This is a genomic window from Bradyrhizobium algeriense (genome assembly GCF_003062295.1).
Lineage (GTDB): Bacteria > Pseudomonadota > Alphaproteobacteria > Rhizobiales > Xanthobacteraceae > Bradyrhizobium > Bradyrhizobium algeriense.
The window spans coordinates 1-57,082 of sequence record NZ_PYCN01000002.1 but is presented as its reverse complement, the minus strand read 5'-3'; the positions used below and the strand labels follow the sequence as shown (position 1 = coordinate 57,082).

50 protein-coding genes and 1 pseudogene (1 of these 51 cut by a window edge) are annotated in these 57,082 nt (G+C 62.1%); 28 read left to right on the top strand and 23 right to left on the bottom strand.

The genetic code is table 11. The annotated features are described in order from the left end of the window. Window positions 1-377, bottom strand: partial view of an ABC transporter substrate-binding protein gene (locus tag C7G61_RS04435; protein ID WP_244608173.1) — the start only. Its footprint begins 580 nt before the window's first position; 377 of the gene's 957 nt are visible here — the first part of the coding sequence; it begins with the start codon at window positions 375-377; its stop codon lies beyond the left edge, outside the window. Window positions 378-481: 104 nt separating this feature from the next. Here C7G61_RS04435 and C7G61_RS04430 point away from each other — a divergent pair, with 104 nt between their 5' ends. Beyond that, window positions 482-841, top strand: a complete 360-nt coding sequence (locus C7G61_RS04430; RefSeq protein ID WP_108512894.1) for a hypothetical protein — start codon at window positions 482-484, stop codon at window positions 839-841. A gap of 21 nt (window positions 842-862) precedes the next feature. On the opposite strand, the gene C7G61_RS04425 is transcribed toward C7G61_RS04430, so the two are convergent. Both C7G61_RS04425 and C7G61_RS04420 read right to left on the bottom strand, forming a co-directional pair. After that, on the bottom strand, window positions 863-1,681 hold the full coding sequence (locus tag C7G61_RS04425) for a quinoprotein dehydrogenase-associated SoxYZ-like carrier (RefSeq protein WP_108512893.1): 819 nt from the start codon (window positions 1,679-1,681) through the stop codon (window positions 863-865). Window positions 1,682-1,737: 56 nt separating this feature from the next. Continuing rightward, window positions 1,738-2,661, bottom strand: coding sequence for a quinoprotein relay system zinc metallohydrolase 2 (locus tag C7G61_RS04420; RefSeq protein ID WP_108512892.1), 924 nt, complete (start codon window positions 2,659-2,661; stop codon window positions 1,738-1,740). A 209-nt stretch (window positions 2,662-2,870) separates the two neighbouring features. Between C7G61_RS04420 and C7G61_RS04415 the strand changes: the two genes are divergently transcribed. Beyond that, on the top strand, window positions 2,871-3,755 hold the full coding sequence (locus tag C7G61_RS04415) for a substrate-binding domain-containing protein (RefSeq protein WP_108513431.1): 885 nt from the start codon (window positions 2,871-2,873) through the stop codon (window positions 3,753-3,755). Then, window positions 3,752-4,327: a PQQ-dependent catabolism-associated CXXCW motif protein gene (locus tag C7G61_RS04410; protein ID WP_108512891.1), complete on the top strand. Its 576-nt coding sequence runs from the start codon at window positions 3,752-3,754 to the stop codon at window positions 4,325-4,327. The genes C7G61_RS04415 and C7G61_RS04410 overlap by 4 nt, the downstream gene beginning before the upstream one ends. A 134-nt stretch (window positions 4,328-4,461) precedes the next feature. Here C7G61_RS04410 and C7G61_RS04405 read toward each other — a convergent pair whose 3' ends face one another. The 7 genes from C7G61_RS04405 to C7G61_RS04375 all read right to left on the bottom strand — a co-directional run bounded on the left by C7G61_RS04405 (window position 4,462) and on the right by C7G61_RS04375 (window position 10,506). Then, entirely contained in the window at window positions 4,462-5,070 is a 609-nt protein-coding gene (locus C7G61_RS04405) for a hypothetical protein (RefSeq protein WP_108512890.1), read from the bottom strand. Further along, window positions 5,067-5,915 carry an ABC transporter permease gene (locus tag C7G61_RS04400; protein WP_108512889.1) on the bottom strand — a complete coding sequence of 283 codons (849 nt, stop codon included), beginning with the start codon at window positions 5,913-5,915 and terminating at the stop codon, window positions 5,067-5,069. The genes C7G61_RS04405 and C7G61_RS04400 overlap by 4 nt, the downstream gene beginning before the upstream one ends. Next, a complete protein-coding gene (locus C7G61_RS04395; protein ID WP_420836734.1) occupies window positions 5,912-6,733 on the bottom strand; it encodes an ABC transporter ATP-binding protein in 822 nt (273 codons plus the stop codon). Before C7G61_RS04395 ends, C7G61_RS04400 begins: the two co-directional genes overlap by 4 nt. After that, a complete protein-coding gene (locus C7G61_RS04390) occupies window positions 6,730-7,701 on the bottom strand; it encodes a YVTN family beta-propeller repeat protein (RefSeq protein WP_244608172.1) in 972 nt (323 codons plus the stop codon). Before C7G61_RS04390 ends, C7G61_RS04395 begins: the two co-directional genes overlap by 4 nt. 17 nt (window positions 7,702-7,718) lie before the next feature. Beyond that, on the bottom strand, window positions 7,719-8,900 hold the full coding sequence (locus C7G61_RS04385; RefSeq protein WP_108513430.1) for an ABC transporter substrate-binding protein: 1,182 nt from the start codon (window positions 8,898-8,900) through the stop codon (window positions 7,719-7,721). A gap of 106 nt (window positions 8,901-9,006) precedes the next feature. Beyond that, window positions 9,007-9,852 carry an S-formylglutathione hydrolase gene (gene fghA, locus C7G61_RS04380; RefSeq protein WP_108512886.1) on the bottom strand — a complete coding sequence of 282 codons (846 nt, stop codon included), beginning with the start codon at window positions 9,850-9,852 and terminating at the stop codon, window positions 9,007-9,009. Window positions 9,853-9,885: 33 nt separating this feature from the next. Continuing rightward, window positions 9,886-10,506, bottom strand: a complete 621-nt coding sequence (locus C7G61_RS04375; RefSeq protein ID WP_108512885.1) for a response regulator transcription factor — start codon at window positions 10,504-10,506, stop codon at window positions 9,886-9,888. A 185-nt stretch (window positions 10,507-10,691) separates the two neighbouring features. Between C7G61_RS04375 and C7G61_RS04370 the strand changes: the two genes are divergently transcribed. Continuing rightward, on the top strand, window positions 10,692-12,044 hold the full coding sequence (locus tag C7G61_RS04370; protein WP_108512884.1) for an ATP-binding protein: 1,353 nt from the start codon (window positions 10,692-10,694) through the stop codon (window positions 12,042-12,044). A gap of 180 nt (window positions 12,045-12,224) precedes the next feature. Next, the gene (locus C7G61_RS04365; RefSeq protein WP_108512883.1) at window positions 12,225-14,669 is read left to right on the top strand and encodes a TonB-dependent receptor; all 2,445 of its coding nucleotides are present in this window, start codon (window positions 12,225-12,227) and stop codon (window positions 14,667-14,669) included. Window positions 14,670-14,768: 99 nt separating this feature from the next. Here C7G61_RS04365 and C7G61_RS04360 read toward each other — a convergent pair whose 3' ends face one another. After that, entirely contained in the window at window positions 14,769-15,737 is a 969-nt protein-coding gene (locus tag C7G61_RS04360) for a helix-turn-helix domain-containing protein (protein WP_108512882.1), read from the bottom strand. Window positions 15,738-16,152: 415 nt separating this feature from the next. Between C7G61_RS04360 and xoxF5 the strand changes: the two genes are divergently transcribed. The 6 genes from xoxF5 (at window position 16,153) to C7G61_RS04330 (ending at window position 23,171) form a co-directional block, all read left to right on the top strand. Next, entirely contained in the window at window positions 16,153-17,958 is a 1,806-nt protein-coding gene (gene xoxF5 / locus C7G61_RS04355; protein WP_108512881.1) for a lanthanide-dependent methanol dehydrogenase XoxF5, read from the top strand. 113 nt (window positions 17,959-18,071) lie between these two features. Then, window positions 18,072-18,539, top strand: a complete 468-nt coding sequence (locus C7G61_RS04350; RefSeq protein ID WP_108513429.1) for a c-type cytochrome, methanol metabolism-related — start codon at window positions 18,072-18,074, stop codon at window positions 18,537-18,539. A gap of 73 nt (window positions 18,540-18,612) precedes the next feature. Continuing rightward, window positions 18,613-19,719 (top strand): S-(hydroxymethyl)glutathione dehydrogenase/class III alcohol dehydrogenase, encoded by a 1,107-nt coding sequence (locus C7G61_RS04345; RefSeq protein WP_108512880.1) that lies wholly within the window; start codon window positions 18,613-18,615, stop codon window positions 19,717-19,719. Window positions 19,720-19,754: 35 nt separating this feature from the next. Next, a complete protein-coding gene (gene gfa, locus C7G61_RS04340) occupies window positions 19,755-20,324 on the top strand; it encodes an S-(hydroxymethyl)glutathione synthase (RefSeq protein WP_108512879.1) in 570 nt (189 codons plus the stop codon). Window positions 20,325-20,777: 453 nt separating this feature from the next. Beyond that, on the top strand, window positions 20,778-21,968 hold the full coding sequence (locus C7G61_RS04335) for a fumarylacetoacetate hydrolase family protein (protein WP_108512878.1): 1,191 nt from the start codon (window positions 20,778-20,780) through the stop codon (window positions 21,966-21,968). 33 nt (window positions 21,969-22,001) lie between these two features. Beyond that, complete coding sequence (locus tag C7G61_RS04330; RefSeq protein ID WP_108512877.1) at window positions 22,002-23,171, top strand: Gfo/Idh/MocA family protein; 1,170 nt, start codon at window positions 22,002-22,004, stop codon at window positions 23,169-23,171. Window positions 23,172-23,391: 220 nt separating this feature from the next. On the opposite strand, the gene C7G61_RS04325 is transcribed toward C7G61_RS04330, so the two are convergent. Both C7G61_RS04325 and C7G61_RS04320 read right to left on the bottom strand, forming a co-directional pair. Beyond that, entirely contained in the window at window positions 23,392-24,702 is a 1,311-nt protein-coding gene (locus C7G61_RS04325) for an ABC transporter substrate-binding protein (protein ID WP_108512876.1), read from the bottom strand. Window positions 24,703-25,006: 304 nt separating this feature from the next. Further along, window positions 25,007-25,978 (bottom strand): LysR family transcriptional regulator, encoded by a 972-nt coding sequence (locus C7G61_RS04320; RefSeq protein WP_108512875.1) that lies wholly within the window; start codon window positions 25,976-25,978, stop codon window positions 25,007-25,009. 148 nt (window positions 25,979-26,126) lie between these two features. Between C7G61_RS04320 and C7G61_RS04315 the strand changes: the two genes are divergently transcribed. The 7 genes from C7G61_RS04315 to cbbX all read left to right on the top strand — a co-directional run bounded on the left by C7G61_RS04315 (window position 26,127) and on the right by cbbX (window position 34,203). After that, on the top strand, window positions 26,127-27,164 hold the full coding sequence (locus tag C7G61_RS04315; protein WP_108512874.1) for a class 1 fructose-bisphosphatase: 1,038 nt from the start codon (window positions 26,127-26,129) through the stop codon (window positions 27,162-27,164). A gap of 13 nt (window positions 27,165-27,177) precedes the next feature. Next, window positions 27,178-28,053: a phosphoribulokinase gene (locus C7G61_RS04310; protein ID WP_108512873.1), complete on the top strand. Its 876-nt coding sequence runs from the start codon at window positions 27,178-27,180 to the stop codon at window positions 28,051-28,053. After that, window positions 28,050-30,089, top strand: coding sequence for a transketolase (gene tkt / locus C7G61_RS04305; RefSeq protein ID WP_108512872.1), 2,040 nt, complete (start codon window positions 28,050-28,052; stop codon window positions 30,087-30,089). Before C7G61_RS04310 ends, tkt begins: the two co-directional genes overlap by 4 nt. 34 nt (window positions 30,090-30,123) lie before the next feature. Beyond that, complete coding sequence (fba, locus tag C7G61_RS04300) at window positions 30,124-31,209, top strand: class II fructose-bisphosphate aldolase (protein WP_108512871.1); 1,086 nt, start codon at window positions 30,124-30,126, stop codon at window positions 31,207-31,209. A 55-nt stretch (window positions 31,210-31,264) separates the two neighbouring features. Then, window positions 31,265-32,725, top strand: a complete 1,461-nt coding sequence (locus C7G61_RS04295; protein ID WP_108513428.1) for a form I ribulose bisphosphate carboxylase large subunit — start codon at window positions 31,265-31,267, stop codon at window positions 32,723-32,725. A 12-nt stretch (window positions 32,726-32,737) separates the two neighbouring features. Beyond that, entirely contained in the window at window positions 32,738-33,157 is a 420-nt protein-coding gene (locus tag C7G61_RS04290; protein ID WP_108512870.1) for a ribulose bisphosphate carboxylase small subunit, read from the top strand. 152 nt (window positions 33,158-33,309) lie between these two features. Continuing rightward, window positions 33,310-34,203, top strand: coding sequence for a CbbX protein (cbbX, locus tag C7G61_RS04285; RefSeq protein WP_108512869.1), 894 nt, complete (start codon window positions 33,310-33,312; stop codon window positions 34,201-34,203). 43 nt (window positions 34,204-34,246) lie between these two features. Here cbbX and C7G61_RS04280 read toward each other — a convergent pair whose 3' ends face one another. Next, a complete protein-coding gene (locus C7G61_RS04280) occupies window positions 34,247-34,720 on the bottom strand; it encodes an Lrp/AsnC family transcriptional regulator (RefSeq protein ID WP_108512868.1) in 474 nt (157 codons plus the stop codon). 144 nt (window positions 34,721-34,864) lie between these two features. Here C7G61_RS04280 and ald point away from each other — a divergent pair, with 144 nt between their 5' ends. Continuing rightward, window positions 34,865-35,980: an alanine dehydrogenase gene (ald, locus tag C7G61_RS04275; protein WP_108512867.1), complete on the top strand. Its 1,116-nt coding sequence runs from the start codon at window positions 34,865-34,867 to the stop codon at window positions 35,978-35,980. Between the two features lie 80 nt (window positions 35,981-36,060). Here the strand turns inward: ald and C7G61_RS04270 are convergent, their stop codons facing one another. The 3 genes from C7G61_RS04270 to C7G61_RS04260 form a co-directional block, all read right to left on the bottom strand. Continuing rightward, window positions 36,061-36,966, bottom strand: coding sequence for an amino acid ABC transporter substrate-binding protein (locus C7G61_RS04270; protein WP_108512866.1), 906 nt, complete (start codon window positions 36,964-36,966; stop codon window positions 36,061-36,063). Between the two features lie 330 nt (window positions 36,967-37,296). Continuing rightward, window positions 37,297-39,615: a xanthine dehydrogenase family protein molybdopterin-binding subunit gene (locus C7G61_RS04265; protein WP_108512865.1), complete on the bottom strand. Its 2,319-nt coding sequence runs from the start codon at window positions 39,613-39,615 to the stop codon at window positions 37,297-37,299. A 2-nt stretch (window positions 39,616-39,617) separates the two neighbouring features. Beyond that, the gene (locus tag C7G61_RS04260) at window positions 39,618-40,070 is read right to left on the bottom strand and encodes a (2Fe-2S)-binding protein (protein WP_108512864.1); all 453 of its coding nucleotides are present in this window, start codon (window positions 40,068-40,070) and stop codon (window positions 39,618-39,620) included. A 722-nt stretch (window positions 40,071-40,792) separates the two neighbouring features. Here C7G61_RS04260 and C7G61_RS04255 point away from each other — a divergent pair. Both C7G61_RS04255 and C7G61_RS04250 read left to right on the top strand, forming a co-directional pair. Beyond that, window positions 40,793-41,380 (top strand): QcrA and Rieske domain-containing protein, encoded by a 588-nt coding sequence (locus tag C7G61_RS04255; RefSeq protein WP_190241703.1) that lies wholly within the window; start codon window positions 40,793-40,795, stop codon window positions 41,378-41,380. Window positions 41,381-41,453: 73 nt separating this feature from the next. Then, window positions 41,454-43,178: a methanol/ethanol family PQQ-dependent dehydrogenase gene (locus tag C7G61_RS04250; RefSeq protein ID WP_108512862.1), complete on the top strand. Its 1,725-nt coding sequence runs from the start codon at window positions 41,454-41,456 to the stop codon at window positions 43,176-43,178. Between the two features lie 178 nt (window positions 43,179-43,356). Here the strand turns inward: C7G61_RS04250 and C7G61_RS04245 are convergent, their stop codons facing one another. Continuing rightward, entirely contained in the window at window positions 43,357-43,872 is a 516-nt protein-coding gene (locus tag C7G61_RS04245; RefSeq protein ID WP_108513427.1) for an Lrp/AsnC family transcriptional regulator, read from the bottom strand. A gap of 114 nt (window positions 43,873-43,986) precedes the next feature. Between C7G61_RS04245 and C7G61_RS43785 the strand changes: the two genes are divergently transcribed. The 3 genes and pseudogenes from C7G61_RS43785 to C7G61_RS04235 all read left to right on the top strand — a co-directional run bounded on the left by C7G61_RS43785 (window position 43,987) and on the right by C7G61_RS04235 (window position 46,123). Next, window positions 43,987-44,277 carry a hypothetical protein gene (locus tag C7G61_RS43785; RefSeq protein ID WP_145963551.1) on the top strand — a complete coding sequence of 97 codons (291 nt, stop codon included), beginning with the start codon at window positions 43,987-43,989 and terminating at the stop codon, window positions 44,275-44,277. A 53-nt stretch (window positions 44,278-44,330) separates the two neighbouring features. Next, window positions 44,331-44,582, top strand: a pseudogene (locus tag C7G61_RS04240) (dihydrolipoyl dehydrogenase); the annotation flags it as partial. An 89-nt stretch (window positions 44,583-44,671) separates the two neighbouring features. Continuing rightward, entirely contained in the window at window positions 44,672-46,123 is a 1,452-nt protein-coding gene (locus C7G61_RS04235) for an aldehyde dehydrogenase family protein (RefSeq protein WP_244608126.1), read from the top strand. Between the two features lie 92 nt (window positions 46,124-46,215). Here the strand turns inward: C7G61_RS04235 and C7G61_RS04230 are convergent, their stop codons facing one another. The 5 genes from C7G61_RS04230 to C7G61_RS04210 all read right to left on the bottom strand — a co-directional run bounded on the left by C7G61_RS04230 (window position 46,216) and on the right by C7G61_RS04210 (window position 51,002). Further along, window positions 46,216-47,001, bottom strand: a complete 786-nt coding sequence (locus C7G61_RS04230) for an ABC transporter ATP-binding protein (protein WP_190241659.1) — start codon at window positions 46,999-47,001, stop codon at window positions 46,216-46,218. Beyond that, window positions 46,998-47,771 (bottom strand): ABC transporter permease, encoded by a 774-nt coding sequence (locus C7G61_RS04225; RefSeq protein ID WP_108512858.1) that lies wholly within the window; start codon window positions 47,769-47,771, stop codon window positions 46,998-47,000. Before C7G61_RS04225 ends, C7G61_RS04230 begins: the two co-directional genes overlap by 4 nt. A 91-nt stretch (window positions 47,772-47,862) precedes the next feature. Next, window positions 47,863-48,807, bottom strand: a complete 945-nt coding sequence (locus C7G61_RS04220; protein ID WP_108512857.1) for an ABC transporter substrate-binding protein — start codon at window positions 48,805-48,807, stop codon at window positions 47,863-47,865. 105 nt (window positions 48,808-48,912) lie between these two features. Beyond that, window positions 48,913-49,647, bottom strand: coding sequence for a histidine utilization repressor (gene hutC / locus C7G61_RS04215; protein ID WP_108512856.1), 735 nt, complete (start codon window positions 49,645-49,647; stop codon window positions 48,913-48,915). Then, a complete protein-coding gene (locus C7G61_RS04210; RefSeq protein ID WP_108512855.1) occupies window positions 49,644-51,002 on the bottom strand; it encodes a formimidoylglutamate deiminase in 1,359 nt (452 codons plus the stop codon). Before C7G61_RS04210 ends, hutC begins: the two co-directional genes overlap by 4 nt. Window positions 51,003-51,095: 93 nt before the next feature. Between C7G61_RS04210 and hutI the strand changes: the two genes are divergently transcribed. The 4 genes from hutI to C7G61_RS04190 all read left to right on the top strand — a co-directional run bounded on the left by hutI (window position 51,096) and on the right by C7G61_RS04190 (window position 56,906). After that, window positions 51,096-52,310 carry an imidazolonepropionase gene (gene hutI, locus C7G61_RS04205; RefSeq protein ID WP_108512854.1) on the top strand — a complete coding sequence of 405 codons (1,215 nt, stop codon included), beginning with the start codon at window positions 51,096-51,098 and terminating at the stop codon, window positions 52,308-52,310. Then, window positions 52,307-53,884, top strand: a complete 1,578-nt coding sequence (hutH, locus tag C7G61_RS04200; RefSeq protein ID WP_108512853.1) for a histidine ammonia-lyase — start codon at window positions 52,307-52,309, stop codon at window positions 53,882-53,884. Before hutI ends, hutH begins: the two co-directional genes overlap by 4 nt. Next, entirely contained in the window at window positions 53,881-55,551 is a 1,671-nt protein-coding gene (gene hutU / locus C7G61_RS04195) for a urocanate hydratase (RefSeq protein WP_108512852.1), read from the top strand. The genes hutH and hutU overlap by 4 nt, the downstream gene beginning before the upstream one ends. A gap of 71 nt (window positions 55,552-55,622) precedes the next feature. Continuing rightward, window positions 55,623-56,906: a cystathionine gamma-synthase family protein gene (locus C7G61_RS04190; protein ID WP_108512851.1), complete on the top strand. Its 1,284-nt coding sequence runs from the start codon at window positions 55,623-55,625 to the stop codon at window positions 56,904-56,906. Window positions 56,907-57,082 lie beyond the last annotated feature (176 nt).

Genomic DNA, 57,082 nt, shown 5'->3' with positions numbered 1-57,082 from the left:
CCACCGGCGACGGCGAGCTTGCGGCCCTTGAGATCGGCCAGGGTCTGGATCGGTGATGGGGCAGGCACCATCACGGCGCCGAGCGCGCTCGAATAAGGATAGAATGTCAGCTTGGCGCCAAGCCCGCGTTCGCGCGATACCCAAAGCCAGTCGGTGACCACAATGTCGGCGTTCCCGGCGCGAAGCGCGATCTTGCCCGCCTCGGGGCTCGCCAGTTCGAGAACCTGAACCGAAAGGTTGGCCTGCTTGTCGAGGCCGTGCGCGCGGATGACAGCGAGTTCCCAGGCGAATGTTCCGGTCTTCTGCACCGCAACGCGCAAAACCTCGGCGCTGCAGCGCGTGCCGAGCGAGACCGAAACAATCGTAGCGAGCAGCATGCGAACAAAAAACTTCATGGTGCCTTGAGCCGTTTCCTCGAACATCCGCTTTTCTGTGGGACAGTCATAGCATAGCTTCCACAATTACCAGCGGGAGGAAGACGATGACGCTTGTCGGATTGGTACGACCTATTGTCGCCGTGTCGACGGCGCTGTTGACGATGACAGCGGTCACGCGCGCCCAGGACTTCAACGATTATCCGACGTCGACGCGCGTCGAATACGCGTTTGGCTGTTTGAAAGCGAACGGCGAGAGCCGGCAGTCGATCGAGCAATGCTCCTGTTCGATCGACGTTATCGCTTCGCTCGTGCCCTATGATCGCTATGTCACGGCCGAAACCGTGCTCAGCCTGTCGCAGGTGCGGGGCGATATGGGCGGCCCGTTCCGCACGTCGGAGCAGGCGGCAAATGCGCTCAACGAGCTCAGGCGGGCCCAGGCCGAAGCGGAAGTGCGCTGTTTCTGAGCCGCTGCACGCGGGCCTGAGTCAAATCCCGGAATCATCGATCTTCCATTCGCGCTGGAAGACGTGTCCCTCGGTATCCTTGGCCTCGGCGCGTAAATGTTTCGCGCCATTCGACACGTAGGTGAACCTGATATTGGGATCTTCCGAAATCGAAATGCCGCCTTCCATCGTCAACACCAGGCTATCGTCCTGCCAAATCCGCAGTTCGTTGACGAAGAAGGCCGGGACATAGAGGTGCGTGACCTGGTCCATCTGCAGGCCGGAATTGTTGGGATGCCCGATCATGATCTGGGCTTCGCGCGCGCCGCTGACGGGGCCTTCGCCGGTTTTTGCGAACTGCCGGTAGCGCATCTGGCCGAGCCTGCCTTTGGCCTCATCGGCGTTCTTGGCGGCAGGCGCCGAGCAGCCGCCGGATGCCTTTACATAGGTCTTGGTCATGTACAGTTTGCCGTCGCTGAGTTCGGCCACCGCATGAACATCGGTGTAATTGTTGACGCGAACACGGGTGGAGATCTCAGACACTTTGGCGTCCGGCCCGAGCTGGAATTTGGCCGCCATCGGCGCAGGGTTCTGGTCGATGACCAGCGTAATGCTCAGCACCTGCCTGCTGTCGCCGGGCGACAGCTTCGTTCGCAAGGTCACCGGGACGATAGCGGCGTCCTCGGCACGGGTGGGCATTTCGATGCCGATCACGTCGTTGCCGTCGTTCATCGGGCGGTTGTTGAAGATGTCCTGGACCAGGCCGGGCCAGGGGTCGTTTGCCTCGGCCGCAAGCGCCAGCGGCGCGCCAAACAGCAGCAGGCCAGCGACGCCGAACAGGCGGAAGAGAGATCCGGGCATGCACCACCTTCACAGGGATGAAAGCAACGAAAGGACAATATAGGGCAATGCGCCTGCTATTCCCATTCAATTTCCGAAAATGCTGCGGTTGCGTTGCGGGTGTTGAAGTCGTCGAATAATTCCCATCGGGATCGCTCGGAGCCCGCTGCGGTGCCTGCCGCCGCAATCGGCTCGCCGCGAGCGACGAGCCCGCGTATGTCTGCGGCCAGTGTTTGGAGATAGCGGCGCTCGTCGGCGAGGGCGGCCGGCCATCCGCTCACCGGGCCGTGACCGGGAACCACGCGTAGCGCGGGTAGGGCGCCGAGTTCGCCGAGTACGCCCAGCCAGCCGCGGATGCTGCCGTCCAGCACGGGCGTGTGGGCCAGAAACACCAGATCGCCCGCAAACAGGGTTCCGGATTTTTCATCGAGCACCGTGAGATCGCAATCGCTATGCGCAGCAGGCCACGCCCGCAGGACGAGAGTTCGTGCGCCAAGATCCAGATGCAGCGTGCCGCTGACGAGCAGCGTTGGCGGCACGATGCGTATCTCGTCGATCAGCTCGTCGCCCATGGTACGTCGAAATGCATCGAGATAGAATTGTCCGCGCGTGGCCAGGGCGCGTGGCAGGTTCGCGTGGCCGACAAAGGTCGTTTCGTTCTGCACGAAAGCGCCGTTGCCGAAAAAATGATCGGGGTGGCCATGCGTATTGATGACGTACCGGATCGGCTTGTCGGTCCGGGCACGAATAGCTGCCATCAATCGTCGTCCCTCGCGGACGCTGCCGCCGGTATCGATCACCGCGACTGCATCCTCTCCGACGACGAAACCGACATTGGCGATCGCACCGTCGTTCTCACGTGTCATCTGCGCGGTTCGGCCGTTGTGAACGAATACGCCATCCGCAATGGAGTTGACGGGCAACTCCTGTTGCTGCGCGCGCGAAGTTGTCATCGTAGCGAGCATCGCGAGCGCAGTCAGGATCCATGCGGCATGAGCCATATTTGGGCCTCGGCAATTCCATGTTTCATCGTAGCGACGTTTGCGTCGCAGCACAGGCGGCAAGTCCGCTACGGGGATTATTCCTGTTGCGCGCTCCAATTGACAAGCATAGCATTTTGCTCATCTGCGGCTTCAACGGAACTTGGTTCGTCGAGGTTGCCGATATTTTTCTGAAGCAACCATGGTGGACCGGAGTGCAGCAACTTTCGATGACATATGCCGGACAAAGGCGCTGGCTGGCGATCGCAATATTGGCGGTCCTCGCCATACTCGTCGGGCGCGACTGCGCGCGTGCGCAGATCAAGGAAACCGGCGATCTGTCGATCGAGCTCGTCGATCCCAAGGTGTTGCGCGTCTGCGCCGACCCGCACAATCTGCCGTTCTCCAACGACAAAGGCGAGGGATTTGAGAACAAGCTCGCCGAGCTGTTCGCCGAGAAGCTGAACAAGAAGCTGGACTACATGTACTTCCCGCAGGCGACCGGATTCGTCCGGATGACGCTTGGCGCCCATCGTTGCGACGTCATCATGGGCTTCCCGCAAGGCGACGACCTGGTCCAGGGTACCAATCCCTATTACCGCACCGCCTATGCACTGGTCGCCAAGAAGGGCAGCGGCCTCGAGGACGTTGCGACGCTGGAAGACGAGCGCCTGAAAGGCAAGCATATCGGCATCGTGGCCGGCACGCCGCCTGGCACGAACATGGCAGTCAACGGCCTGATGGCGAATGCCAAACCCTATCAGTTGATGGTCGATACGCGCATCGACTCGTCAGCGGAGGCCATGATCAGCGACCTGACGGCGGGCAAGATTGACGCCGGCATCCTGTGGGGACCGATGGCGGGCTTCCATGCGAAGAATGCGAACCCGCCGCTGCATGTCACGCCTCTGGTGAAGGAAAAGACCGGCCCACGATTGGCGTTTCGGATCGGCATGGGGGTGCGCGGGGCCGACCAGAACTGGAAGCGGCTGCTGAACCGCCTGATCCAGGAGAACCAGCCCGCCATCAACAAGGTATTGCTGGACTACGGCGTTCCCTTGCTTGACGAGAACGACCGACCGATCGGCGCGGAGACGGCAACGAAAGCGCCATGAAGGAAACGCTCGCAGGCCTGATCCTTGCGGCATTCGCCTTCATTGTCTCGACATCAGCGCAGGAAAAGCCTCCGGAGCCCGACGGGTACCGCATGGAGGATTACCGTGCGCCGGTTCCCGCGACCCTTGCCGGCGTGCGTGTTCTGACGACCGCGGAAGCCGAGGCGATCTGGCGAGCAAAGACGGGCGTGTTCATGGACGTGATGCCCCGCGCGCCGAAGCCGCAAAATCTTCCCCAAGGCACAGTCTGGCGCGACAAGCCGCGGTTCAACATTCCCGGCAGTATGTGGCTGCCGGACACGGGCTACGGAAAGCTCGCGGCGGCGACGGAAGACTATCTGCGGCGCGGCCTCGACCGGGCGACGGCGGGCAACACGACTGCGCTGGTCGTGGTTTACTGCCAGGCCGATTGCTGGATGTCGTGGAACGCGGCAAAGCGAATCCTGACATACGGCTACGCCAACGTTACGTGGTACCCCGAAGGAACGGATGGCTGGGAACGGGCCGGTCTGGCGCTGATGGAGGCGCAGCCGGAACCGCGGGCAGGCGAGGCGGCGCCGTCGGTGCGTTAGGGCGGGACACAAAATATCGAAAACAACCCCATGCAAAGTAGAGCAGGCGCCGGCTCGCGGGACTCAGGCCGCTTGCGTTAGGGGCACGAGATGGTCCGCCATCACGGCCCAATCTGGTCTCATCCTGCCGGCTACTATTCGATTTCCTGCTGAATCGTTCGTCCGAGCGCGAACAGCCGCTGGTCGATCGCCGTCGGCACCTCGCAGACGAATTTGATGACGCGCTGCCGGTCCTCGAAGATGCGCGTCTGCCAAACAAGCTGATTGCCGAGGTCGTCGATCTTGGCCTGGTCGGGCGGCGTTTCGCCCTGCAACGCATGCAAGGCAAGCGTGTCGCTGCGGATTTTCTCCGCCGCCTCGCGCTGCTTGCGGGTGACGCGCTCCAGCCCGTTCAGAACCTGGGAGCGTTGAGCATTGAGGGAGTCGAACAGGCCGGCAAACAGCAGCTTTCCGCTTCCGGTCTTGTCGGCCGCACCGTTCAGATATTCCGCAATCGCCTTCTGTGCTTCCTCGAGCGGGGTCCGCCGTGCCGCCAGCTTCGCGACCAGCGCGCTGACCTTGGCATCGTCCTTCCATTTGCCCGAGACGTCGTCGAGCGGCGGGCCTGCCCACACCGCGGCGAGAGAAATCTCCGGTACCTTGGCCTGGGTACACGGCCAGTCCGGATAGCGCGGATCGGCATGGGCGACGCCGATCGTCGCCGTAACGGCAAACCATGCTGCGATCGCGGTCTGATATTTCATGTCTCGCCTCCGGCCGGCCCGCGGCGGATCAGGCCGCGCGATGGATCGTAGGCGTAAATTGCGCCGACCATGAAGGCGATCGTGCAGCCGCCGACGACCGCGAGCGCGATCCAGTTCACTTGCCCATATAGCGCGAAACGTATCAGCTCCACGGCATGGGTGAACGGATTGAACAGGCAGACGTAGTAAAGCATCGGGCTGCTCTCCAGGATACGCCACAGCGGATAGAGCGCTGAAGAAGCGAAGAACATCGGAAAGATGACAAAGTTCATCACGCCCGCAAAATTCTCAAGCTGCTTGATGCCGGAGGAGATCAGCATCCCCAGCGCGCCGAGCATCAGGCCTGATAGCACCAGCGCCGGCAGCACCGTGAGATAGCCGGCCGGCGGCGGCGCGATATCCCAGAACCAGGCAATCAGCAGGAAGGCATACACCTGGAGCAGCGAGACCGCGGTTCCCGCCAGAAGCTTGCAAGACAGGAGAAACCATCGCGGCAGCGGGCTCACCAGCAAGGTGCGCATATTGCCCATCTCGCGGTCGTAGACCATGGAGAGCGAGGACTGCATGCCGTTGAAGAGCTGGATCATCGCCATCAGGCCGGGCGCGATGTAGACCTCGTACAGGATGTAGGTTTCGTATGGCGGGATGATGGAGAGGCCGAGCACCTGACGGAAGCCGGCGGCGAAGATGAACAGCCATACCAAAGGCCGCACCAGCGCCGAGATGAAGCGTTCGCGCTGATGCAGGAAGCGAAGCGCCTCGCGCCAAACGATGCCGTTGAGGCAGGTGAGATACTCGGCGAGCGAGAAGCCGCTCCTGATTGGCCCTATGGTTGCGGAAGTCATGATGCCGGGCTCCCGCTCTGCGCGGTGGAGCCGGTCAGCCGCATGAACGCCGTGTTGATATCGCTGCCGCCGGCATCGGCGATGACCTGCGCGACTTTGCCCTGGGCCAGTACCCGGCCCTGATGCAGGACAATGAGATCATCGTTCGAGCCGATCTCGTCGAACAGATGGGTTGCCCACAGCACGCTTATTCCCTGTTCGGTAACGAGCTGGCGGACGTGGTTGAGGATGTCGGCGCGGGCCTTGACGTCGAGGCCGACGGTTGCCTCGTCGAGCAGCAGCAGGCGCGGGCGGTGCAGCAGCGCGCGGGCGATTTCCAGTCGTCGCATCTGGCCGCCGGAGAGGTCGCGCACCTTGCTGCCGTCGCGGTCGGCGAGGCCGATGCGCGCCAGCACCTCGCGGCTACGTTCGCGGGCGTCGCGCCTGGCGATGCCGTGCAAGGCGGCGTGATAGAGCAGGTTCTGCGTCACCGAAAGGTCGAGATCGAGCGTGCGGGGCTGAAACACCACGCCGAGCAGCCGCAATGCTTCGCCGGGCGCTTGTGCGACGTCATGGCCGAAAATGCCGATATGTCCGCGCTGGATTCCGAACAGCCGCGTGATCAACGAGAACAGGGTGCTCTTGCCGGCGCCGTTCAGGCCGAGCAGCGCGGTGAAGCTTGCCGGTGCGACGGTGAAGCCAATGTCGATCAGCGCCTGCCGCGCGCCATAGGAATGGCTGACGTCGTCGATCGACAACGCAGGAATCTCCGCGGCGTCCAGCCGGGAAGGGATGTCCCGCTTATCGTGACCGGCGGAAAGTGCGTCAGTGGCCATCATGGCTGTGCAATCGTGATACCCCAGGGCAACTCGCCGACCTGGATCGTCTTGATGACTTTTTGCGCGGCAACGTCAATCACCGAGACGTCGTTCGACACGCCATTGGTAACCATCAGATATTTCTCGTCCGGGGTGAATGCCATGTGCCACACCCGCTGACCCACCAGCAGATACTTCGTGACCTTGTGGCTGGCGGCATCCACAACTGCGATGCGATTGGCAGGGCCGAGCGCGACGAAAGCGGTCTTGCCGTCTTTGGTCATGCCGATGCCGACCGGCTGGATGGCTTCGCTCCGCAGGCCTGGAATGTTGAAGGTGATCTTGTCCGTCACCACCCGCTTGACCGGATCGATGATCGAAACGGTGCCGCCGATCTCCGACGACACCCACACTTCGGAATTGTCACGCTTGAACTCGGCGAAGCGCGGGCGCGCATCGACCAAAACGTTGGCGACGATCTGGCGCGTCGTGGTGTCGATGAAATGCGCCATGTTGGTCGTTTCGGACGTATTGATCAGGATTTTACCGTCCGGACTGATCGCCATGCCCTCCGGCTCGACGCCGACCTGGATCTCGCCGAGACGGGCGCGCTTCTCGACGTCGATGATCGTCACTGTATTGTCGTTTTCGTTGGCGACGTAGAGCATCTTGCCGTCAGCATCGAGGGCGAACAGTTCTGGGTCCGGGCCGGAGGGCAGGGTATCGACGACCTCCTGCTTGGCAACGTCGATGACCTGAATGCTGTCGTCGTCGCCGACGGCCACGAAGACAAACTTTCCGTCCCTCGTGAACTCGATGCCGCGCGGCCGCTGGCCGACCTTGATGGTCTTGGTGACAGCCCAACTGTTTGTATCGATCACAGTTACGGTGTTGCTCTTCTCGTTCGACACATAGGCGATGAAAGCCGAGGCGGGGGCCGCCGTCGCGAGCAGGAAAGCCATTCCGGAAAGCAGGCAATGACGCCACATACGCAATCCATCCTCCTTCATTGCAGCCTGCATTTGGTTTCGGGGCGATCGACGCCAAGCGTATCGAGCTCTGACACCTGGTGCAAAAATCCCTCCTGCGGCGAAACCGAAACCACCATGCGTCCATCGACCAGCAGGATTGGCTGACGAAGCTGCAGGTTCCAGTCCCGCAGCGTCAGCCGCCGGCCCTTGAACGCCGCAATAGAAAAGTCGGGCCCTTTAAGGAACGCCGATACCGCCTTTGGGTCGCCAGACTTCGTGCGCGACGCCGCTTCGCCGATCATACGCGCGGCCGTCCAAGCCTGCATGTCCAGTGCGGTCATGTGTCGCGAGTTTAATTTTGCAAACCGGTTCTGGATCTGGATCGCGCCCCACTGATCCTGCGCGGCATGCCAACTGGTTGGAACCAACCCCGCTGAGCCGGCAACCGGCCGCGGGTCCCAGGTGCGGTAGGGCAGGTAGGATGCGAACACCTCGCTTTCATCGGCAGCGACGAGGACGTCATAGGCCGGTGCTTGCTGGGTAAATACCGGCATCTGCCGCTGGATCAAGGTGACGCCGCTATCGGTACGACGCGCGCCGCCGGTATCTTCGAAGGTTCGCTCCTGAACGATCTTGGCGCCGAAGCGCGTCGCTGCGCGGCGCAATGCGTCGGCGTACAGCCTGTCCTGCTCATGCGAGCCGACGACGAACAGCCAGCGCTTCCATTGCTTCCATACCAGATACTGGGCGAGCGCATCCGCCAGCATCGAGCGCGTCGGCGCGACGTGAATTACGTTGGCGCGACAGTCCTGCTCGCGCAACCGGTCGTCGATCGCGCCGGCATTCAATAGCAGCGTCCCGCGATCGCGGAGCGCGTCGGCGGCCTTCACCAAATCGTCCGCCGAAAGGTCGGCAATGATGAAGCCGGTGCGCTCGGCGAGGGCCGCCGCGGCCTTCGCGACATCCTCACCATCTTTCAGCCGGACTTCCTCCAGCGTGAAATGCTGGTTGAGGAACTTGCCCGTGGTGTTGTTGTCCTCGATTGAAAGGCGCGCGCCGGCAAAACCGTCGTTTTCCGCCGGCAGTTCGACGAGTGATAATTTCGCTTTGACCCCGGCGCGGCCGAGATAGCCGATGCCGATCTCGATCGGGTCTGCCGCGAGCACGGGGTTGGCCGCGACGCCCAAGCCGATCGCAATGACCAACCATCGGAACATGGCTTCTCCCTGACAGGTCTTCTCGAATTCGCCGTATGGCGGACCGTTGACCTGAACCATGACCGAATTGTTTTGGCTTGCAACCACAATTCTCTGTGGGGCGGCTTCAGCCCTTCAGGCGCTCCGCGTGCCAGCGCAGATGATCGGACATGAACGTGGAGATGAAGTAGTAACTGTGGTCATAGCCGGGCTGCCGGCGCAAGGTGAGGGGGATTCTGGCTTTCTCGCACGCGGCCTGCAGCAGCTCCGGGCGGAGCTGCTCGGTCAGAAACGGATCGGCATCGCCGTAGTCGACCAATAGATCGGACACTCTGGCGCCGTCCTCGATCAACGCAACGGTATCGTGCTTGCGCCATGCCTGCCTGATGTCGCCGAGATAGCCGCCGAGCGCCTTGATGCCCCACGGCACCTGCGAGGGCGCGACGATCGGCGCAAACGCGCTTGCCGCACGATAGCGATCGGGATGGCGCAGCGCGGCCGTCAGTGCGCCGTGACCACCCATGGAGTGGCCGAGGATGGATTGTCGATTGGGATCGACTGGAAAGTTCTCGGCGACCAGTTTCGGCAGCTCTTCCGTGACATAGCTCCACATGCGGTAATTGCGCGCGAACGGCTCCTGCGTCGCATCGACATAGAAGCCGGCGCCTAGCCCAAAGTCGTAGGCATTGGCGCGATCGCCGGGCACGCCTTCACCGCGCGGGCTGGTGTCGGGCGCAACGAAGATCAGTCCAAGCGCGGCGCAGGCGCTGCGGAATTCACCCTTTTCCGTGACGTTGGCGTGGGTGCAGGTCAGGCCGGAGAGATACCAGACCACCGGCAGCCTGGCGCCGGCGGTGTGCGGCGGGACATAGACCGAGAAAGTCATGTCGGTCCCGGTTTCGCGGCTGGCGTGTCGATAGACGCCCTGCGTTCTGCCGTATGACATGTTGAGCGAAACCGTCTGCATGGTCATGATCTCAAAACTCCTGCGCCGCGCGGCACGCTCTTACGCCACGCCGCTTTCAATTGCCAGCCGTACCAGTTCGGCGGACGTTCGCACACCGAGCTTCTGGCGCATGATCGAGGACGTATTGGCAACCGTCTTGTACGAGGAATGAACCATCCACGCGATCTCGGAAAGGCTCTTGCCGGCGCTGAGCAGGCGCAAGATCTCCATCTCCCGCGAGGTGAGCCGGGAAAGCGGGCTGCGGGCGAATGCAGGACCGGCGAATGCGATGCTCCGGGCGATCGCGGAGGGCAGATAGACCCCGCCCTTGCCGACTTCACGAATGGCCTCGACCAGATCCTGCGGATCGCCGGTCTTGGCGACATAACCCTTGGCGCCGATGTCGATGGCGCGCGCGGCGAAGACCGGATCGTCGTTCATGCTGAACATGATGATCCGAGCGGAAGCGGCGCGTGCAAGAATGCGCCGCGCCAGTTCGAACCCCGACACGGTCGGCAGGTTGATATCGATCACGCAGATGTCGGGGCGCTCAGTGACGAACACGCGTTCGCCGCTTTCAGCGTCGGCGGCCTCCAGCAGCACGACCTCTGGGTCGTCGGCAAATACGGTACGGCAGCCCGAAGCAACGATGGGATGGTCGTCGACGATCAGAACACGCATTGCATCGATCCCCGAACTGCTTCCGTTCCGTTGCTGCATCGCGTCAGGCCATACTGACGCTGGCGCGAGGTCGAATATGCAACACCCGCGAGATTGCTGTACGCTTCAATCTGATCGTCGGTTTTTCGACTGTCAACGGTCCTCTCGAGGGAGGAACTGATTGCGACGCGATTGGGGCAAACCTCATGTGGCAGAAATTATCGTTGCGTGGGCGGATCAATTTGCTGCTGGCGTTGGGCCTGACGCTCGGTCTGGCCATCAATATCGCGCGGCTGGTGGTGGAGGCGGCACCCCGCGTGCGGGCCGAGGATCAAAGCGTGATACGGCTGGCGCGCGAATTCGTGGAGACGATCGTTCCCGGCCTCAACGAGGCACCGGACCCGGATGCGCGGCTGAACCAGATCGTTCGCGACCTCAGCCGGCTCCGGCACGTCAGTATTACGCGGCAGGGTGATACCTCCGCAGGCGAGCGCTCCGGTAACGGCGATGACGAACGCTCGCCGCCGGCCTGGTTCATCGCGCTCGTTCATCCGGAAACGACCGCCGTGAGCGTACCGATCACCATCCATGGAAAGCCGCAGTCGCTCGTGATCACGTCGCATCCGAACGATGAAATGGCCGAGATCTGGGACGGAATCATCACCCAGCTTGCGGTCAGTTCCGCCCTCGCGATCGCGCTCTTTCTGGTTACCATGATGGTGGTCGGCCGCGCGCTGGCGCCGCTGCAGGCACTTTCGCAGACCATGGCGAATATCGAGGCCGGGCAATATGGTTCACGCGTCGAGCCCGGCGGCGCGCCCGAACTGGCGGCGCTCTGTGCCAAGCTGAACCACCTTGCGGGCGTCCTCGGCGAGGCGATCGAGGACAAGCGCCGGCTCGCCGAACGCACGGTCTCGCTGCAGGATCTGGAGCGCAAGGAGATTGCGCGCGAGCTGCATGACGAATTCGGGCCCTATCTTTTCACGCTGCGCGCCCATGCCGGCGCCCTGATGCGGCTTTCGGAAGACCGGCGCTCGGTCGCTGCGGATGCACTCCGCAAGCATGGCACCGCCATCATGGAGCAGATCAATGCGCTCCAGCAATTCAATCGCAGGATACTGGAAAAGCTGCGGCCCGTCGGGCTGGCGGAGCTCGGATTGCGCGAGGCGCTCGGCGTGCTCTTGCGTTTGTGGCGTGAGTCGCGTCCCGACGTGACCATCGACGCCAACATTGCATGCGCGCCTGAAGCGACCGGAGAAGTCACCGACTTGACGGTTTATCGCATCGTTCAGGAAGCTCTCACGAATGCCTTCCGCCACGCCGACGCGACTTCCGTCAGCGTCACGGTCGAACAGGCCACGGGAATGCATGGAAATCGCGGCTGCGCCCTGGTGCGCGTCAGCGACAACGGGCGTGGTCTGGCGCCGGATCACAAGCACGGCTTCGGCCTGATCGGCATGCGCGAAAGAATACTGGCGTTGGGCGGAACGCTGAATGTCGTCTCCGGCCACGGAGGCGTAACGGTCGAGGCGGTCGTTCCCCATGGGTCGCACCATTGATGGATTCGACGCGCCGTTCGGGAATTTCTCCCGGTCTCTTCCGGGACGAATGCATTTCGGGAACCCGACCTTTTGCGGCTAGCGCGCGTCGTTGCCTTCTCACTAGTATCGTCCGCAACGTGACCGGCGGGACAATGCGGTTGGAACGTAGTGGGTGGGGACAGAGTGGGGGTGGGGTACATGCGTGCGCGTTTAGTGTTGGTCGGGACAATCTCGATGTGCCTCGTCCCCGGGAATGACTGTGCTCAGGCCCAAACGGCGTCCCGCGATAGCGAAGTCTTGCCGGCCATCGAGGTAACTGCCCCAACGACATCAGCCAGACCAGCGACCCGACCAGCCCGCGGCAGTACTGCACCTCGAGCCACCCAAAATGTGCGCAGGGTCTATGTCTATCCGACCGCGCCGACGCCGACGGTCGGCTCGGGAATGGACGTCGACAAGGTGCCGGCAGCGGTCAACGCCGTTGGCGCCGGGCAGATCGCGCGCACGGGCTCGCTGAACATCGCGGACGCACTGCAACAACAGGTACCGGGTATCATCATCAGTGATACTACCGGCAATCCGTTCATGCCGGACATCCAGTTTCGCGGTTTCGTTGCATCGCCGGTCGCCGGTACCCCTCAGGGACTGGCAGTTTACCAGAACGGCGTGCGAATCAATGAGGCGTTCGGCGACACCGTTAACTGGGACTTGATTCCGACCGCGGCGATCAGGTCGGTCACCGTCGTGACCAATAACCCCGCGTTTGGCCTCAATGCGCTGGGCGGCGCGGTCAACGTCCAGATGAAGGATGGATTCAACTATAAAGGTGCCGAAATCAACACGATGGGTGGCTCGTTCGGACGCATCCAGAGTTCGGCGCAGTATGGCAAGCAGATCGACAATTTTTCCGTCTATGGTGCGCTCGAGGGAGTGCGTGACAACGGCTACCGCAATTTTTCGGAATCGGCTATCCGGCGCTTCTATGGCGATGTCGGCTACCGGACCGACAGCAGTGAATTTCACCTCAACGTGGGTGTCGCCAAGAACAATTTCGGCGCCTCTGCAGCGGTTCCGGTCGAATTGCTGCAGAAATACTGGGGCGCGACCTATACAACACCGCAGACTACGGACAACCGCGTTGCCTACGCCAACCTGACCGGAAAGATCGAGGTGACGCCGACCTGGACCATCGATGGCTCGGCGCGCGTCCGTGCATTCCGGCAGAAGACGGTGGACGGAAACCCGACCGAGACGGCACCGTGTGACGCCGATTCGGCGCTGCTTTGCTTCAACGAGGACAACACCACGCCGGGAGCGCCGGCGAACGGGCTCAACGGAGTCCAGCTTGCAAATCCGTTCCCCGATGGTGCGGTGCTGGGCCAGATCGACCGGACGACCACCCGTTCGACGACGACCGGGGCGACCCTGCAGGCAACCAACACCGACCAGTTGTTCGGGCACAACAACCAGTTCATGGTTGGCACCAGTTTCGACTCCGGCGTTACCCGCTTCGGGGCCAGCGCGGAATTGGGCACGATCGGTTCAAATTACGTCGTCAGCGGCAGCGGCATATTTCTCGGCCCATCAGGCATTCCTATTTCGATTGGTCCGGTCTCGCTTCGCGCTACCAACAGGTACACCGGGCTCTATGCGCTCGACACATTCGACGTTACGGAAGCGTTCTCGATTTCGGGCGGCGGCCGGTTCAACTATGCAAACATCGTCCTTCAGGATCTGATCGGCACCGAGCTCAACGGCAATCACACGTTCAGCCGCTTCAATCCGATGATCGGTGGCACCTACAAGATTACGCCGGAACTGACGGCTTATGCCGGCTATTCCGAAGCCAATCGCGCACCGACCCCGCTGGAACTCGCATGCGCCGACCCTGCGCGCCCCTGTATTGTCGCGGCATTCCTGATCGCGGACCCGCCGCTGAAGCAGGTCGTGTCCCGCACCGTAGAGGCGGGTTTGCGCGGCACAAAGGAGCTGAATATCGGGACGCTTGGGTGGAAAGTCGGCGCGTTCCGCGCGACCAATGCTGATGACATCCTCGCAATCCCGAGCCCTGAGCTGCAGGGATTTGGCTATTTCCAGAACGTGGGTAGAACGCGGCGCCAGGGTATCGAGGCCCAAGTCAATCTGACATCGAAGACGCTGCAACTATACGCCAGCTATGCCCTCGTCGATGCACGCTTCCTCGATACCCTGCAGGTCGGCTCGAACAGTCCGTTCGCAGTTGACGACGTTGTCCAGATCCTGCCGGGCAACCGAATCCCCGCGATTCCACGTAACCGGGTCAAGTTTGGCATCGACTACTCGGTCACTGACGCCTTCAAGGTCGGCGGTGATGCGTTGTTCGTCGGCAGCCAGTATTTTGTCGGTGATGAATCCAATCAGGCGGCGAGGCTGCCAGGGTATTCGGTCTTCAACCTGCACGCCTCATATCAGATCAACAAGACGTTTCAGATCTACGGCCGCGTCGACAATATCTTCGACAATCGCTATGCGACCTACGGGACGTTCTTCGATACCGAGAACGTGCCCAATTTCGCCAATGGCGGCGCGGAGTTCTCGGACCCGCGCTCTGTCAGCCCGGCGCGGCCGCGGGCGTTCTATGCAGGGCTGAAGGCAACCTTCTAGGCCAGCGAAACGGATTGCAGTTTCCGTTGCCCGATGCAGGGGGAGGCAGCGCTGAGGCGCCGCAAAATATCGGCTTTCCGCAACCGTGACGTTCCGCTTTCAGGATGCGTCCGGCGCCGGCTCGGCGCAATGCGCCTTGTGGATCGCCGAGGGTACGAAGCCAAAGTGCTTCCGGAACACGCGGCTGAAGTGCGACGAGCTGGAAAAGCCCCACGAAAATGCGACATCCGTGATGGTCTTGCCGTGCTGCGTCTCCAGCTCCTGGCGGCAGTGCAGCAGCCGCGCCCGCCAGATATAATCGCTGACGGTCATGCCCTTGTCGCTGAACAGCATGTGCAGATAGCGCTTGGTGCAGCCCAATGCCGCGGAGATCTGGTCGATGCACAGCTCCGGGTCGCGCAAATGCTCGCGGATGAAGGCTTGCGCCCGAATGTACATCGCCTCGGGACCGACGCGATCGAACATCGTGTCGGCCTCGCGCAGCGGCAACAGCAGCAGATCGATGAGCGAATCAGCGACGCCGATGGCGTTGTAGGGCGACAGCCGGTTCGCTTCGTCGAACGCGGTGTGCACGAAGTCATAGGCGATGCGGCCGGTGCCGTTACGCGCGGAGAGCTTGCACGGCAGCATCTTCGCCGTGCGGAAGCCGCGCTCGTGAAGCAGTGCCTTTGGCACGATCACGACCTCGTGCCGGGTCAATGAGGGGCTGACGATCGTGTGCGGGCAGGAGACGTCATAGGCGAGACAGTCGCCGGGCATGATGTCGATGCGACGGCCAGCCTGTTCGAAATGAGAAATGCCGTAGGTCTGGAACAGTATCTTGACGTAGGGATGTTCGCTCAGTTTTGTGCCTGAGACCGTGTGTGCGATGCGATGCTGGCTTGCCTCGATCTGACACAATTTTAGCTGCGAGACGGTTGTGTAATTTATCCGCGCCTCGAGCGAAGAACCCTCAAGTGGATCGACATCAAACTGGCCGCAGAGATCGGTCAGCGCATCTGACCAAGTTTGGATCTGCCTCTTCGGCGTTAACCCGGAAGTGCTGAGTGAACGAACTGTATCAGACATTGCCCAGCCACCGATTTGAGAACAGGCCGCGACCTCCGCCTAGGCGTCGGTCAGATGGTCGTGACATTTGGGCCCAATTTAGGCAGTCGTCCGGGAAGTTGCGCAGATTCTTCCCAATATCCCTTTGACAATCCTCCAACTTAGTTTCAGCGGCGTCAAGGGAAACCTCGACCGAGGGCCGCGCAGGGAAGGTCGTGGGAACACGCCCACGGAATGATGCTTCGCAGCATCACGGCAGAGCCGGAACGTCGCGCGCCGGTCCGAAATTAAAATGATTAAGTTTCGCTATTGAGCAAACGCGCTTCGCTCTTGGGCAAGTTTCCTATTTCCGAACGGGATAGGAATAGGGACCAAGAATGGAAAATGGGCCGTCTCGGCGGAAACCCAAAACTCTTAAATCTGGGAGGAAACCACTATGCGCAAGGTGCTATCCGCTGCCTGTCTCGGCGCCATGGCGACATTCGCCGCAGGCGTCGCATCCGCCAACGAAGAACTGATCAAGATGTCGCAGAACCCAAAGGACTGGGTGCAGCCGGCCGGCGACTACGCCAATACACGCTACTCGAAGCTTAACCAGATCAACGCATCCAATGTCGGCAAGCTCCAGGTCGCCTGGACCTTCTCGACCGGCGTGCTGCGCGGCCATGAAGGCGGGCCGCTCATCATCGGTAACATCATGTACGTCCATACGCCGTTCCCGAACAAGGTCTACGCTCTTGACCTTTCGCAGGAGAACAAGATCGTCTGGAAGTATGAGCCGAAGCAGGATCCGAACGTCATTCCGGTGATGTGCTGCGATACGGTCAATCGCGGCGTGGCCTATGGCGACGGCAAGATATTCCTGCATCAGGCAGACACGACGCTGGTCGCGCTCGATGCCAAGACCGGCCAGGTGGCGTGGAGCGTCAAGAATGGAGATCCGGGCAAGGGCGCCACGGGCACCTCCGCGCCGCTCGTCGTCAAGGACAAGGTCCTGATCGGCATTTCCGGCGGCGAGTTCGGCGTGCAATGCCACGTCACGGCTTACGACCTCAAGAGCGGAAAGCAGGTATGGCGCGCCTTCTCCGAAGGGCCGGACGATCAGATCCTGGTCGACCCCGTGAAGACGACCGAGCTCGGCAAGCCGATCGGCAAGGATTCGAGCATCAAGACCTGGCAAGGCGATCAGTGGAAGATCGGCGGCGGCTGCACATGGGGCTGGTTGTCCTATGACCCCGGTCTGAACATGGTCTATTACGGGTCCGGCAACCCCTCGACCTGGAACCCGAAACAGCGTCCGGGCGACAACAAGTGGTCGATGACCGTCTTCGCGCGCAATCCGGACACCGGCATGGCCAACTGGGTCTACCAGATGACGCCCCATGATGAGTGGGACTACGACGGCGTCAACGAAATGATCCTCAGTGACCAGGAGATCAATGGCCAGGCGCGCAAGCTGTTGACCCATTTCGACCGCAACGGTCTAGCTTACACGATGGACCGTACCAACGGCGAACTCCTGGTCGCTGAGAAGTACGATCCGAAGGTGAACTGGACCACCGGCGTCGACATGAACAAGAGCTCGCCGACCTACGGCCGTCCCAAGGTTGTCGATCAGTATTCGACCGAAAAGGGCGGCGAAGACAAGAACACCAAGGGTATCTGCCCGGCCGCGCTCGGCACCAAGGACGAGCAGCCGGCAGCCTATTCGCCCGATACGCAACTGTTCTACGTGCCGACCAACCACGTCTGCATGGACTACGAGCCGTTCAAGGTGAGCTACACCGCGGGCCAGCCCTACGTCGGTGCGACCCTGTCGATGTATCCGCCTCAGGGCGAGAGCCACATGGGCAACTTCATTGCCTGGGACAACAAGACCGGCAAGATCGTCTGGTCGAACAAGGAGCAGTTCTCGGTGTGGTCGGGCGCGCTCGCGACGGCTGGCGGCGTGGTGTTCTACGGAACGCTCGAAGGCTATCTGAAGGCAGTCGATGCCAAGACGGGCAAGGAGCTCTACAAGTTCAAGACCCCGTCCGGCATCATCGGCAACGTCACGACCTATGAGCAGGGCGGCAGGCAGTATGTTGCAGTGCTGTCCGGTGTTGGCGGCTGGGCGGGTATCGGCCTTGCCGCAGGTCTGACCGAGCCAACTGAAGGCCTCGGTGCAGTCGGCGGCTACGCCGCGCTGAGCAACTACACGGCGCTGGGCGGAACACTCACGGTGTTTGCGCTGCCGCAGTGAGTGCCAACCTCGTTCCGGCGCGTGGCTCGTGCCACGCGTCGGTTCGTCTGCCATCGAATATTGAGGACAATCTCTTGCGTATAATCTGGTTGTTGGCGGCCATTCTCGTATTCATGGCCTCCGGAAAGCTCGTCCTAGCCGATAACGCGGTCGACCCGAAGGCCGTCAAATCCGAGGACGGCAAGTATCTCGACAAGGAAGGGAGTCCTACCTTCAATGTTGGAGCCGACGGTACCGTCGATTGGTACACTTATTCGGGATTTCGCCGCTATCATTCGGAATGCCATGTCTGCCATGGTCCTGACGGGATGGGGTCGACCTACGCACCGGCGCTAAAGGATTCGCTGAAGACGATGAGCTACGGCGACTTCGTCGGGGTCGTCGCGAGCGGCCGCCAGAACGGTAACTCCGTCATGCCAGCCCTCGGCGACAATCCGAATGTCGCCTGCTACATGGACGATCTTTATGTGTATCTGCGTGCCCGCGCCCATGACGCCGTCGGGCGCGTCCGACCTCCGAAGAAGGAAGACAAACCCGACGCGTACACCGAGGCAGAAAAGTCCTGCATGGGAGCCAAATGATCATGCCGAACATGCGAGGCGCGCGTTCCGGCCGATCCGTGCAGCGACTTGAAAAGAAAATGTGGAGTTTAAGATGAAGACCCGCGCTGCTGTCGCATTCGAGGCCAAAAAGCCTCTTGAAATTGTTGAGGTCGATCTGGAAGGCCCGAAGGCCGGTGAAGTCCTCGTCGAGATAAAGGCGACTGGAATCTGTCACACCGATGCCTATACGCTTGATGGATTCGACAGCGAAGGAATCTTTCCGTCGATCCTCGGTCATGAGGGCGCAGGCATCGTCCGGGAGGTTGGGCCGGGCGTGACGTCGGTCAAGACCGGCGATCACGTGATTCCGCTCTACACGCCGGAATGCCGCCAGTGCAAAAGCTGCCTGAGCGGCAAGACCAATCTTTGTACCGCCATCCGCGCCACGCAGGGCAAGGGGCTGATGCCGGACGGCACCTCGCGCTTCAGCTATAAGGGCAAGCCGATCTACCACTATATGGGCTGCTCGACCTTCTCGAACTTTACCGTGCTGCCGGAGATCGCGGTGGCAAAGATCCGCGAGGACGCGCCGTTCGACAAGAGCTGCTACATCGGTTGCGGGGTGACGACGGGCGTTGGCGCCGTGGTGAATACCGCCAAGGTGACACCGGGCGCCAATGTCGTCGTATTCGGTCTCGGCGGCATCGGGCTCAACGTCATCCAGGGCGCGAAGATGGTGGGCGCCGACAAGATCGTCGGCGTTGACATCAACGACTCCAAGGAGGATTGGGGCCGCCGTTTCGGCATGACGCATTTCGTCAACCCGACCAAGGTCAGCGATATCGTCCAGCATCTGGTCGGACTTACCGACGGCGGCGCCGATTACACCTTCGACTGCACCGGCAACACCACCGTGATGCGGCAGGCCCTCGAAGCGTGCCATCGCGGCTGGGGTGTCTCGGTCGTTATCGGGGTCGCGGAGTCCGGCAAGGAAATCGCCACCCGGCCGTTCCAACTGGTGACCGGCCGCGTCTGGAAGGGAACGGCCTTTGGCGGCGCGCGCGGCCGCACGGACGTGCCAAAAATCGTCGACTGGTACATGAACGGAAAGATCGAAATTGATCCGATGATCACGCACGTCCTCAAGCTGGAGGAGATCAACCACGGATTCGATCTCATGCATCAGGGCAAGTCGATCCGCTCGGTTGTCGTGTTCTGAAATTAGAGAACCTAAAACACAAGGAGGATAGGCCCATGACTGTTCATATTCATCCAGCGATTGATAGCGGCGTAAAGAAGGGGACCGGCAACTTTGCCGGCGGCACTCTTGTCTGCAAATGCACGGACAGGCCGGTCAAGGTCGCCATCAAGGGCGATGTGGCCCACAACCACGCCTGCGGCTGTACCAAATGCTGGAAGCCCGCGGGGGCGACCTTCTCTGTCGTTGCCGTGGTCCCGCGCGACAATGTGAACGTGACCGAGAATGGCGACAAGCTACAGATTGTCGACGCGTCAGCGGCGATCCAGCGCCATGCCTGCAAGGCCTGCGGCACGCATATGTACGGCCGGATCGAGAACACCGGGCATCCATTCTACGGCCTCGACTTCATCCATCCCGAACTGTTCCAGGAAGGTGGATGGGCAGCCCCCGGGTTCGCCGCATTCGTGTCGTCCGTGCTGGAGTCCGGCGTTCAACCGGGCGAGATGGATGGAATCAGGGGACGGTTGAGGGAACTCGGGCTCGAGCCCTATGATTGCCTGTCGCCGCCCTTGATGGATGCGATCTCGAGCCACGTGGCAAAGTCCAAGGCCAAGGCGGCTTGAACAAGGCTGCCTGAAACGGCGCCGGCCTGATCCTCCGCGATACCTGACTCGCGCTGATGGCGATGGCCATCAGCGGAGCCGGACGCTGGGAGCGTCACGCGGTCGTGCCATTGCTTCGCTGGTGTCGGTAGGCGAAGAACGCCTGCCGACCAACGAAGCCGTACACCCGTCTCGGGCGGGCGGCTCTCCGGCGCGACCGTCCGGCGCAGAATTCCCTGATATTGAAGCCCTTCGAGGTCTTTGCTCAATCGCCATGGCGAGGTGTGGCGTGTGCACAATCGGCTGCACTTGACAGATCGTCTGATTTTGCATGCTGCAGCGCGATGAGCTTTGTCGTGGCGGCCACAATGCTGCAGGCGGATATCTCCGGGGGTGTTGACCCATCGCGTGGTTCCCTTCTATGGACGATGCTGCCCTGACCGCACAGGCGCTACCTCGCGAGGATTCCCCACGATGCCGATCGTCACAGATGCCGCATTCATTTTACCCGACGATTTCGCCGGCGCCGCGCTGATGGGGCGGATCTGGCGTCCCGATCTTGCCGGCCCGTCGGTGGTTGCGATCCGCCAGGACGGCGTGTTCGACATCACCGAGGATTTCCCGACCGCCAGCCAGCTTGCCGCCGCCGCCGATCCGGCGCGGGCGCTGCGCGCCGCGCGCGGCGAGCGGGTAGGCACGCTGCAGGATCTGTTGAACAACACGCCGCCCGACACCCGCGATCCGACCAGGCCATGGCTGCTCGCCCCGATCGATCTGCAGGTGATCAAGGCTGCCGGCGTCACGTTCGCCGTATCGATGCTGGAGCGGGTGATCGAGGAGCGGGCACGGGGCAATCCGGATTCGGCGCAAGCCATCCGGGCCGAGGTAACACGGATCGTCGGCACCGACCTGTCACGGCTGAAGCCAGGCTCAGCCGAAGCGCAGCACGTGAAGGACGTGCTGGTTTCCCAGAATGCCTGGAGCCAGTATCTCGAAGTCGGAATCGGGCCGGACGCGGAAGTGTTTACCAAGGCTCCGGTCCTGTCGGCGGTGGGCACATGCGTGGATGCGGGCCTGCATCCGAAATCGACCTGGAACAATCCGGAGCCCGAGGTGGTGCTGGTGGTGACGCACGACGGGCGTATCGTCGGCGCGACGCTTGGCAATGATGTCAATCTGCGTGACTTCGAGGGACGCTCGGCGCTGCTGTTGTCCAAGGCCAAGGACAACAACGCGTCCTGCGCCATCGGGCCGTTCGTGCGGTTCTTCGACGCGGACTTCACGCTCGACGACGTCAGGAAGATGGATATCTCGCTGGAGGTTAAGGGGCCGGAGGGTTTTGTCCTGCACGGCGCTTCCTCGCTGACCCAGATCAGCCGAGACCCGGCCGACATCGTCGGGCAGACGATCAACGAGAACCATCAATACCCCGATGGTTTCGTGTTGTTCCTGGGTACCATGTTCGCGCCGATCCAGGACCGTGCCGCGAAGGGGCAGGGGTTCACCCATGTGGAAGGCGATCTGGTTACGGTTGCCACGCCGAAACTCGGCCGGCTGACCAACCGCATGCGCCACAGCGGCGATTGCGAACCTTGGAAATTCGGCCTGACCGAGCTCTTCGCCGCGTTGATGCGCCGCAAGGGTGTCGGCCGAAGCGGCAATTAGCCTCTAGCCGCGACAGCCGGGAGGCACTTCGCAATGGCGAAAATCAGGGTCGGCCTGGCGGGGTGCGGCTTCGTGTCCGAGCTGCACATGCATGCCTACCGGCGCGTCTACGGCGTGGATGTCGAAGTCAGGGCCGTTGCGGCAAGAGGCGATCATGTCGTCGAGTTTGCCCGTCGTCACCAGATTCCGACGGCGTATCGCAGCTTTCGCGACTTGATCGCCGACGCTGATATCGATGTCATCGACATCTGCACGCCGCCCAATTTGCACACGTCGATGATTGTCGACGCGATGCAGGCCGGTAAGCATGTGATCTGCGAAAAGCCGTTCGCAGGCTATTTCGGCCGGGACGGCGACAAAGCGCCGATCGGCAAGCATGTGTCGAAAGCGTTGATGTATGAGCGCGTGCTGGAGGAAATGGAAAAGACCCGCGCGGCGATCAACCAGACCGGCAGGCTCTTCATGTATGCGGAGGATTGGATCTACGCGCCGGCGGTGACCAAGACCGTCGAGATACTCAAGGCCACGAAAGACAAAATCCTGTTCATGAAGGGGGAGGAGAGCCACTCCGGCTCGCATGCCGCGCACGCCGCGCAATGGGCGATGACCGGCGGCGGTTCGCTGATCCGGATGGGATGCCATCCGCTCTCGGCGGTACTTTATCTCAAGCAGGTGGAAGCGAAGGCGCGCGGTGAGGCGATCAGTGTCGCGGGCGTGACGTGTGACGTCGGCAACGTCACGGCATGCCTGCGTCCAGATGAACGAGCCGTGCTCAAGGCTAATCCCGTCGATGTCGAGGATTGGGGCATGCTCACGGCCACCTTCTCCGACGGCACCAAGGCCACGGTTTTTTCCGGCGACATGATCCTCGGCGGCGTGCGCAACCTGATCGAAACCTATACCAGCAGCGGCGCGCTGTTCGCCAACATCACGCCGAATACGCACATGATGAGCTATCAGACCAGCGAGGAGAAGCTCGCAAGCGTCTACATCACCGAAAAGGTCGACCGGAAGACCGGCTGGCAATATGTCTGTATCGAGGAGGAATGGACGCGCGGCTACGTGCAGGAAATCCAGGACTTCATGGAATGCGTCGCGACTGGCCGGCAGCCGCTTTCGGATCTGGCGCTGGCCTTTGAGACCATCAAGGTCAACTACGCCGGCTATTGGGCCGCCGAAGAAGGCCGTCGCGTCACGCTGTGAGGCGTGACAAGATGAAGTCGAATGCTAGTCGCGAAGGAGCTGCGCTCCCTCTCCCGCTCTTGCGGGGGAGGGTTGGGGTGGGGGTGCCGCCGCGAGTCACACTGCCCGAGTGGAGAGAGCTTCCCCCACCCGGATCGCATCTTGCGATGCGATCCGACCTCCCCCGCAAGCGGGAGAGGTGAGACTGCGACCGCGGACAGACCGACTAAATCATCCCGTACTACGCCGCATAGACCGACGATTTCGGCAGCGGGAACACCGGATCCTGCGTTCTTATACTGGTCGGCCAAACCACCGAGATGTGCTCGCCGGCATTCTGCATCACAACCGGGGTCGAGCGCTCGTTCTGGCCGGAGAGCGGCGTGCCAGGCGGATAGAATTTCACGCCATAGCCCTGGATGGTGCCGCCCGGCGGGATATCCACGTCGAGCGCCGCCTTGCGAACCGCCTCGGGATCGAAGCCGCCGTATTTGTCTTTTGCCACGGGCAGCACATTGTTGAGCAGGATCCAGGTCTGGTTGAATCCCATAGAACAATGCGGCGGCACGTCGGTCGCGCCGGTCTTCTCCTTGTAGCGTGCGACCATGATTTTAGTGAGATCGCCGATCCCGGGAGCGAGTTTCGAAGCATCGAGCAATTGCGCCGGCACCGGATCGATATTGCAGAAATTGTCGATATCGGCGCCGAACGTCGCGCGCAACTTGTCGAGCTGGCTGTAGCCCGCGCCATTGCCGAACAGCATTTTGAACTTGAGGCCGTTCTCGCGCGCCTGACGCAGGAACAGGGTGATATCAGGATTGTATCCCGCGTGCGAAATCACGTCGGCCCTGGCACGCTTGAGCTTGGTCACCAGCACCGAGAGGTCGGGGGCGGACGCGGAATAGCCTTCCTTGAGCACGACCTGCAGGCCGGCCTGCTTCGCATAGGCTTCGTCGGCGGCCGCGACGCCGACGCCATAGGGGCCGTCCTCGTGAATCAGCGCGACCTTGACGTCCTTGGGCTCCATGCCGAGTTTGGCTTTGGCGTGCTCGGTGATGAAGCTCGCAAAGGCTTGGCCATACTGGTCGGAATGGATCTGCGCGCGGAACACGTATTGCAGGTTCTTGTCCTTGAATACGGCGGTCGAAACCGCGGTCGTGATCCAGAGGATCTTTTTCTGTTGCTCGACCTTGGCGGCGAGCGGGACCGCGTGCGAGCTTGCATAAACGCCATTGATGATGTCGATCTTCTCCTGGTCGATCAGGCGATTGGCCTCATTGATCGCTACATCAGGCTTGCTCTGGGAATCGGCGGCGATGGGGGAAACCTTGTACTTGGCGCCGATGCCGCCCTTCTCGTTGACGAGGTCGATGGCAATCTGCGCGCCGATCGAGGAGGCGACCGAGCCACCAGCAGCGAAGGGACCGGTCAAGTCGTAGATCAGGCCGATGCGTACCGTTTCGGCTTGAGCCTGTGCGCGTGTCCAATCGAAGCTGAATGCGGCGGCGGCAGCGGCGGAAGTCTTCAGCAGCGTTCTGCGTGAAGTCGGCATCGTGTCCTCCCACTGAATTATTGTTATCGCCGGGACCGGTTTTTCCGGCTTTCAGGCAAGTATTTGGACATTGCGGAAAGAAGTCAACCTACGGACGCGCTCCATGGGGGTGGTCATGGCTGCAGAAACGTGTGGTTACGCGGGCAGGGCGGCGAGGCTCGCCAACTAAAGTCTGAAAAGGAATGGGTGGGGGCGGCCCGCCGCGGGGAATGGTCCACCGCGAAATGAGCATGAAGCGCGCTGCTTGCTGTCATTACCAGGCCAGCCAGTTTGGCGCTCGATCCGTCAGCATTCGCATATCGCGCTATCGGCGTCTGCTGCGCGCCGACGTCCGGGTGATCCTTATCCTGCCTTGGGTTCGCGGCAGGAATTGCGCGCCGCGGGCGCTGAGGAATTCCAGCATGGCGCGTGCCGGCGGCAGCAGGATCTTGTCCTTGCGGGAAAGGGCGAACCATTGCCTGATGACGGGAAGACCAATCACGTCGAGCGTGACCAGTCGCCGCTCGTCGAGTTCGGTGGCAACCGTGTGTGCCGAAATGAACGCAATCCCGAGACCGGCGATCACAGCCTGCTTGATTGTCTCGTTGCTGTCCATCGCCATGCCGATTTTCGGCCGGATTCGCGCAGTTTCGAACAACTGCTCCATCAGGCCGCGCGTGCCGGAACCGGGTTCGCGCGTCAGGAATGTTTCGTCAGCGAGGTCGCTCAGCGGGATGCGGGATTTTCGCACCAGGCGATGGCTGGTCGGCGCGATAATGACATGGGGGTGATCGCCGATCGGGTGGACGTCCATGTCGATATCAGCCGGTGGGCGGCCCATGATCGCGAAATCGAGATCATAGCCGCGTAGCGCCGTGCCGATCTCCTGCCGGTTTCCGATCGAGAGCGCAACATCGATGTTCGGATGGCGTTTTGAGAATCCGGAGATCATGAACGGCACGAAATATTTTGCGGTGCTGACGGCGCCGATGGAGATGCGGCCCGCGGTCTTTCCCGCCATCATCTCGAGCGAGGTCTCGCAGTCCGCTATCGCCGCTTCGATACGCTCGGAGAGCGAGAGCACCTCCCGCCCGGCGTCGGTCAGCAGCATCCCGTCACTGGTGCGCTGAATGAGCGGCAGACCTGCAAGCTCCTGCAGATTGCGGATCTGCAGCGTGACGGCCGGCTGAGTGAGATGCAGGTGTTTGGCGGCGGCGGTAACCGACCGGTCCCGGTGAACGGCTGCGAGCGCGCGCAGCTGGCGAATGGTCAATTCCCGCGGAAACCTGCCTGCCATGGCTCACCCAATATAAGAAAAACTTTGCCAAAGCCAAAGATAAGAAAATTTCACTAATTTTGCAAACTGGGGTGTTGTTAGGCGCGGCGTGCCTGATGGCATGACGCATTGGAGTGGCTCCGAAGAGGGCGCCAATCGGGGAACGACCATGGACGCACGCATAACCCTATGCTCGCATCTCGATCATGCAGGGTCGGAGACGCCGACCGGCCCCGCCGTGGCCGCCGTGATCGAGACGATTGCCACTGCTGCGATCGGCCTTTCCGATCTCATCGCAGACGGACCGCTGGCCGGCATCACCGGACAAACCCGTGGCGTCAATTCCGATGGCGACCATCAGAAGGATATCGACCTCGTCGCCGACGCGATGATGCGCGCAGCGTTACGTGCCGCCCCGGTCGCCGCCGTCCTGTCCGAGGAATCGGACCTGCCTGAAGTGCTCAATGCCGAGGCATCTCTCTGCGTTGCCATCGACCCACTCGACGGATCGGCCAACCTCGAAAACAACATCTCGGTCGGAACCATCTTTTCGATTCGCTCGCGCGGCAACGATATCATCTCCACCTTCTTCGAGCCGGGGACGGTGCAGTGTGCCGCAGGTTTCGTGGTCTACGGCCCTCAAACCACGCTGGTCCTGGCGTTCGACGAGCGTGTCGACATCTTCGTTCTGGACAGGCGTGCCCGGGAATTCCTGCTGATTGCGCGTCGCGTGAGGATTGCGCCCAATACGCCCGAATTCGCCATCAACGCGTCGAACCGGCGGCACTGGCATGGGCCGGTGCGGGCCTATATCGACGAATGCCTCTCGGGTACGAGCGGCAACGGTTCGGTCGATTTCAATATGCGCTGGATCGGCTCGCTGGTTGCAGAGTCGCTTCGCATTCTCGTCCGCGGCGGCGTGTTCCTGTACCCGGCGGATGCGCGGCCGGGATATCGCGACGGACGTCTCCGCCTGCTTTACGAAGCGCATCCGATGGCCCTCGTGATGGAGTGGGCGGGCGGAGCCGCGACCACCGGCCGTCGGCGCATTCTCGAACTTTCGGCGAAAACACCACACCAGCGGGTGCCGTTGATCATGGGATCGATACGCGGCGTTCGCGACGTAACCGCCATTCACGAAGCGATCGAGCCGATGTTCGACAATAGCGATGCGCCGTTGTTTGCGCGGCGCGGCCTGTTTCGCTGATCGGAAAGAGCAGATGTCACGCAGCTATCCCATCATATCGATTACCGGATCGTCCGGAGCCGGCACGACTTCGGTGAAGAGGACGTTTGAAAACATCTTCCGCCGCGAGAAGGTCGAAGCCGCCTATGTCGAGGGCGACGCTTTCCACCGCTACAACCGCATTGAGATGCGTACAAAAATGGCTGAGGAGGCCGAGCGCGGCAACAAGCATTTCAGCCATTTCAGCCCGGAAACAAACCTGTTCGAGGAACTGGAGAAATTGTTCCGCGACTACGGCGAGTCGGGGACCGGAACGACCCGGCACTATGTCCATGATCTCGAAGAGGCCAAGCTCTATGGCGCAGATCCGGGCACGTTTACCGAGTGGGAGCCGTTGCCGGAGAAATCAGATCTGTTGTTCTATGAAGGTCTGCATGGCGCTGTTGTGACCGACAAGGTCAATATCGCGCAGCATGCCGATCTCAAGATCGGCGTCGTTCCCGTCATCAATCTGGAGTGGATCCAGAAGCTGCATCGCGACCGCAGCGACCGCGGCTACACCGCCGAGGCGGTAACCGATACCATCCTGCGGCGGATGCCGGACTACATAAACTACATCTGCCCGCAATTCACCGAGACCGACATCAACTTCCAGCGGGTGCCGACGGTCGACACGTCGAACCCGTTCATTGCGCGCTGGATCCCGACGCCCGACGAGTCGATGGTGGTGATCCGGCTCAAGAATCCGCGCGGCATCGACTTTCCCTACCTGCTGTCGATGATTCCGAACAGTTTCATGTCGCGCGCCAATTCGATCGTGATCCACGGATCGAAGCTCGATCTCGCGATGCAGCTCATCCTCACCCCGCTGATCCTGCAACTGATGGAACGCAAGAGGCGCATGCTATGACCGATTCCGCTTTGTCCCGTATCGCCACCCAGCCGGACGTCGCGCATGCTGAAATGGCGAACGCGATCCGCTTTCTGGCCATCGACGCCGTCGAAAACGCGAAGTCGGGCCATCCCGGCATGCCGATGGGCATGGCCGATGTTGCCACCGTGCTGTTTTCGCGCTTTCTCAAGTTCGACGCCTCCGATCCGGCGTGGCCGGATCGCGACCGGTTCGTATTGTCGGCCGGCCACGGCTCGATGCTGCTGTATGCGTTGCTGCATCTGACTGGCTATCCGGGCGTGACGACGGACGAGTTGAAGGCGTTCAGGCAGTGGGGATCGAAAACCCCCGGCCATCCGGAATACGGGCATACGCCCGGGGTGGAGACGACGACGGGACCGCTGGGGCAGGGGATTGCGACCGCGGTCGGTATGGCGCTGGCGGAGCGCCTGATGAATGCGCGCTTCGGCGACGATCTTGTCGATCACTACACCTATGTGATCGCCGGCGACGGCTGCCTGATGGAGGGCATCAGCCAGGAAGCGATTTCGCTGGCGGGACACCTCAAGCTCGGCCGGCTGATCGTGCTGTATGACGACAATGAAATCTCGATCGATGGATCGACTTCACTGTCATGCTCGGATGACCAACTCGCGCGCTTCAAGGCGTCGGGTTGGTCCGCGACCCGGATCGACGGCCATGATCCTGAGGCGATTGCCGCGGCGATCCAGCACGCCCGGCACGATAGCCGACCGTCCCTGATTGCCTGCCGGACGGTGATCGGTTTCGGCGCACCCAACCGCCAGGGAACAGAGAAGGCGCATGGCGCGCCGCTCGGCGCGACGGAAGTCGAGAAGACGCGCAGCGCGTTGGACTGGCCGCACGCGCCATTTCAGGTTCCGGGAGCGGTAGCCGATGCCTGGCGCGAAGTAGGCGCACAGGGGCACGCGGCACGGCGGGCGTGGATCGAGCGCAGCAGGCGCCACAGTTCGATGGGACGGTCGCTGTTCCACGACGCACTGAATCGAAAGCTGCCCTGTGGATATGCTGACGCGATGGCGCAGATACGGACTCATTTCGGCACCGAACAGCCGAAAATCGCGACCCGGCAGGCGTCGCAACTCGTGATCGACGTGATCGCGGAAGCGCTGCCCAATCTGCTTGGAGGCTCGGCCGATCTTACCCATTCGAACCTGACGCGCGCGAAGACGCAGCAACCGGTGCGGCCAGATGCTTTCGATGGCAGCTATATCCATTACGGCGTCCGCGAGCATGCCATGGCGGCTGCGATGAACGGCATCGCGCTGCATGGCGGCTTTATCCCATATGGCGGCACGTTTCTCAGCTTTGCCGATTACAGCCGCCCTGCGATCAGGCTGGCTGCGTTGATGGGGATCCGCGTCATCCATGTGATGACGCATGACTCGATCGGGTTGGGTGAAGACGGTCCGACGCATCAGCCGGTCGAGCATCTGGCATCGCTGCGGGCGATACCGAACCTGCTGGTATTCCGCCCGGGCGACGCGGTCGAGACGGCGGAAGCGTGGGACTGCGCGCTGCGGGCAGATACGAATCCTTCGGTGCTGTGCCTGTCTCGGCAGGCGCTCCCGACATTTCGTGAAGTTGCCGAGGAAACCAATCTGGTTACGTTCGGCGCCTACGTCGTTGTTGAACCGGAGGAAGGCCGCGACGTCACCTTGATCGCAACCGGCTCCGAAGTGTCGATCGTGCTCGAAGCGGCAAGACTGATCGAGAAAGACAACGTCCGCGCGGCGGTCGTCTCGGCGCCGTGCTTCGAGCTGTTCCGCCGGCAATCCCGCGAGTACCGCACTGCCGTTCTCGGACGCGTGCCGAGGGTCGGCGTCGAAGCCGCGATCGAGGGCGACTGGGCGCGCTGGCTTGGCGATGACGGCGAATTCATCGGCATGACCGGCTTCGGCGCCTCGGCGCCGGCGGAAACGCTCTACCGCGAATTCGGCATCACCGCCGATGAGGTGGCGAAGGCCGCGCTGCGGAGCATCGCGCGCTCGCGGATGGCGGCGACCTACGCGTGACACCCATACGCCGATCAATGACACGGAGGTTCCGATGGCGCGAATTACCCTGAGGCAATTGCTGGATCATGCCGCCGAGCACGCTTACGGCGTGCCGGCATTCAACATCAACAATATGGAGCAGGGACTCGCGATCATGGATGCGGCGGCTTCTGTCGATGCGCCCGTGATCATCCAGGCCTCGCGGGGGGCACGCTCCTATGCGAACGACATCATGCTGTCGAAGATGATCGATGCGCTGGAAGAGATGCATCCGCAGATTCCGCTCTGCTTGCATCAGGACCACGGCAACGAGGAATCGACCTGCGCTACCGCTCTGCAACACGGCTTCACCTCCGTGATGATGGACGGTTCGCTGAAGGCCGATGCCAAGACCGCGGCGAGCTATGAATACAATGTCGATATCACCCGCCGCGTGGTCGACATGGCGCACTGGATCGGCGCCTCGGTAGAAGGCGAGTTGGGCGTGCTCGGCTCGCTCGAACATGGCGGCGGTGAGCAGGAGGACGGCCACGGCGTCGAAGGCGAGGTCAGCCACGATCAGCTGCTGACCGATCCGGACCAGGCCGTCGATTTCGTTCGGGCCACCAGGGTCGATGCGTTGGCGATTGCGATGGGTACCTCGCACGGCGCGTATAAATTCTCGCGCAAGCCTGACGGCGACATTCTTGCGATGCGGGTGGTGGAAGAAATCCATCGCCGGCTGCCCAATACGCATCTGGTGATGCACGGCTCGTCGTCGGTGCCGCAGCCGCTGCAGGACGCCTTCAACGCATTCGGCGGCGAGATGCCGCAGACCTGGGGGGTGCCGGTCGAGGAAATCGTCCGCGGTATCAAACATGGCGTCCGCAAGGTCAATATCGACACTGACTGCCGGCTAGCGATGACTGCGGCGTTCCGCAAGGTGGCTGTGCAAAACAGAAACGAATTCGATCCGCGCAAATTCCTGAAACCGGCGATGGACGCACTGCGCGACCTCTGCCGAGAGCGCTTCGAACAGTTCGGCACCGCAGGCCATGCCTCGCAGATCAAGGTCATTCCGTTGGCCGAGATGGCAAAGCGCTACCGCTCGGGCGCGCTAGATCCACGTATGGGAGGAATGGCCGATGCCGCCGAATGAGCTGATGACCGCCTCGATCCCGACCAGTCGCCGCACACCACCTGAGGAGAGCAACATGAACATGCACTCGACCACCGTTCGCGGCAAGGATCGCTACAAGTCCGGCGTCCTCGAATACAAGAAAATGGGTTATTGGGAGCCCGACTACGTTCCAAAGGACACCGATATCATCGCGCTGTTCCGGGTGACGCCGCAGGACGGCGTCGATCCGGTCGAAGCCTCCGCAGCGGTGGCGGGCGAATCCTCCACGGCGACCTGGACCGTGGTGTGGACCGACCGGCTGACGGCGGCCGAGAAATATCGCGCGAAGTGTTACCGCGTCGATCCCGTGCCGAACTCACCGGGGCAATATTTCGCCTACATCGCCTACGATCTCGACCTGTTCGAGAATGGATCGATCGCCAACTTGTCGGCCTCGATCATCGGCAACGTGTTCGGCTTCAAGCCGCTGAAGGCGCTGCGGCTCGAGGATATGCGGCTGCCGGTGGCCTATGTGAAGACCTTCCAGGGACCGGCGACCGGCATCGTGGTCGAGCGCGAGCGGATGGACAAGTTTGGCCGGCCGCTGCTCGGCGCCACCGTGAAGCCGAAGCTTGGCCTCTCGGGGCGCAACTACGGACGCGTGGTCTATGAAGCGCTGAAGGGCGGGCTCGACTTCACCAAGGATGACGAGAATATCAACTCACAGCCGTTCATGCACTGGCGGGAGCGGTTCCTCTATTGCATGGAGGCCGTCAACAAGGCGCAGGCTGCGTCTGGCGAGATCAAGGGCACTTATCTCAACGTCACCGCCGGTACCATGGAGGACATGTACGAGCGCGCCGAATTCGCCAAGGAGCTCGGTTCGGTCGTCATCATGATCGATCTCGTGATCGGCTATACCGCGATCCAGTCGATGGCCAAATGGGCGCGGCGTAACGACATGATCCTGCATCTGCACCGGGCAGGGCACTCGACCTATACGCGGCAGCGCAACCACGGCGTCTCGTTCCGCGTCATCGCAAAATGGATGCGGCTCGCCGGCGTCGATCATATCCATGCCGGCACAGTGGTCGGCAAGCTGGAGGGCGATCCCGCGACCACGCGCGGCTACTACGACATCTGCCGCGAGGACTATAACCCGGCGCGGCTGGAGCACGGCGTGTTCTTCGACCAGCATTGGGCGAGCCTCAACAAGCTGATGCCGGTGGCGTCGGGCGGCATCCATGCCGGCCAGATGCACCAACTGCTCGATCATCTCGGCGAAGACGTGATCCTGCAGTTCGGCGGCGGCACCATCGGCCATCCCATGGGCATCCAGGCCGGCGCGACCGCCAATCGCGTAGCGTTGGAAGCGATGATCCTCGCGCGTAACGAGGGCCGCGACTATCTGCACGAGGGTCCGGAGATTCTGGCCAAGGCGGCAGAGACCTGCACGCCGCTGAAAGCAGCGCTCGAGGTCTGGAAGGACGTCACCTTCAACTATGAATCGACCGACATGCCGGACTACGTCCCGACGCCCTCGGTCGCGATGTAAGGAGAGCAAATCATGCGCATTACCCAAGGCTGCTTCTCGTTCCTGCCCGATCTCACCGACGAGCAGATTTCCCGCCAGGTTCAGTATTGCCTGGAGCAGGGCTGGGCGGTGAACATCGAATTCACCGACGATCCGCATCCTCGGAATAATTTCTGGGAGATGTGGGGCCTGCCGATGTTCGATCTCCGTGACGCTGCCGGCGTCATGATGGAGCTGAATGAGTGCCGCAAGGTGTATGGCGACCGGTACATCCGCCTTTCGGCGTTCGATTCCAGTCACGGCTGGGAATCGGTGCGGCTGTCCTTCATCGTCAACCGGCCGAAGGAGGAGCCTGGCTTCCGCCTCGAGCGGCATGAAGTGGCCGGCCGCAACATCCGCTATACGACGAGCTCATATGCCGCCGATCGTCCGGAGGGTCGGCGCTACGGTTAGGCACGTGTTCGGTCCGGCAGGCGAGTTCTCCCTGAACGTGCCTGCGTCTGCCGGATGCACTGCTCCGTCGCTGCGGAAGCGGCGACGGAGTCTTTTCCGAAGCGACGCGTGCAGCGCATTGAGGTTAGCAGATGGACGTGGATACCACCCCAATGACTGATGCGGTTAACCTGCGCGATGAACTCGAGGCCGTCGGCATCGAGGAGATCCTCTCGCAGCTCGACCGCGAACTGATTGGCTTGAAGCCGGTAAAGACGCGTATCCGCGAGATTGCGTCGCTGCTGCTGATTGAACGTATCCGCAAGCGCATGGGACTGGCGTCGGGCGCGCCGACGCTGCACATGTCGTTTACGGGAAACCCCGGAACCGGAAAGACCACGGTGGCGCTGCGGATCGCCAGTATCCTGCACAGGCTCGGCTTCGTGCGCCGAGGCCAGGTGGTGTCGGTCACGCGCGACGAGCTGGTCGGACAATATATCGGCCACACCGCGCCGAAGACCAAAGAAATTCTAAAGAAGGCGATGGGCGGCGTGCTGTTTATTGACGAAGCCTATTATCTGCACCGGCCCGACAACGAGCGCGACTATGGCCAGGAGGCGATCGAGATCCTGCTGCAGGTGATGGAAACGCAGCGCGAGGATCTGGTGGTGATCCTCGCCGGCTACGGCGACCGCATGGACAAGTTTTTCGCGAGCAATCCCGGCTTCCGTTCGCGGATCGCGCACCACATCGACTTTCCGGATTATGCCGACGACGAGTTGCTCGCCATCGCAGAACTGATGCTGCGCGACATGAACTATCGCTTCACACAGGATGCGCGTGCAGAATTCGTTCGCTACATCGCATTGCGCAAGAACCAGCCGCTGTTCTCCAACGCGCGCTCGATCCGCAACGCATTGGACCGTCTGCGGTTGCGCCAGGCCAATCGCCTCGTCGCCGATCTCGATCATGTCTTGACCGCGGATGATATCAGGTCGATCGAAGCGTCGGACGTGCTGGCGAGCCGTGTGTTCGGGAAGGGCGGAAAATCCGCCGAGGCGGGTTAGCGTCCGCCTTCTCTGGATGCCGAGACGACTGCGACAGACGAAGCTAACGCTGTAACGCCGTTTCAGGGATCGCCCTGCGAACCACTTCGCGCATCGCAAAGCTCGAATGGATACGCGCGACACCGGGCATCCGCGACAGATGCTGCTTGTGGATGCGCTCGAAGTCCGCGATGTCGCGCGCGATCACCTGCAGATGATAGTCATCGCTGCCCGACATCAGGTGGCAGGACACCACGTCGGGACAGCGGGCGATCGCGGCTTCGAACGCGGCGAGATATTCCTCGCTCTGTTTTTCCAGCGTGATGGTGACGACAACCGTCGTGACGAGTCCGAGCGCAGTCGGTTCGAGGTCGGCCCGATAGCCGCGAATGATGCCGGCTTCCTCGAGCTGACGAATGCGACGCGCGCAGGCGGTCGCCGACAGGCCGACCTTTTCGGCAAGCTCGATCTGGCTTGCCCTTGCATCGGAGAGCAATTCAGTCAGAATCCGCAGATCAATGCGATCCAGCCCGGTCACGCCGCAATTCCCTAATATTTTCCCATAGAAAGCAGAATATCTGCGCAAACATCTTCCGACAAGCCGTAATTCGCAGAGAAGCGTTGCTCGTTCACAGGTAGGTTCCTGGCATCGAACAGCAGCTTCCAATGCAGGAGCAAGGCGATGCGGATCGGTGTGCCCAGGGAGATCAAGGTCGAGGAATATCGCGTCGGCCTGACACCGGCTTCGGTGCGGGAATATGTGGTGCAAGGACATGACGTGATCGTCGAGCAGGGCGCCGGGCTCGGCATTGGCGCCGGCGACGAAATCTACCGTTCGGCTGGCGCTGCGATCGTGGACACGGCAGCGGAAATCTTCGCGACCGTCGACATGGTGGTCAAGGTCAAGGAGCCGCAGCCGACGGAGTGGTGCCAGCTTCGCGAGGATCAAATCCTCTTCACCTATTTGCACCTGGCGCCGGATACGGCGCAGACCAAAGGGCTCCTGGCATCCGGCTGCACTGCGATCGCCTACGAGACGGTGACGGACGCCCATGGCGGGCTCCCGCTGCTGGCGCCGATGAGCGAGGTGGCGGGGCGGCTGGCGATCGAGGCGGCGGGCGCCGCGTTGCGAAAGTCGGCGGACGGCATGGGCAAGCTGATCGGCGGGGTGCCCGGTGTTGCGCCGAGCAGGATCGCGGTGATCGGCGGTGGCGTGGTCGGTACGCACGCCGCCCGGATGGCTGCAGGTCTTGGTGCCGACATCGTCATCCTTGACCGCTCGCTGCCGCGCCTTCGCGTTCTTGACGAGATGTTCCTCGGGCGCGTTCGCACACGTTACGCGACGCTGGAAGCGATCGAGGAGGAGGTGACCGGCGCGGACGTCGTCATTGGCGCCGTGCTGGTGCCGGGCGCCAGCGCGCCGAAACTCGTCACCCGCGCGCATCTCGCCCGCATGAAGCGCCGCGCCGTGCTGGTCGATGTCGCGATCGACCAAGGGGGCTGCTTCGAGACGTCGCGGCCGACGACCCATCAGGCGCCGACCTATCTGGTCGACGAGATCGTGCATTATTGTGTTGCCAACATGCCGGGCGCCGTGCCTGTCACGTCGAGCCACGCGCTCAACAATGCCACGCTGCCGTTCGGCCTTGCGCTGGCCGGGAAGGGCATCCGCGCCCTGATCGAGGATCCGCATCTGCGCGCCGGGCTCAACGTGCATCGCGGTCAGATCACCAACCGCGCGGTTGCCGAGAGCCAGAATTTGCCGGCGGCGGTGCCCGAAAAAGTTCTGGCGGCGTGACGCCCGCCGGCTGACAGGCGAGAGCAGGGCCGTGTGAAGCCTCGGGCAGAGCCGATGGCGGCTTCTGCGGTAGCGTATCGTCAGCGCTCGTAGCTTGCGGGGTCTGGACTATCCGACGGATGCGCGTATGCGTTGCGCAGCACCGCAGTCATCGGAGTCTTGAAATTGAGTCCGTTGGGCGGGACCGGCGACTCGAACCACTTTTTGTAAATCGCCTCGATCTCCGGGCTGCGGTAAAGGTCGGCAGTTACACGGTCTGCCACGGCCTTGAAGGGCGCATCGTCCTTGCGCAGCATGATCCCGTAGGGTTCGGCTTTCGAGAAGGCTTCGTCGCTGATGATGTAGGCAGACGGGTCTTTCGACCTTGCGATCGCGACGGCGAGCTGCACGTCATCGAGGACGTAGGCGGCGGCGCGGCCGGTCTCCAGCATGAGAAAGGCTTCCGCCTGATCCTTTGCCGCCAGCGGCGTGACGCCGAGATTGCGTGCGGCGTTGGCCTGGTTGAGCTGCACCATGTTGGTCGAGCCCGATATCGCAACGACCGGCTTGCCCTTCAACTGGTCGATCGTGCCGATGTTGTCGGCCTTCCGTGCGGCAAACCGCGTCGCCGACAGAAAATGTGAATTAGTGAACGTCACCTGGCGCTGCCGTTCCGCATTGTTGGTGGTGGAAGAGCAGACGAGATCGACGGTGCCATTCATCATGAGCGGAATGCGGTTGGACGACGTCACCGGAAGCGTTTCAACGGTCACGTTGGAGAGGTTGAGTTCGTGCTTAACCGCGTCCACGATTTTCATGCAGATGTCGACGGCGTACCCGATTGCCTTCTGGTTGCCGTCCAGATAGCTGAAGGGCACCGAGGCTTCCTGGATGCCGAGGATGATCTTGTTGGTCTCCTTGACTTTCTGAAGTGTCCCGGTCAACTCGCTTGCATGCGCAGGGACGGCAATCAGGGCAACGGCAAGCATGGTCAATGGCAGGCGCATCACGGTGGACCTCATCGGATAGTGAACGGGTTTGCAGCGACCGAACGGACGGCCGTCGCGCCAGTCGATAGCGGGCGACCGTAGTCGATCAGCACTCGTTGGTGAATTAGTGACTGTGAAAACCGGCTATATCAAAGTTGTATTGCCGACGGGCGATCCGGATTGACGAGATCAATCTGTGCCAAATCAACAATCGCGTAATGAGCGGTTATGGAATGACCTCAGGAAAAGAGCACTGGCCACGTGGACCAGCGCTCTTGTGCAGTTCGACAGCACGGTCAATCTGGTATGTCCGCTCCCTTCGAGCGAGCAGCAGGTCCAGGCCCCACTTCAGGCCTCAAGCTGCTTGCCGATCGGCAGTGCGCGGATGCGCTTGCCGGTCGCGGCGAAGATCGCGTTGATCAGCGCCGGCGCAAAGGGCGGCACACCCGGCTCGCCGACGCCGCTGGGTGGCGTGTCGGGCCCGGCAGGTACGATGTAGACGTTCGTTACGGCCGGGGACTCGTCGATCCGGATCACCGGGAAGTCGTCGAAATTACCCTGTTGCACCTTGCCGTCCTTGAAGGTGATCGCGCCATGTTTGACGAGGCTCATGCCCATGATCGCGGCGCCCTCGATCTGTGACTGGATCCGCTCCGGATTGACGTAGGTTCCGCAATCTATGGCGGTATCGACCCGCGGCACGGTGAGCTTGCCCTTGTCGTCAACGGCCACCTCGACGATCGTCGCGATATAGCTGACGAAGCTGCGGTGCGCGGCAATGCCGAGCCCGTGTCCCTTGGGGACGGACCGGCCCCAGCCGCCCTTGTCCGCGACCAGCTCGACGACCTTGCGAAGACGCGCAGTGTCGATCGGATAGCTTTCATAAGGCTCGCCGTAGTTCCAGAGATCTTTCACTGAATCGAGCTTGACGATCCGGGGCGAACCGATCAGCTCCAGCAACATGTCCTTTTGATCGCGTTTGGTGGCATGGGCGATTTCAGCGACCATCGACTGCACCGCGAATGCGCGCGGGATGTTCGACACCGAGCGGAACCAGCCGATGCGGGTATGCGCCGCCGCTTCCGGATTCTCGCACTGGACGTTGGCGATCTCGAAGGGCATGTCGACAAGCCCCATGCCGAGTTCAAACGGCGCCTGATGCACCGTATTGGCGGCAAAGGTCGAGGCGATGCTCGGCGCGACGCTGCGATGGCGCCAGGCCGTCACCTTGCCGCTCTTGTCGAGCCCGGCCTCGATGCGTTCCACCGAGACGGTGTGCAGGAAGCCGTTGCGAACGTCGTCTTCCCGCGTCCATTGCACCTTTACGGGGGCGCCGAGCTCCTTTGAAAGCAGGGCGGCTTCGATGGCGTAATCGCACTTCGACTTGCGCCCGAAACCGCCGCCGAGCAGGGTGACATTGACGGTGACATTCTCCTCGGGAATGCCAAGCGTTTTGGCGACGTCCTCGCGCGTTCCGCCCGCGCTTTGCACCGGCCCCCAGATCTCCGCCTTATCGCCCTTAACGTCCGCGACTGCAACCGGTGGCTCCATGGCGACATGGGCGAGATGCGGCAGATAGTATTCACCCACGATCACCTTGTCAGCGCCCTTCAGGGCGGCTTCCACATCACCCTCCTTGCGTACGACCAGACCGGGCTTCCGTGCGGCTTCCTCCAGCTGGGTCCGGTAGGCGACCGATTCGTATTTGCTGTTGGCGCCGTCGTCCCAGACGATCTTCAGGGCGTCGCGGCCCTTGATCGCCGCGCCGGTGTTGCGTGCGATCACTGCAACGCCGCCGAGCGGCTGGAATTTTGAAGGCCACGGCCAGCCCTTCACTTCCATGACTTTTTCGACGCCGGAAACTTTCATCGCCGCCGCCCCGTCAAACGACGCGACCTTGCCCCCGGTCACCGGCGGCCGGGCAATAACGGCGTATTTCATGCCGGGCAGGCGGACGTCGGCGCCGTAACGCGCGGTGCCTACCGTGATGTCGCGGAGATCGACCATGCTGATCTGGCCTTTGCCCAGATAGCGGAAATCCTTTGGGTCCTTCAGCTTCAGGCCTTCGACGCTCGGCACCGACTGCTTGGCGGCATCGGCTGCCAGATCGCCAAAGCCGATCCGGCGTCCGCTCGCACTGTGGACGACCTCGTGATTGACCGCTTTCACTTCGGTCGCCGGCACACCCCAGCGTTTCGCAGCGGCGGCTTCGAGCATGGTGCGGGCCGAAGCGCCGATCTGACGCATCGGCATCAGGTAGTGACGCGTGCTGCGCGATCCATCGGTGTCCTGGTTGCCGAATTTGACCTCGTCGCCAGGCGCCTGCTGGATGCGAACGCGCGACCAGTCGGCCTCCATCTCTTCGGCAACGATCATCGGCAGGCTGGTGCGGACGCCGGTTCCCATCTCGGCGCGGTGTGCGACGATCGTGACAATGCCGTCCGGTGCGATCGCGACGAACACGCGCGGATCCACCACGGTACCGTGCGGCATCTTGTCGGCGCCGGTCTGGTAGGCGGCAAGGCCGGGGCGCGACATTACGGGGGCGGCCAAAACGAAGCCGCCGGCCAGCCCGAGGCCCTTGAGGATGCTGCGGCGTGAAACGTTGTCGACTTTGACGTATCGCTCAAAGCCACGGAGCTTCTTGGGATTGGTGAGAATGTTCATGGTCAGACCCCCGTCGAGGCGAGGTGGACCGCATTCTCGATGCGCTGGTAACAGCCGCAGCGGCAGATATTGCCCGCCATCGCCTCGCGTATCTGATCGTGCGTGGGTTTCGGGTTTTCGATCAGCAGCGCGGCCGCCTGCATGATCTGGCCGACCTGGCAAAAACCGCATTGCGGGACATTGAGTTGGCGCCAAGCCTTCTGAACCGCGTGATCGCCCGTCGGATGAAGGCCTTCGATCGTTGTGACCTCCCGATCGACCACGTCGGAAACCGAGGTGATGCAGGCGCGTATTGCCTGCTTGTCGACGATCACGGTGCAGGCGCCGCAAAGCGCCTGGCCACATCCGTATTTCGTACCGGTCAATCCGGCTTCATCCCGGAGAAACCAGAGCAGTGGAAGATCGGGATCGCCGTCCCAGTTCTTTTGCTGGCCGTTGATCTTCAAAGTAATCATGATCGATTCTCGCTCTTCGTAAGCTGCTGATGGTAGCTCCGACCTGAGCGAAAAACGTTACGGCTGACCGCTCAATGCCGGCGCTTCGAAATTCCTTGCTATCTGGCTGGGATTTCTTGAGCCATCCTCCTGATCATTATTATTGGCTGTTGTTCAGTAGGTCGCGCTTGGCGGATCGCCGCCGCAAGGTGTTCTCCATTTGCGTCCGCATGTTTGGCGAAAGCGGGGCATCGGCAAAGAATTGCATTTGGTCAGTAACGCTGACGCAGCAAAACAGCAAAACAAATTGTCGTTAAACTTGAACATCGTTGTCATGACACGATGCTGGGATTCGTCTCTTCCATGTCGCCCGGCGCTGCACAGTCTTTAACCATTTGCACGCCACGGACGCCGGCGTTCGCCGAACGCTTCACGACAACTCCTGCAATTCTCGATCTTGACCGCACGCGCGATAACGCACCGCACACTGCGGAAGGCTGAGCTGTTCTGCGAAATATGCATGAGGAGGCAAGCTGCAGTGATGATCGCATGAAATGCGATGGACGCCTACTATTGCTGGCTTTTCCTGGAATCGGCGATGCAACCGGAAGGGGAATTGCGCGAAAGACAAATTTGTCGGTCGCCATTTTTTTGACCGACTCCCTCCATCAGTTTGTGTGATGTGCAAATCCGATCAGCCCACAACATCGATCACAAGCACAGACGCGGAACTCGCGACAGCGATGTGTCAGGATCCGACGCGGCGCGCGCTCATCCTGACGGCTCTCGCCACCGGGGCCTGCCTCGCGTCGCCCAAGTCCTCCATTGCCGAGGAAGATTCGCCGGGCAGCAACGAGCGACCCCAGAAAGCCGACGTTCTGGTTTTCGCCGAAGGGGACCATGCGGGCGAGGTGATCAAGCCGCAGGATCTGAAAGCCGGTGGACCGCCGGTGCGGGCCTGGCCAAAGGATCCCAAGACATCGGTTGTCCGCAAGGGCTCGCGCCTGAACGAGGTGCTTGTCGTGAAACTGGATCCGGCTGAGCTGGATGAAGAGACGCGCTCGCGTGCGGCCGGCGGCGTCGTGGCCTATTCGGCAATCTGCGTCCACACGGGCTGTCCGATCACCGCATGGGTGAAAGCGGCATCCGTCGACAAGGATGTGTTCAAATGCGTTTGCCACAATTCGGAATTTGACCCCAGGCAAAGCGCGCAAGTTGTGTTCGGGCCGGCGCCCCGGCGTCTGCCGGCGCTTCCGTTGGTGGCGGACGACGGCCCACTGACAGTGGCCGCGACATTTATTGGAAAGGTAGGTGCGCAGCAGGCCAGGTGACGGCGGGCCGCCGTCGATCCACGACAATGAAAAAACAGAATTCGTGAGATGAAAACAAAGGGGAGGTTTCGTTATGGCCTTGAAGCAATGGCTTTTGTCGGGTTTGCTCGCGTCCACATGCCTCGTTTCGATCGCTGCCGCCGGCCCGATCGAGAACTACAGCCCGGTGACGGCCGATCGACTCAGGAATCCCGAACCCGGCAACTGGATGCATTATCGCCGGACCTATGATGGCCAGGGGTACAGCCCGCTCGACCAGATCAACACCTCGAACGTGAAAAACCTGGTGCCGGTGTGGACGTTCTCGACCGGTGTGGTCGAGGGACACGAGGCACCACCGATCATCAACAATGGCGTGATGTTCGTCGCAACGCCGATGGGGCAGGTGATCGCGCTCAACGCCAAGACCGGCGACGAGTACTGGCGATACAAACGCCAGCTTCCCGACGACCTCTTCCAATTGCACCCGACCAACCGCGGCGTGGGGCTGTGGGAGGACAAACTGTACCTTGCCACGACGGACGACCATGTGGTCGCGCTCGATGCCAAGACCGGCAAAGTGGTCTGGGACACCAAGGTTCAGGACTACAAGAAGGGGCAGTATCTGACGCTGATGCCGTTGATCGTCGACGGCAAGGTGATCGTCGGCGGTTCCGGTGGCGAGTTGGGCGTGCGCGGCTACGTCGTTGCCTTCGACGCCAACACCGGCAAGGAACTGTGGCGGACCTTCACCATTCCCGGCACGGGTGAGCCAGGTAACGAAACGTGGAAAGGTGACGACTGGAAAACGGGCGGCGGATCTGCCTGGATGACAGGCAACTACGATCCAGACACCAAGACAGTCTATTGGGGAACCGGCAACGCCGCACCTTGGCCGGGCGATACTCACCCCGGCGACAATCTTTACACAAGTTCAGTGCTCGCGCTCGATCCCGATAGCGGCAAGATGAAAACTTACTTCCAGTACCATCAAAACGATTCCTGGGATTGGGACGAAGTAGACGCACCCATGCTGGTCGACCTGCAAAGGGATGGCCGCACCATCAAGAGTCTGATCCATCCGGGACGCAACGCGATTTTCTGGATACTGGAGCGCAAGCCGGACAGCATCAAATATGTGGCCGGCTGGCCTTTTGTTCATACCGACGTCTGGAAAGGCATTGAGCCCGAGAGTGGCAAGCCGATTGTCGACCCGGCTCGCAAGCCGGTTATTGGCAAGCGGGTTGAATTCTGTCCTTCGTTATGGGGCGGCAAGGATTGGCCGTCGGCGGCGTATAGTCAGAAAACCGGATTGGTCTACGTTCCGGCCAACGAGAATTTCTGCGGCGGCTTCACCGGCGAGAAAGTGCCGCTGGTGGCCGGCCAGCTTTGGCTCGGGACCAAGCCCGAGGATATCGGCTTGACGCCCCGTCCCGGCGCTACCCACTTTGGCGAACTGCAGGCGTGGGATCCGGCCACGGGCAAGAAAGCCTGGTCACATAATTTCCCCAAGTCACATCTGTTCGGTTCGGTGACCGCGACCGCGGGCGACCTCATCCTTGTCGGCGGCACCAATGACCGGATGTTCCGCGCCTTCCATGCCAAGACCGGCGAACTGCTGTGGGAGCAAAAGACCAACTCCGGCATCATGGGCATGCCGATCGCCTATGAGGTGGACGGCACGCAGTATATCGCCGTGCAGTCGGGCTGGGGCGTCGACGCGCAGCGCATCCAGGACGCTCTGGTGGGCAAGGTCCCCGGCCTTGAGAATAACGTGCCGCAGGGCGGCGTCGTGTGGGTGTTCGCCGTCAAGAAGTGACTGCGAGAGAAGGCAGGATCAGGCGCTTGGCCGCTGCAGGCAGTGGCCAGGCGCGGATACAATCTAGGCGACGCGCGCCCGGACGATAATGTCGTCTGATCGCCGGAGCCCCCGCGCCAGCCCCGGGGCGGTACGTTGGATAGGCTGCCTGTCGCTCCGCTTTTGCCTGCGGTGACGGCTAAACACTTGCGTTGACGAGCAGCGGATCGGCGGAAATCACGAGCTTCAGGGTCCGCAGCGAAAAGGTCGATCGCGTGTGCCGGATGCCTTGAATCCGGTAGAGCTTCTCGCGAAGAAAGCGCTCGTAGTGCGTGGTGTCGGCGACCGCTACCTTGACCAGATAGTCGTATTCGCCGGTGACGAGATTGGCTTCGATAACCTCCGGAATCTTTGCAAGGGCGTCGCCGAACCGGGAGAGCACCTTGTCGTCGTGCTTGTCCAGCGTGACTTCGATGAAGACGATGTCCTTCAGGCCGATGGCGACATGGTCGATGACAGCCGCGTAGTGCTTGATCACGCCGATCTCCTCCAGGCGTCTGACCCGCGACCAGCACGGCGAAGACGACAGTCCGACGCGATTGGCCAATTCGTTGACGGTCAGCCGGCCTTCGTCGCGGAGGATCGAAAGAATCTTTCGATCGATCAGGTCGAGATCCGCCTTGGTCCGCGGCTTGGCGAGGGAAGATGATTTCATCGTAGATCCCCACAGATTCAGATGATTCTTCTGCAAAAGACGAATATCGCACAAAATATTGGGAAATTCACCTGCTGACTCGGCGATACAGTCCTGCCCGAGGAGATCAGCAAAATGCCGTCTGCCGCATGTCGCGCTTCGTCCGTCGTCTTCAGGGCCATTGCCACGGACTCGCTTGCCGCGGCGTCCCAGCTTCTGGCCGATGTGCAGCGCTTCGGACTGCAGATGGTCGAATTCCGGATGATGGTTGATATGGAAGGAGGGGCGGCCATCGATTTCGGCATCGAGGCAAGGCCGGACCGCGATCCAGCGGTCCTTTGCTCCCGCTTCGCACGACATCCCGCTCTCTGTTCGGTCGAGGTCGTCGGATCATCGCCGGTCAAGACTGAAGGCGCGGCGCCATGAACGTGCTGCCTTTCACCTTGCACGTTGCCGAGCCGCTGCCGCGCTAGGTCGCGCCCTTCGCCGCCAATAGCCGGGCTCTAACGCAGATGGATGATGAGGGTTTCGTGCGGATCGTCGCACGGGCCAGCGATCATCTCGCGCTGGGGGCGCAGGCGGTGGGGGCGGGAGTCTCGGAATTGACGTCGTCGCTGGCACTTGCCATTGAAATGGGAGCGGTGCTCGAGGACATCGGCGCCCATCCGACGCGGAGCGAAGCGATCCATGAGGTCACGCTTGGCGCGTTGGGACGCGGCTTGCATTTCTGATGGACGCGAAAACAAATTTGGTGGAAACGAGCTTGGTGGGAACGTCCTGCCTGCACGACCTGCAGCAGGATCAAACTCTGGAGCGCATCTTGTCGAAATCTGAACGGGTTTACCGCAACTACATCGCCGGCCGCTGGATCGATGCCGCCGATGGACGTCGCCTCGAGATCCTGGATCCGTCTGACGGTTCGCATCTTGCCGACATTGCCCGCAGCGGCAGCGAGGACGTCGAGCGCGCGGTCCAGGCAGCCCGGGCAGCGCTGGCCGGCGACTGGGGACGCATGTCGGCGACCGACCGTGGCCGCATCCTGCATCGGATCGGCGAGGGCGTTCTGAAGAATGTCAGTCTGCTGGCGGAGCTCGAAGCACGGGACGTCGGCAAGCCGCTCAAGCAGGCGCGGGCCGACGTCGAGGCGCTGGCGCGCTACTTCGAATTCTACGGTGCCGCAGCCGACAAGGTTCACGGCGACACCATCCCGTACCGGTCGGGATTCACGGCCATCACGCTTTATGAGCCTCACGGCGTGACCGCCCATATCATTCCCTGGAACTATCCGATGCAGATCATCGGACGCAGCCTCGGTGCGGCCCTTGCGATGGGCAACGCCGCCGTCGTGAAGCCGGCGGAAGAAGCCTGCCTCACGGTGATCGAGTTTACGCGCATCGCGGAGGAGGCCGGATTGCCGCACGGCGCGCTCAACCTTGTCACCGGGACCGGCGAGGAGGCTGGCGCGGCATTGTCCGGCCATCCCGGCATCAATCACATCTCTTTCACGGGTTCGGTGACGACCGGCGCTCTGGTCCAGGCGGCTGCCGCGCGGAATGCGGTGCCGGTGACGCTGGAGCTTGGCGGTAAATCGCCCCAGCTTGTCTTTGCGGATGCCGATCTCGATCGGGCCCTGCCGTTCCTGGTGATGGCGGGCATTCAGAACGCAGGCCAGACCTGCTCCGCTTCGTCGCGGATCCTGGTCGAGCGATCGATCTATGAAGAGGTCGCAGCGCGCATGGCCGATGCCTACCGGAAGCTGAAGGTCGGACCGGCGATGTCCGATCTGGATGTCGGCCCGGTGGTCTCTCGCCGGCAGAAGGATATCGTCGAAGGCTATATCGGCCTGGCTGAGCGTGACGGCGCGCGTCTCGCCGCGCAGGGCACGATCGTGCCTGAAGCGCCTGCCGGCGGCGCCTATGTTACGCCGACGCTGATCCGCGACGTGACGCCGAGCCACCGCCTCGTGCAGGAAGAGATCTTCGGACCGGTCCAGGTCATCATGCCCTTCGACGGCGAGCAGCAGGCGATCGATCTGGCGAACGGTACGCCTTACGGCCTGGTCTGTGGAATCTGGACCAACGACGGCGGGCGGCAATTCCGCCTGGCGCGCGCTATTCACTCGGGACAGGTCTTCATCAACAATTACGGCGCCGGCGGCGGAATCGAGCTGCCGTTCGGCGGCGTCAAGCGTTCGGGCCACGGCCGCGAGAAGGGCTTTGAAGCCCTCTATGGCTTTGCAACGACCAAGACGATTTCGATCTATCACGGCTGACGAATGCGAATGCCACCGCCGGCACTCTGCTTCAGGAAGCTTCTTGCGCAAGCCACTCAAGCGATCGCATGTGCGGCTCGCGCGGGGGGCCGTCAGGCATCAACCGCAACCTTCAATGCCTCCGCGCGGATCTCTTCGACGAGCCGTTCCTTCAGCGTGACGAATTCAGGCGCGGTTTTGATCTTGTAGGATCGCGGGTGGGGTAGATCGATCGCGATCTCGGCCTTGATGCGACCGGGGCGGGCGCTCATGACGATGACGCGGCTGCCGAGGAAAATCGCCTCCTCGATATCATGGGTAACGAACAGCACGGTCTTCTGCTCGCGCTCCCAGATGCCGAGCAGCATTTCCTGCATCAGCACACGGGTCTGATTGTCCAGCGCCCCGAACGGTTCGTCGAGCAGCAGGATCTTGGGATCGTTGGCAAGCGCGCGGGCGATCGCCGTGCGTTGCTGCATGCCGCCTGAGAGTTGCTTCGGCCAGTGATTCTCAAAGCCGGACAAGCCGACCCGGTGTATGAATCCATCGGCGATCCTGCTGCGATCCGCCTCAGTTATCCCGCGCTCGCGCAGGCCGAACGCGATATTTTCGCGCACCGTCAACCACGGGAACAGCGTGTACGATTGAAACACCATGCCGCGATCGGCGCCGGGTCCCGTGACTTCTTGCCCGTCCAGAATGACGCGGCCGCTGGTCGGCCGGTCAAGGCCTGCGATGATCCGGAGCAGCGTGGATTTTCCGCAGCCGGACGGGCCGAGGATGGTGACGAAGTCGTTGTTGCCGACGCTGAGATTGGTCGGTTCCAGCGCCCGCGTCGGCGCATTGCCCTGGCGCGCGGGGAAAACGCGTGAGACCTGATCGATCTTCAGCGTGGTCACGCTAATCTCCACGGAAACAGCCAGGCGTTGAAGGCCTTGAACAGGAAGTCCGAGACGAGGCCGATCAGGCCGATGACGATGATGCCGAAGATGATCTGGCCGGTGTTGAGCAGCGCCTGGCTGTCGGTGATCATGTGGCCGATGCCCGACGATGAACCGATCAGCTCGGCGACGATGACGTAGGTCCACGCCCAGCCGAGGACGAGCCGAAGGATTTCCGCGATCTCGGGGGCAGACGAGGGCAGCAGCACGCGGCGGATGATGCCGCTGTCGCCGGCGCCCAGCGTGTAGGCGGCTTCAACGAGGTCGCGCCGCGTATTCCCGACATTCACGGCGATCATCAGGATAATCTGGAACACCGCGCCGATGAAAATCACCAGCAGCTTCTGCAGTTCGCCGATGCCCGCCCACAGGATCAGCAGCGGGATGAAAGCCGAGGCGGGCAGGTAACGAGCGAACGAGACGAACGGCTCGAGGAAGGCCTCGATCGGTTTGTAGGCGCCCATCAGCACGCCGAGCGGCACCGCGATGACGGCCGCCAGCGCAAAGCCGCCGACAACCCGCCAGATCGTCATGCCGATGTCGAACAGGAAGCCGTGCTTGGTCAGAAGCTCCCAGCCTTCCTGGACCATGGTCAGTGGGTTGGCGAGAAACGTTTTGGATACGTAGCCGCCAAACGTTGCCCATCCCCACAAAGCTACGAACAGGACAAAGAACGCAAAGCCATAGGCTGCGCGTTGCTTCGACGTCACGGGATCCAGGGGACGCATCACAGGGCGTGTTCCTCAAAGCGGTGCGCTGATCGCGGACAGCCCCGCATCCACATGTGTGGATGCGGGACCAGCGCGGCGCTGAACGAACCTACTTGATGAAGCTCGTGTCAACGAGGTCGTCGATTTTCGGAATCGATTTGATGATGCCGATCTCGAGCAACAGGTCTGCGGCTTCCTTGGTGAAGGCCTGGAACTCGCCCGCGAAGAACTTCTGGTTTGCGGCCTTGTCCTGCCAGCGCAGATATTTTGCCGAGTTGCCGAACTGCTCGCCGGACTGCTTCACGTCGGAGCCCATGATCTCGTAGGATTTTGCCTGGTCTTTTTCGATCAGGGCAACCGCCTCGAAATAGCTGTCGGCCAGCGCTTGCGCGGCTTTCGGGTTTTCGGTCAGGAATTTCGGCGTGCAGCCGAACGTGTCCATGATCATCGGGTAGTCGAGCGTGGTGGCGATGATCTTGCCCTTGTCGGGTGCCGCCCGCACGGTCGAGAGGTAGGGCTCATACGTCATGGCTGCATCGTTCTGACCGGCCACGAATGCCTGCGCGGCCGCAGCCGGCTCCAGGTTCACCACGGTCACGTCCTTGACCGAGAGGCCGTTCTTCTTGAGCATCCAGGCCAGCGTGAAATAGGGCGCGGTGCCGGGCGCGGACGCGGCGACCGTCTTGCCCTTCAGTTCCTTGATCGACGCGACATCGTTTCGCGTGGCCATGCCATCGGCGCCGTAGCTCTTGTCGAGCTGGAAGATCTGCTTGGTCGCAACACCGTTGGCATTCCAGGAAATCCAGGTTTCGACCGTGGTCGCCGCACACTGGATGTCGCCCGATGCAACGGCCAGATGGCGGTCCTTCTGCGGGATCTTCTTGATCGTCACATCGAGGCCGTTCTTCTTGAAGATGCCGGCCTGGTTTGCGAGCGTAAGCGGCGCAAAGCCGGTCCATCCGGAAATGCCGATGGCGACCTTGACGTCTTGTGCGACGGCTGGCGCGGACACCAGCAGAGCGGCGGTTGCGGCGAATACTCTATAACTAAGCATGACTGTCTTCCCTCTGTCGGTTTATGGATCGCGTCCTGTTCGTCCTACTGCTGCATGAACTGTTGCATAAATTGTGCCGGACTTTATTTTGCATTGATATCCCTCTCAGCCGCCCTTGAAGCGGGCAACCAGTTTGTGGGACTCGCCGGGATAGACGAGGCGCACGGCGGTCAGCGTCCGTGCGCTGCGCCAGGTGTGCCGGTCGATCACGAGGCAGGGCGCGCCGATCGCAATGTCCAGCGCCGTTGCGGCCTGCTCGTCAGCCACGATCGCGCTGATCGAATGTTCGGCCTCCGTCCAGGGGACATGGTGGAGCAGCCACGTGCCGGGCGGCTCGATCGCAAAATCCGCCGTGGCGGCTTCGGGCACAGCGTCGAGATCGATCAGCCTGTCCTCGATCGCGAACGGCACGCCATCGGCGCTGTGGCGGCACGAGATCGCGATCACCTTGCCGGTTTTCCGGACTCCAAGGCGTTCGCGGTCGGTGGCGTTTGCCGCCCGGCGCGAGCTTCGGATCAACTGATAGCCATAGCTGCGGCCGAGCGCGGTAATCTCCGCGCGAATGTCTGGAATCGTCAGGACTGCTGACAGGAATTTGGGACGGCGCACAAACGTACCGGCCCGCCGCCGCCGCTCGATGAGGTCGGCCTGTGCCAGTTCTGACAGCGCCTTGCTCACGGTCATTCGTGAGCAGCCATAGCGCGTCATCAATTGGTGCTCGAACGGGATGCGATGGCCCGGCGGCCATTCGCCGGTCAGGATGCGGCGCTCGATGTCGAGCCGGATCTGCTTGTACAGCGTCGGCTTGTCGGCCGTGTCGCGATCGATCGAGAGGCTCATGCTACGAGCCTTCGTACGGTCGAGTTGAATGCGTCGCGCGCTTTCTGGCGGAGCCGGTGGTGTCCACCCTCGACGACCTTGTTTCCGCCCGCCCACACACATGCGACGGCACCCGAGCCCGCTGCGAAAATCCAGCCGTCGAGGACGGTATCCCTGCCGCGCCCGGCGAGCGAGGGATGCGTGGTGTCGAGGGTCACGATATCGGCGCGTGCGCCCGGCTGGAGTCCGACGATCGGCTGCGCGAGCGCCTGGGCGCCGCCGGCCATCGCGGCGTCGAATAGCGCCCGACCGGTCGAAATGCCGGGACCGCCGGACAACACATTGCGCTCCCGGTGCTTTAGCCGCTGGCCATATTCGAGCTGACGCAATTCGTCGGCCACGCCGACCAGGACATTGGAGTCTGTGCCGACGCCGAACCGGCCGCCGGCGTCGAGGAATTCACGGGTTGGGAAAATGCCGTCGCCGAGGCTCGCTTCGGTAATCGGGCAGAGCCCTGCGACGGCGCCGCTCCTGGCAAGCGCGGCGATCTCGGTCGCGGTGGTGTGGGTCGCATGGATCAGGCACCAGCGCCGATCGACGGGCGCATGTTCGAGCAGCCACTCAACCGGCCGCCGGCCCGACCAGGCGATGCATTCCTCGACTTCCCTGATCTGTTCGGCAGCGTGGATATGAACCGGCCTGCCTTCGGCCAGCGGTATGATTGCCGTCAGTTCGTCCGGCGTCACGGCGCGCAGGCTGTGCGGAGCGATACCGACATTGGCCCCAGGTAATTCGCGAACGGCCACCTCCGTCGCGGCAATCAGCTTGGCGAACTGGTCGATCGAGCAGATGAAGCGGCGCTGGCCGGCATGCGGTGCGGCGCCCCCAAAGGAGCCGTGCGCGTAGAAACTCGGCAGCAGCGTGAGTCCGATGCCGGTGACCTCGGCGGCTTGCGCAATTCGCGTCGCCATTTCGGCAGGATTGGCATAAAGCGAGCCATCGTGGTCGTGATGGAGATAATGGAATTCCCCGACGCGCGTATAGCCCTGCTCGAGCATCTCGGCGTAGAGCAGCGTTGCGACGGCTTCCGTGTCTTCGGGGGTCATTTCCAGCGCGAAACGATACATCGTCTCGCGCCACGTCCAGAACGTATCCGCCGTGTTGCCGCGTGTTTCGGCGAGGCCGGCCATGCCGCGCTGGAACGCGTGACTATGCAGGCTCGCTATTCCCGGAATCGCCAATTGATGGCGCTCATCGTCGGCTCCCGGCGCCGCGCCGGCCGTCACCTTCGTGATGGTTCCATCGGCAACAACCACCTGCACATCGTCAGCCCAACCGGAGGGAAGCAGCGCTGATCCGAAATGCAGAGTGGACATGTTTCCAAACCGGGTGGACAGAACACCAACACGGGAATATGTATAGACATATTGATGCCCCCGTCAAGTTTCTGCCCTTGAGGGAAATGCTGCATGGCCGAGCGCTTTGATCGAATCTGGCATAATGCCCGGCTCGCCACCGTTCGGGGGGATCTGCCCGACCTCGGCGTGATCGAGCGTGGCGTGATTGCCGCGCGGGATGGCCGTATCACCTTTGCAGGCAGCCATTCCGACTTTCCATCTGACGTCGACGCGGCTGAACGGATCGATTGCGGCGGGCGGTGGATCACGCCCGGACTGATCGATTGTCATACCCATCTGGTTTTCGGTGGAAACCGCGCCCACGAGTTCGAGCTGCGGCTGCAAGGAGCGAGCTACGAAGAGATCGCACGCGCCGGCGGCGGCATTGTCTCGACGGTCGCGGCGACGCGGGGCTCAAGTGAGGCTGAACTCGTTGCCGGGGCGCTGCCGCGGCTCGACGCCCTGATCGGCGAGGGCGTGACGACGGTCGAGATCAAATCCGGCTATGGACTCAACACGGAAACCGAGATGCGGCAGTTGTCAGCCGCGCGCGCGGTGGGCCGCAACCGGCCGGTTGGCATCCGGACGACGTTTCTTGGCGCGCATGCGCTGCCGCCAGAAGCCGATGGCGACAAGGATCGATACATCGACCTGGTTTGCCGCGAGATGCTTCCGGCGGTGGCTCAGTCCGGACTTGCCGACGCCGTTGATGCCTTCATGGAAGGCATTGCGTTCTCGGGAGAGCAAACGGCGCGTGTGTTCCGGGCGGCAAGGGCGCTTGGACTGCCGGTCAAATTGCACGCGGATCAGTTGTCGAACCTTGGCGGGGCGGCGCTTGCTTCGGAATTCTCTGCTTTGTCCGCCGATCATCTGGAGCACACGGATGAGGCCGGCGTCGCGGCCATGGTGCGGGCGGGTACAGTAGCCGTGCTTCTGCCGGGCGCGTTCTATTTCATTCGCGAGACGACGAAACCACCGGTCGAACTGTTCCGTGCCCACGGCGTGAACATGGCGCTGGCTACCGACTGCAATCCCGGCAGTTCGCCGCTGACGTCGCTTCTGCTGGCCATGAATATGGGCGCGACGCTGTTCCGGATGACCGTTGCCGAATGCCTCGCCGGCGTGACGCGGGAAGGCGCGCGTGCGCTGGGCATTCTCGGTGAGGCCGGCACGCTCGAGGCCGGCAAATATTGCGATCTCGCGATCTGGGATATCGACCGGCCGGCCGAGCTGATTTACCGGATGGGCTTTAATCCGCTGCACCGCCGGGTGTGGAGGGGACAATGAGCGACCGGGACGCATCCATTGTCGTTTCACCCGGAACGGTCAGCCTCGATGAATTTGCGCAGGTCCTTGCAGGCGCGGCCGTCGTACTCGATCCGGTATTCTGGCCGCGCGTCGAGGCAGCATCGGCCATTGTCGCGAAGGCCGCGGATGCGCAAGCGCCGGTCTACGGCATCAATACAGGGTTCGGAAAACTGGCGTCGAAACGTATTCCGCGGGATCAGACGACGCTGCTGCAGCGCAACCTCATTGTGTCGCATTGCTGCGGGGTAGGGCCACCCACGCCCGAACCGATCGTTCGCCTGATGATGGCGCTCAAGATCGTCTCATTGGGGCGGGGCGCGTCGGGCGTGCGCCGCGAAATCATCGAACAACTCCAGGCCATGCTGGCGCGCGGCGTTTGTCCGCTGGTGCCGCAGCAGGGATCGGTGGGCGCGTCCGGTGATCTGGCGCCGCTTGCGCATATGACCGCCGTCATGATCGGCGAGGGCCAGGCGCTCATCGATGGTAAGGCTGTGCCGGGTCGCGACGCACTGGCCGCGGCCAATCTTGCGCCGATTACCTTGGGGCCGAAGGAAGGCCTCGCCTTGATCAACGGTACGCAGTTCTCGACGGCCTATGCCATTTCCGGATTGCTGCGCGCCCATGGCCTGGCGTGCACCGCGCTGGTGACGGGCGCCTTGTCGGTCGACGCGGCAATGGCTTCGACGGCGCCGTTCCGCCCGGAGATCCAGCAGTTGCGGGGGCATGACGGACAAATCGCGGCCGGGGTCGCCTTGACGGCGTTGCTGGAAGGCAGCGACATCCGCATGTCGCATCTCGAGGGCGACGAGCGCGTGCAGGATCCATATTGCCTGCGCTGCCAGCCGCAGGTGGCCGGTGCGGCGCTTGACCTGTTGACGCAAGCCGCCCGCACACTGACGATCGAGGCCAACGCCGTCACGGACAACCCGCTGGTGCTGGTTGAGAGCGGCGAGATCGTCTCGGGTGGGAATTTTCACGCTGAGCCGGTCGCATTTGCTGCTGACCAGATCGCATTGGCATTGTCCGAGATCGGCGCGATCAGCGAGCGGCGCATCGCCACACTGGTCGATCCCGCGCTGAACTTCGGCCTGCCGCCGTTCCTGACGCCTGATCCCGGCCTCAACTCCGGCTTTATGATTGCGGAGGTGACGGCGGCAGCGCTCTATGCCGAGAACAAGCAGCGCGCCGCGGCCTGCTCGATCGATTCGACGCCGACCAGCGCCAACCAGGAAGATCATGTGTCGATGGCGGCGCACGCGGCGCGCCGTTTGTCCGACATGGCGGACAACCTTGCCGCCATTCTCGGCATCGAGCTGCTGGTCGCAGCGCAAGGCATCGGGCTGCGCGCGCCGCATACGACCAGCCCTGCGCTTGCGGCGGTCATTGCGGTGTTGCGCGAGCAGGTGCCGGCGCTAGGTGGCGATCGCTACATGGCCGATGATCTTGCAAAGGCAACGGCGCTGGTCGCAGGCGGCACATTGCCGGCCGCCGCAATGTCGGTGCTCAAAAAGAGTCCGTTTCCAATATTTGCCGAGAGAGGTCATCTGTCATGAACCGCCGACTGGACAACGACCGTACGATCCGCGCGCCCCGCGGATCCGAGATCAGCGCCAAGAGCTGGTTGACGGAAGCGCCGCTCCGGATGCTGATGAACAATCTCGATCCTGATGTCGCCGAACGGCCGAGCGAACTTGTCGTCTATGGCGGCATCGGCCGCGCAGCTCGCGACTGGGACAGTTTTGACCGGATCGTTGCCTCATTGCGCAAACTCGAGGCCGATCAGACGCTGGTGGTGCAGTCGGGCAAGCCGGTCGGAATTTTCCGCACCCATCCCGATGCGCCGCGCGTGCTGATCGCCAACTCGAACCTGGTGCCGCACTGGGCGACGCTCGATCATTTCAATGAACTCGACAGACTCGGGTTGATGATGTTCGGGCAGATGACGGCCGGATCGTGGATCTACATCGGAAGCCAGGGCATCGTGCAGGGCACCTACGAAACCTTTGTCGAGGTGGGCCGACGTCATTACGGCGGCAGTCTCGCGGGCAAATGGATCTTGACGGCAGGGCTCGGCGGCATGGGCGGCGCCCAGCCCCTTGCAGCGACGATGGCTGGAGCGTCGATGCTTGCGATCGAATGCCAACCGAGCCGCATCGAGATGCGGCTGCGCACCGGTTACCTCGATCGGCAGGCAGGCACGCTTGATGAGGCGCTCGCAATCATGGCGCAGGCGACGCAGGATAGGAAACCGGTCTCGGTCGGCCTGCTCGGCAATGCCGCCGATATTTTTCCCGAACTGGTGCGCCGTGGCGTAAAGCCGGACATCGTTACCGACCAGACCAGCGCGCACGATCCGATCAACGGTTACCTGCCGAAGGGATGGACGCTCGCGGAGTGGGAGTTAAGACGCAACGCCGATCCGAAAGCGGTTGAAGCGGCGGCCAAGACCTCCATGGTCGGCCACGTCCAGGCCATGCTGGATTTCCACGCGCAAGGCATTCCCACGCTCGACTATGGCAACAACATCCGCCAGATGGCGAAGGACATGGGATTGAAGAACGCGTTCGATTTCCCCGGCTTCGTTCCGGCCTACATCCGTCCGCTGTTCTGCCGCGGCGTCGGGCCATTCCGGTGGGCGGCGCTCTCAGGGGATCCCGAAGACATTTTCCGTACCGACGCCAAGGTCAAGGAGCTGATGCCCAACGACAAGCATCTTCACAACTGGCTCGACATGGCGAAGGCACGGATCAAGTTTCAGGGCCTGCCGGCGCGGATCTGCTGGGTGGGCCTTGGCGATCGCCACCGGCTGGGCCTGGCGTTCAATGAAATGGTGGCGCGCGGCGAACTGAAGGCGCCGATCGTCATCGGCCGCGATCATCTCGACAGCGGCTCGGTGGCGAGCCCGAACCGCGAAACCGAAGCGATGCGCGACGGTTCGGACGCGGTGTCCGACTGGCCGCTCATCAATGCGTTGCTCAACTGCGCCAGCGGGGCCACGTGGGTCTCGCTGCATCACGGCGGCGGCGTCGGGATCGGCTATTCGCAGCACGCCGGCATGGTGATTGTCGCTGATGGAACCCCGGAGGCCGCGCGCCGCATCGAGCGGGTGCTCTGGAACGACCCGGCGACGGGGGTCATGCGTCACGCCGACGCGGGTTACGAATCTGCGATAGAATGCGCCCGTGCCAACGGGCTCGATCTGCCCGGTCTGGCGTCGTAGCGCACCGGAGACTTTGCGCCGCCGATGGTGCGTGCCGGGCTCGATGTTCCCTCAAGACAGCGAGAGCGATCATGGTGAAACCGTTTCCGTCAAAGACCCACATCGGCAACCACGTGCTGCATCCCGAAACGCTGATGCTGAACTACGGCTACGATCCGCAACTGTCGGAAGGAGCCGTCAAGCCACCGGTCTTCCTGACCTCGACCTTCGTCTTCAGGACTGCCGAAGACGGGCAGGACTTCTTCGATTACGTTGCGGGCCGGCGCGAGCCGCCCGAGGGGATGGGCGCGGGCCTCGTCTATTCGCGTTTCAATCATCCCAACAGCGAGATCGTTGAGGATAGGCTCGCCGTCTACGAGCGCACAGAGTCCTGTGCGCTGTTCTCATCCGGCATGTCGGCGATTGCGACCACGATTCTCGCATTCGCACGGCCGGGCGACGTGATCCTGCATTCGCAGCCGCTCTATGGCGGCACCGAAACGCTGCTTGCGAAAACGCTTGCCGGCTTCTCGATCAGCGCGGTGGGCTTTGCCGACGGCATCGACGAAGCCGCCGTCGAGCTGGCGGGGCACGACGCCATGCGAAAGGGCCGGGTTGCGATGATTCTCATCGAAACCCCGGCAAATCCCACCAACGGCCTCGTCGATATCGCGATGGTCCGCCGCATCGCCGGCAACATCGGCAAGGCGCAGGGCCACGTGCCGATCGTCGCGTGTGACAATACGTTGCTCGGGCCGGTATTCCAGCGGCCGATCGAACATGGCGCGGATCTCTCGCTGTACTCGCTGACCAAATATGTCGGCGGCCATTCCGACCTGATCGCTGGCGCGGCGCTCGGCTCGAAGGCCCTCATGAAAGACATCAAGGCGTTGCGAGGCGCGATCGGCACCCAACTGGATCCGCATTCCTGCTGGATGCTCGGCCGCTCGCTCGAAACGCTGAGCTTGCGCATGGAAAAGGCCAACCAGAATGCGCGGCTCGTGGCGGATTATTTGCGCGACCACGACAAGGTGGAGAGGGTTCACTACCTCGCTCATCACGAGGAAGCCTCCCAGGCCGGCCGTCTGTTCGCGAGACAGTGTCTTGGTGCGGGCTCCACGTTTTCGTTCGATATTGTCGGCGGGCAGGCCGCCGCATTCAAATTCTTGAACTCGCTGCAAATCTTCAAGCTGGCGGTGAGCCTGGGCGGCACGGAGTCGCTTGCCAGCCTGCCGGCAAGCATGACACACTCCGGCGTTCCGGTTGAAATCCGTCAAAAGATAGGCGTTCTCGACTCCACGATCCGATTGTCGATCGGCATCGAGCATCCATCTGACCTGATCGCAGACATTGGGCAGGCTTTGAACGAGGCGTAGCTGCAGCCCGCTTGCGACCCATCGGTGCATGATATTTCTTTCGATGGCCGATTGTGTTGAAGAAGTCGCCGCCTTAGGTGTTCTGGGCCGTGCGAGGAGACAGGCGAGCGGGAGCTTGTTTGCTTTCAGGCCGGGATCGGGGCGGGCAGCGGGATCAGCTTTGCCAGCTTTCGGAG

What these genes read in the sequence shown, in the direction of transcription:
- C7G61_RS04430 (WP_108512894.1), top strand. Translation starts at nt 482, where the DNA reads ATGACGCTTGTCGGATTGGTACGACCTATTGTCGCCGTGTCGACGGCG.
- C7G61_RS04425 (WP_108512893.1), bottom strand. Translation starts at nt 1,681, where the DNA reads ATGCCCGGATCTCTCTTCCGCCTGTTCGGCGTCGCTGGCCTGCTGCTG.
- C7G61_RS04420 (WP_108512892.1), bottom strand. Translation starts at nt 2,661, where the DNA reads ATGGCTCATGCCGCATGGATCCTGACTGCGCTCGCGATGCTCGCTACG.
- C7G61_RS04415 (WP_108513431.1), top strand. Translation starts at nt 2,871, where the DNA reads ATGACATATGCCGGACAAAGGCGCTGGCTGGCGATCGCAATATTGGCG.
- C7G61_RS04410 (WP_108512891.1), top strand. Translation starts at nt 3,752, where the DNA reads ATGAAGGAAACGCTCGCAGGCCTGATCCTTGCGGCATTCGCCTTCATT.
- C7G61_RS04405 (WP_108512890.1), bottom strand. Translation starts at nt 5,070, where the DNA reads ATGAAATATCAGACCGCGATCGCAGCATGGTTTGCCGTTACGGCGACG.
- C7G61_RS04400 (WP_108512889.1), bottom strand. Translation starts at nt 5,915, where the DNA reads ATGACTTCCGCAACCATAGGGCCAATCAGGAGCGGCTTCTCGCTCGCC.
- C7G61_RS04395 (WP_420836734.1), bottom strand. Translation starts at nt 6,733, where the DNA reads ATGATGGCCACTGACGCACTTTCCGCCGGTCACGATAAGCGGGACATC.
- C7G61_RS04390 (WP_244608172.1), bottom strand. Translation starts at nt 7,701, where the DNA reads ATGTGGCGTCATTGCCTGCTTTCCGGAATGGCTTTCCTGCTCGCGACG.
- C7G61_RS04385 (WP_108513430.1), bottom strand. Translation starts at nt 8,900, where the DNA reads ATGTTCCGATGGTTGGTCATTGCGATCGGCTTGGGCGTCGCGGCCAAC.
- fghA (WP_108512886.1), bottom strand. Translation starts at nt 9,852, where the DNA reads ATGACCATGCAGACGGTTTCGCTCAACATGTCATACGGCAGAACGCAG.
- C7G61_RS04375 (WP_108512885.1), bottom strand. Translation starts at nt 10,506, where the DNA reads ATGCGTGTTCTGATCGTCGACGACCATCCCATCGTTGCTTCGGGCTGC.
- C7G61_RS04370 (WP_108512884.1), top strand. Translation starts at nt 10,692, where the DNA reads ATGTGGCAGAAATTATCGTTGCGTGGGCGGATCAATTTGCTGCTGGCG.
- C7G61_RS04365 (WP_108512883.1), top strand. Translation starts at nt 12,225, where the DNA reads ATGCGTGCGCGTTTAGTGTTGGTCGGGACAATCTCGATGTGCCTCGTC.
- C7G61_RS04360 (WP_108512882.1), bottom strand. Translation starts at nt 15,737, where the DNA reads ATGTCTGATACAGTTCGTTCACTCAGCACTTCCGGGTTAACGCCGAAG.
- xoxF5 (WP_108512881.1), top strand. Translation starts at nt 16,153, where the DNA reads ATGCGCAAGGTGCTATCCGCTGCCTGTCTCGGCGCCATGGCGACATTC.
- C7G61_RS04350 (WP_108513429.1), top strand. Translation starts at nt 18,072, where the DNA reads ATGGCCTCCGGAAAGCTCGTCCTAGCCGATAACGCGGTCGACCCGAAG.
- C7G61_RS04345 (WP_108512880.1), top strand. Translation starts at nt 18,613, where the DNA reads ATGAAGACCCGCGCTGCTGTCGCATTCGAGGCCAAAAAGCCTCTTGAA.
- gfa (WP_108512879.1), top strand. Translation starts at nt 19,755, where the DNA reads ATGACTGTTCATATTCATCCAGCGATTGATAGCGGCGTAAAGAAGGGG.
- C7G61_RS04335 (WP_108512878.1), top strand. Translation starts at nt 20,778, where the DNA reads ATGCCGATCGTCACAGATGCCGCATTCATTTTACCCGACGATTTCGCC.
- C7G61_RS04330 (WP_108512877.1), top strand. Translation starts at nt 22,002, where the DNA reads ATGGCGAAAATCAGGGTCGGCCTGGCGGGGTGCGGCTTCGTGTCCGAG.
- C7G61_RS04325 (WP_108512876.1), bottom strand. Translation starts at nt 24,702, where the DNA reads ATGCCGACTTCACGCAGAACGCTGCTGAAGACTTCCGCCGCTGCCGCC.
- C7G61_RS04320 (WP_108512875.1), bottom strand. Translation starts at nt 25,978, where the DNA reads ATGGCAGGCAGGTTTCCGCGGGAATTGACCATTCGCCAGCTGCGCGCG.
- C7G61_RS04315 (WP_108512874.1), top strand. Translation starts at nt 26,127, where the DNA reads ATGGACGCACGCATAACCCTATGCTCGCATCTCGATCATGCAGGGTCG.
- C7G61_RS04310 (WP_108512873.1), top strand. Translation starts at nt 27,178, where the DNA reads ATGTCACGCAGCTATCCCATCATATCGATTACCGGATCGTCCGGAGCC.
- tkt (WP_108512872.1), top strand. Translation starts at nt 28,050, where the DNA reads ATGACCGATTCCGCTTTGTCCCGTATCGCCACCCAGCCGGACGTCGCG.
- fba (WP_108512871.1), top strand. Translation starts at nt 30,124, where the DNA reads ATGGCGCGAATTACCCTGAGGCAATTGCTGGATCATGCCGCCGAGCAC.
- C7G61_RS04295 (WP_108513428.1), top strand. Translation starts at nt 31,265, where the DNA reads ATGAACATGCACTCGACCACCGTTCGCGGCAAGGATCGCTACAAGTCC.
- C7G61_RS04290 (WP_108512870.1), top strand. Translation starts at nt 32,738, where the DNA reads ATGCGCATTACCCAAGGCTGCTTCTCGTTCCTGCCCGATCTCACCGAC.
- cbbX (WP_108512869.1), top strand. Translation starts at nt 33,310, where the DNA reads ATGACTGATGCGGTTAACCTGCGCGATGAACTCGAGGCCGTCGGCATC.
- ald (WP_108512867.1), top strand. Translation starts at nt 34,865, where the DNA reads ATGCGGATCGGTGTGCCCAGGGAGATCAAGGTCGAGGAATATCGCGTC.
- C7G61_RS04270 (WP_108512866.1), bottom strand. Translation starts at nt 36,966, where the DNA reads ATGCGCCTGCCATTGACCATGCTTGCCGTTGCCCTGATTGCCGTCCCT.
- C7G61_RS04265 (WP_108512865.1), bottom strand. Translation starts at nt 39,615, where the DNA reads ATGAACATTCTCACCAATCCCAAGAAGCTCCGTGGCTTTGAGCGATAC.
- C7G61_RS04260 (WP_108512864.1), bottom strand. Translation starts at nt 40,070, where the DNA reads ATGATTACTTTGAAGATCAACGGCCAGCAAAAGAACTGGGACGGCGAT.
- C7G61_RS04255 (WP_190241703.1), top strand. Translation starts at nt 40,793, where the DNA reads ATGTGTCAGGATCCGACGCGGCGCGCGCTCATCCTGACGGCTCTCGCC.
- C7G61_RS04250 (WP_108512862.1), top strand. Translation starts at nt 41,454, where the DNA reads ATGGCCTTGAAGCAATGGCTTTTGTCGGGTTTGCTCGCGTCCACATGC.
- C7G61_RS04245 (WP_108513427.1), bottom strand. Translation starts at nt 43,872, where the DNA reads ATGAAATCATCTTCCCTCGCCAAGCCGCGGACCAAGGCGGATCTCGAC.
- C7G61_RS43785 (WP_145963551.1), top strand. Translation starts at nt 43,987, where the DNA reads ATGCCGTCTGCCGCATGTCGCGCTTCGTCCGTCGTCTTCAGGGCCATT.
- C7G61_RS04225 (WP_108512858.1), bottom strand. Translation starts at nt 47,771, where the DNA reads ATGCGTCCCCTGGATCCCGTGACGTCGAAGCAACGCGCAGCCTATGGC.
- C7G61_RS04220 (WP_108512857.1), bottom strand. Translation starts at nt 48,807, where the DNA reads ATGCTTAGTTATAGAGTATTCGCCGCAACCGCCGCTCTGCTGGTGTCC.
- hutC (WP_108512856.1), bottom strand. Translation starts at nt 49,647, where the DNA reads ATGAGCCTCTCGATCGATCGCGACACGGCCGACAAGCCGACGCTGTAC.
- C7G61_RS04210 (WP_108512855.1), bottom strand. Translation starts at nt 51,002, where the DNA reads ATGTCCACTCTGCATTTCGGATCAGCGCTGCTTCCCTCCGGTTGGGCT.
- hutI (WP_108512854.1), top strand. Translation starts at nt 51,096, where the DNA reads ATGGCCGAGCGCTTTGATCGAATCTGGCATAATGCCCGGCTCGCCACC.
- hutH (WP_108512853.1), top strand. Translation starts at nt 52,307, where the DNA reads ATGAGCGACCGGGACGCATCCATTGTCGTTTCACCCGGAACGGTCAGC.
- hutU (WP_108512852.1), top strand. Translation starts at nt 53,881, where the DNA reads ATGAACCGCCGACTGGACAACGACCGTACGATCCGCGCGCCCCGCGGA.
- C7G61_RS04190 (WP_108512851.1), top strand. Translation starts at nt 55,623, where the DNA reads ATGGTGAAACCGTTTCCGTCAAAGACCCACATCGGCAACCACGTGCTG.